The following is a 54719-nucleotide window of genomic DNA, read 5'->3' as shown; positions in this document are numbered from 1 at the left end:
CCGCTCACCTCGGCCATCGCCATCCAGGACATCCCCGAGGGCATGGCCGTGGTGCTGGCGCTGCGGGTGGTGGGCATGTCGATGTTCGGCGCGGTGCTGGTGGCCATCGCCTCGGGCCTGATGGAGCCGCTGGGCGCGCTGGTCGGCCTGGGCATTTCCAGCGGTTTTGCGGTCGCCTACCCGATCAGCCTGGGCCTGGCGGCCGGGGCGATGATCTTCGTGGTCTCCCACGAGGTGATTCCGGAGACCCACCGCAACGGTCACCAGACGCCGGCGACCATCGGCCTGATGGCCGGCTTCGGGGTGATGATGTTCCTGGATACCGCGCTGGGCTGATCGCCGGCGGAAGTTGGTGCGGGGTGCCACGGTAACCAGCGCAACGCGTTGGCCACCCTACGAGGCACGCACAAAAAGCCCCGGCGTGCCGGGGCTCTGGGGTTTCAGGCGCGAACTAGCCGCACTTGGAGTGCCCGCAATTCAGGCAGGTGGCGCAGCCATCCATCTGCACCACCGCCTTGGTGCTGCACTTGCCGCACAGCTGCGCGCCGGCGGGGAAGCCTTCGCCCGGTTCGGCGGTCGTCGCGCCCTGGGTGGCCTCGTAGGCGGCGCGCTTTTCCGCCAGGTACTGGCGCTGCACCTCGTCCAGGCCCTGACCTTCCATCATGCCGATGCTGATCAGGTGGCGCTCCACCACGCCGCCGATCTCGGCGACGATGGACGGCATGTAGATGCCACCCTTCTTCAGGTAGCCGCCGCGCGGGTCGAACACCGCCTTCATCTCCTCCACCAGGAAGGTACAGTCGCCGCCCTTGCGGAACACGGCGGACATGATGCGGGTGAGCGCCACGATCCACTGGAAGTGGTCCATGTTCTTCGAGTTGATGAAGATCTCGAAGGGCCGGCGCTGCTCGAACGGCGTGCCGGCGTTGAGCACCACGTCGTTGATGGTCACGTACAGGGCGTGCTCGAACAGCGGCGACTTGATCTTGTAGGTCATGCCGACCAGGGTTTCGGGGCGCTGCAGCGTCTCATCCATCTGCACCGGCGCAACGGCGGGCGCTTCGGGCTGGGCTGCGGCAGCCGTTTCGCTGCCCTGGGCGGCGGGGCGCTCCAGGGCCTGGTCGACCACCTTGAAGCCCTTGATGCGTTTTTCGATCTTCACGGTCATAGCAATTACTCCCGGCCGGACGCCCCCGGCGTCCGGCCCTGCAAAAATGAAACGGCCTCAGTACTTGCCGTAATAGCCTTCCTTGAGGGCATCGAACAGGTTGGCGGCAGTGTTCACCTCGCCGTCGTACTCGACCATGGCATTGCCCTTGAGCTCGACCACGCTGCCGTCTTCCAGTTCGAAGCGGTACAGGGTGTTCTCCAGGTCGGCTTCCTTGACCAGCACGCCCTGGAAGGCCTTGGGGTTGAAGCGGAAGGTGGTGCAGCCCTTCAGGCCCTGGCGCCAGGCGTAACGGTAGATGTCCTTGAACGCCTCGAACGGATAGTCGGTGGGTACGTTCGCGGTCTTGGAGATCGAGGAATCCACCCACTTCTGCGCGGCGGCCTGGATGTCCACATGCTGGGTCGGGCCGATGTCATCGGCGGCGACGAAGTAGTCCGGCAGCTTGCGCGCCGGGTCCTCGCTGCCCGGCTCGGCCTTGGCATTGACCAGCGTGCGGTAGGCCAGCAGCTCGAAGCTGAACACGTCGACCTTTTCCTTGGCCTTGCGCCCGGAACGGATCACGTTGCGCGAGTATTTGTGGGCGAAACTCGGCTCGATGCCGTTGGAGGCGTTGTTGGCCAGGCTCAGGCTGATGGTGCCGGTCGGCGCGATGGAGCTGTGGTGGGTGAAGCGCGCACCCTGCTCGGCCAGCGCCTCGATCAGCTCCGGCGCGTATTCGGCCAGGCGCTGCATGTAGCGCGAATACTTGGCGTGCAGCACGCGGCCGGGCACCTTGTCGCCCACCTGGTAGCCGTCCTTGGCCATTTCCGGACGCTTGCGCAGCATCTCGGCCGTCACCGTGAATTCCTCGGCCAGCAGCGGCGCCGGGCCCTTTTCGCGGGACAGTTCCAGCGCCTCTTCCCAGCCGACCAGGGCCATCTCGCGGGCCACTTCCTCGGTGAACACGCAGGATTCCGGGCTGCCGTAGCGCATCTTGAGCAGGGTCAGGGTCGAACCCAGGCCGAGGAAGCCCATGCCGTGGCGACGCTTGTGCATGATCTCGTGACGCTGCTGTTCCAGCGGCAGGCCGTTGATCTCCACCACGTTGTCCAGCATGCGGGTGAAGATGCGCACCACCTTGCGGTACTTGTCCCAGTCGAAGCGCGCGTCCGGACCGAACGGGTCGATCACGAAGCGGGTCAGGTTCACCGAGCCCAGCAGGCAGGAGCCGTAGGGCGGCAGCGGCTGCTCGCCACACGGGTTGGTGGCGCGGATCGCCTCGCACCACCAGTTGTTGTTCAGCTGGTTGACGCGGTCGATGAGGATGAAGCCCGGCTCGGCGAAGTCGTAGGTGGAGACCATGATCATGTCCCACAGGTGACGCGCCTTGACGCGACCGTAGACGCGGCAGGCCACCAGGCCGTCCTCGCGCACGATGTAGTCGTCGTGGATCGGCCATTCGCGCCAGACCACCTGGGAGGCGTCGGCGAGGTCGACTTCGTGGCGCTCCTTGGGGTGCACCGGGAAGATCAGCGGCCATTCGCCGTCGTTCTCCACCGCCTGCATGAATTCGTCGGTGATCAGCAGGCTGAGGTTGAACTGGCGCAGGCGGCCATCCTCGCGCTTGGCGCGGATGAATTCGCGCACATCCGGATGACAGACGTCGAAGGTGCCCATCTGCGCGCCGCGGCGGCCGCCGGCCGAGCTAACGGTGAAGCACATCTTGTCGAAGATATCCATGAACGACAGCGGGCCGCTGGTGTGCGCGCCGGCGCCGGACACGAACGAGCCGCGCGGACGCAGGGTGCTGAATTCGTAGCCGATGCCACAGCCGGCCTTGAGGGTCAGCCCGGCTTCGTGGACCTTGCCCAGGATGTCGTCCATCGAGTCGCGGATGGTCGCCGATACGGTGCAGTTGATGGTCGAGGTGGCCGGCTTGTAGTCCAGCGCGCCGGCGTTGGAAATGATGCGGCCGGCGGGAATCGCGCCGTTGCGCAGCGCCCAGAGGAACTGCTCATGCCAGTACTCGCGCTTTTCGGGCGCCTCCACCTCCGCCAGGGAACGGGCGACACGCTTCCAGGTGTCGTCCACATCACCATCGATGGGGGTGCCATCCTTGTCAGTCAGACGGTACTTCTGCGCCCAGATATCTTCGGAAGCCGCCTGCAGGGCGATCTCAAAAGCCTGTTTGCCCGCCGTCATCGGCCCATTGGTCTTCGCCATGCGCGTGTGCCTCATTCGCAAGGGGATGGAAAAAAAGGCTGCGGATTGTACGCCAAAACAGCCCGAGCGACAGTCCTGGGATATCTTGTCGAACACTTCATCTTGTGGGTGCACAAACAGGCGAACACAATACCTGCCTTGCGCTACGGTTCAATCGCTCAAATGCCGCAGTCGCTCGAAATGTGCGCCGCGTCGCCAAGACTCAGACGCCAGGCGGGCTGGGTGCGTGCCGGCAGTTGGTCTGAAAGACAAAAACGGCTGGTGCGCGGGACCGCTCGTCGGAGCGCACCTGCCGCGCTTGCCGCGGCTTTGCTGGCCGGTACGAAGCCGTCCTACTGGACGCCGGCGGGCGTCAGGCAGCCGGCCAACTGCTCGCCGAGGCTTTCCAGCAGCCGCTCATAGCCGCGAGCATCCACGGACAGGTCGTAGCCCAGGGCATCCAGCGACGCCAGGCGCACCGGCAGCCCCTCGATCAGGGTCTGGGCCAGGCGCGGTGCCTGCGGCGGCTCGTAGAACACGCAGGTCGCGCCGGCGGCACGCAGGCGTTCACGCAGCTGGGCCACCTGCCGCGCACCGAGCTGCACCTCGCCCAGGCTGAACACCCCGGCATGGCGCAGGCCATAGGCCGCCTCGAAATAGTCGTAGGCCTCGTGGAACACGAAGTACGGCTTGCCCGCCAGCGGCGCCAGACGGGTACGCAGGCGCAGGTCGAGCGTGTCCAGGCGCTGCTCGAACGCCGCCAGGTTGGCCCGGTAGCGCGCGCCATTGGCCGGATCGCGCGCAGCCAGGTCGTCAGCCATCCGCGCAGCGATCACTCGGGCGTTGGCCGGCAGCAGCCAGAGGTGGGCATCCAGGCTGCCGGGGCGGTGGTCGTGGTCGTGATCGTCATGCGCGACCGGGGCGTCATGGTCATGGTCAGCGTGGTGATCATCGCCAAAGTGGCGCAACTGCAGGCCCGCCAGGGTCTGCACGGCCAGGCTGGGGTTTGTGCGGCCGTCGAGCAGGCGGGGCAGGAAGCTCTCCAGGTCCGGCCCGACCCAGTAGAACAGGTCGGCCTGACGCAGGCGGCGTACCTCGGAAGGCTTGAGCATGTAATGGTGCGCGGACGCCCCCGGCGGCAGCAGCACGTCGGGCGTGCCGACACCGTCCTGCACGGCGGCGGCGATCAGTTGCAGGGGTTTGATGCTGGTGAGCAGGGCGACTTCGGCACGGGCGGTCAGCGAAGCCAGGCACAACAGCACAACGGCGGACAGACGTAGCAGCACGACAGCGACACTCTGGGTGGAAAGGGTTATAGAATAACGTCTCTTCCATTCGACGTCGCCGCCATGTATCGACCCCTTCCCGACACACCGCTGGCCTGCCTGCCGCACGACCATTCCCAGTGCGTCGACAACGCACTGGCCGACGCCGACAGCATCTGCGCGCGCCAGGGCGTGCGCCTGACAGCCCTGCGCAGGCGGGTGCTGGAGCTGGTCTGGCAGAGCCACAAGCCGCTCGGAGCCTACGACATCCTCGGCACCCTCAGCGAGGAAGACGGCCGCCGCGCCGCGCCGCCGACCGTCTACCGCGCCCTGGATTTCCTGCTGGAGAACGGCCTGATCCACCGCATCGCTTCGCTGAACGCCTTCATCGGCTGCATCCGCCCGGAACACAGCCATCAGGGTCAGTTCCTGATCTGCCGCGAATGCCGCACGGCCATCGAGCTGGAACACCCGGCCATCAGCGAAGCGATCGTCGCCGGTGCGCAGCGCGTCGGCTTCCGCGTGGAAACCGAGACGGTCGAGGTGGTCGGTCTCTGCGCCCGCTGCCAGGAGGCCGCATGAGCGATGACCTGCTGCGCCTGAGCGGGGTCAGCGTGCGCTTCAACGGCCAGGACACCCTGGACGCGGTGAACCTGCGCGTGCGACCGGGCGAAATCGTCACGCTGATCGGCCCCAACGGCGCCGGCAAGACCACCCTGGTGCGTGTCGTGCTGGGCCTGCTGAAGGCGGACAGCGGCGAGGTCTGGCGCCGACCGAAACTGCGCATCGGCTACATGCCGCAAAAACTGCAGGTGGACGCCACCCTGCCGCTCAGCGTGCAACGTTTCCTGCGCCTGGTGCCTGGCGTCAGCGCCGCCATGGCGCGGGCCGCGCTGGAAGAAGTCGGCGCGGCCCACGTGCTCGACCACCCGCTGCAGAAGATCTCCGGCGGCGAGCTGCAACGCGTACTGCTGGCCCGCGCCCTGCTGCGCAAGCCCGAACTGCTGGTGCTCGACGAGCCGGTGCAGGGTGTGGATGTCGCCGGCCAGGCGGCGCTGTACCGGCTGATCGGCACGTTGCGCGAACGCTACGGCTGCGGCGTGCTGATGGTCTCCCACGACCTGCACCTGGTGATGAGCGCCACCGACCAGGTGGTGTGCCTGAACCGGCATGTGTGCTGCTCAGGACATCCCGAACAGGTCAGCGGCGATCCGGCGTTCGTCGAACTGTTCGGCCGTGATGCACGCAGCCTGGCGATCTACCAGCACCGCCACGACCACGCCCACGATCTGCACGGCGGCGTGGTCCTGAAGAAACCCCATACCCACGGTCCGAACTGCAACCATGGCTGATTTCCTGCTTCACGCGCTGCTCGCCGGCCTCGCCCTGGCGCTGGTGGCTGGCCCACTCGGCTCGTTCGTGGTCTGGCGGCGCATGGCCTATTTCGGCGAAACCCTGTCCCATGCCGCGCTGCTCGGCCTAGCCCTGGGCCTGTGGTTGGCGATCAGCCCGACACTGGCAATCATCGCCCTGTGCCTGCTGCTGGCGCTGGCGCTGCTCGGCCTGCAAGGTCGCCAGGCGCTGGCCTCCGACACCCTGCTGGGCATGCTGGCGCCCACCATGCTGGCCCTGGGTCTGGTGACCATGAGCCTCCTGGAGGTGCGCGTCGATCTGCTCGGCTATCTGTTCGGCGATCTGCTGGCCATCAGCCGCGAGGATCTGTACTGGGTATTGGGCGGCAGCGCGCTGGTGCTGCTGCTGCTGGTGCCGCTGTGGCGCCCGCTGCTGGCCATTACCGTGCACGAGGAGCTGGCACGCGTCGAAGGCCTGCCGGTGGCCGGTCTGCGCCTGGCGCTGATGCTGCTGATCGCCCTGGTGATCGCCCTGGCCATGAAGATCGTCGGCGTGCTGCTGATCACCTCGCTGCTGATCATTCCTGCCGCCGCCGCCCAGCGCCATGCGCGCACGCCGGAGCAGATGGCCGTCGGCGCCAGCCTGCTCGGCCTGCTGGCGGTGTCGGCGGGCCTGAGCCTGTCCTGGTTCCAGGACACCCCGGCCGGGCCCTCGATCGTGGTGAGCGCCGCCGCCCTGTTTCTGCTTAGCTTTGCCCTGCCACGGCGGCGCTGACGCGTGTCGTCCTGTGCGCCCGAGACGGGCAGGGTTAGAATCCCGTCGACCGCTTCCTCGAGGTCCCTTCACATGCCCATGTTCCGTTGCCTGACCCTTGCCGGCCTGGTTGTCGTGCTTGCCGGCTGCCAGAGTGCGCCGGTGCAGGACACCCAGCGGCAGTTGTTCCAGAGCTACCTGGCCCAGGGCCAGCTGGCACAGGCGGACCAGTTGCTGGCCGATGCCGGCAAGCGGGGCGTCGACGCCGAGCGCCTGGCCCCGTATCAGCGCCAGTTGGCCGACGCCTACCTGCGCCAGGGACAGGATGCGCTGCAGGCCGGCGACCTGAACACTGCCACCACGGCGCTGAGCCGGGCCCGCAGCCTGCTGCCGGCCGCGCCGGCGCTGACCACCGACCTCGGCGACCAGCTGGACCCGCAGGTGCGCAGCATCATGCTGCCGCTGCTGGACAAGGGCGATTACGCCGCCCTGGCCGAGCAGTTCGACAGCCTGGCCGACGAACTGCGGACCTGCGATTGCCGCATCGTGCTGGAGGCCCGCGGCAGCTGGCAGTCCAACCGCGCCGCCGAACTGCTGCGCACACGCCTGGGCGACGCCTCGGAAGTGGAAGTCAGCCACATCGCCTCGCGCGTGCCGCGCCTGCTGCTGATCGGGGGTGGTGCCCAGGAATAGCCTCGGGCGCCCTATGTCTGCGCGGCCCGTAGGAGCGGCTTCAACCGCGAGCGTCTCCTTGCGCCCCGCACGAACGCATCGCGGCTGCCACCCTACAAGGCCGGAGCAGGCCTCTACGCCGGCACGCTCATGGCCTTGGGCATCCGCGCCCATACCCGGTGCCTGGCGATGGCAGCGAAGTACGAGGCCTGGATGGCCGACAGATCGCTGCCCACCAGCAACCCCTCATCCTCATCCAGGCGCAGCTGCGCAAGCAGGGTCTGCGCCTGGCCGAGGAAGGCCATCGGCTTGAGGTGCTTGTAGGCTTCCAGCAGGTAATGCAGCGCGGTGCCGTCCGCCATCATGGCCTGCATGGCGGCCTCGCCGCCGGGGACCAGCACCGCGTCGAACATGATCGACGGCAATCCAGCCAGCGAACCATCCGGCACCAGGCGGCTGCCATCGCTGCCTTTCACCGGCGCGGCGCTTGGCGCCACCCGCTTGCACACCGCACCTTCGGCTTTCAGCGCAGCCTGGGCGGCGCTGACGGCGGCGGCATCCACGCCGTTGCCGATCAGGATGGCGATCTTGCGCGAGCGGATGTTGCCGGTCAGCAGGTTCATCTGGCTCAGCGCCGGCGACTGCTCCTGGCGGACCTTGGGCAGTTCCACCGTGCCGGCGGCGGGTGGCTGCACGCCGATGTTGGCGGCCACCCGCCGGGCCAGGTCCAGATCGATATTGGCCAGGATCTCGTTGACCTCGCGCTCGCGGATGGCCATGCGCTCCACCTTGGCCAGCTCGAAGCTGTAGGCATCGACGATGTGCGCCTGCTCCACCTCGCTCATGCTCCTCCAGAACAGCCGCGCCTGGGAGAAGTGGTCGCCGAACGATTCGCTGCGGTTGCGGATCTTGTGGCCCTCGATGCGTTCGGGATAGCTCTCGAAACCTCCGCCTGCCGGCCCCGCCGGGGTTTCCTTTGGCCAGCCGGCATCAACGGAGTTGGGTTCGTAGGCCGCGCGCCCCTTGTGTATCTGGTGCTGGTGGTAGGCGTCGCGCTGGTTGTTGTGAAACGGGCAGACCGGGCGGTTGATCGGGATCTGGTGAAAGTTCGGCCCGCCCAGGCGCAGCAACTGGGTGTCGGTGTAGGAAAACAGCCGGCCCTGCAACAGCGGATCGTTGCTGAAGTCGATACCCGGCACGATGTGTCCCGGGTGGAAGGCCGCCTGTTCGGTCTCGGCGAAGAAGTTGTCCGGGTTACGGTTGAGGGTCAGCTTGCCGATCGGCTGCACCGGCACCTGCTCCTCGGGGATGATCTTGGTCGGGTCCAGCAGGTCGAAGTCGAAGCTGTGCTCGTCGGCCTCCTCGACCACCTGCACGCCCAGTTCCCATTCCGGATAGTCGCCGCTTTCGATGTCCTCCCAGAGCTGGCGACGATTGAAGTCCGGATCCTTGCCGGCCAGCTTCTGCGCCTCGTCCCAGAGCAGCGAGTACACCCCCGACAGCGGCCGCCAGTGAAACTTGACGAAGCGGCTGGCGCCCTGGGCATCGATCATGCGGAACGTATGCACCCCGAAGCCCTGCATGGCGCGCAGGGTGGCGGGAATGGCCCGGTCGGACATGGCCCACATCACCATGTGCGCGCTTTCCGGCACCAGCGAGACAAAGTCCCAGAAGGTGTCGTGGGCCGAGGCGCCGGTAGGGATCTCGTTGTGCGGCTCGGGCTTCACCGCATGCACGAAGTCGGGGAACTTGATGGCGTCCTGGATGAAGAACACCGGCATGTTGTTGCCCACCAGGTCGAAGTTGCCTTCCTCGGTGTAGAACTTCACCGCGAAGCCGCGCACGTCGCGCACCGTGTCCGCCGAACCGCGCGGGCCCTGCACGGTGGAAAAGCGCACGAACACCGGGGTGACCTTGGCCGGGTCCTGCAGGAAGGCGGCCTTGGTCAGCTTCGCCTGGGATGCGTAGACCCGGAAGACGCCGTGGGCCGCCGTGCCACGCGCATGCACGATGCGCTCGGGAATGCGCTCGTGGTCGAAGTGCGTGATCTTCTCCCGCATGATGAAGTCTTCGAGCAGGGACGGGCCACGATCCCTGGCCTTCAGGGTGTTCTGGTTGTCAGCGATCTTCACGCCCTGGTTGGAGGTCAGGGCCTGGCCGGTGGCGTCCGAGCGGTAAGGCTCGAGGGCGTCCAGCTTGTCGCTGCTGTTCTGCCGGTCGGTGGTGTCGGTGCCGGCCAGTTCGCTGGGGCCGGTGGGTTGCTGGGCCATGGCTGGTCCCTCCTGGTGGGCGCACGGGTCTGCAAGGGACCGGTGCCGGAATCGGATGTTCCTCGCCGCTTACCAACAGCCTGCGTGGCCCGCACGCCACAATCGGCTAAAATGCGCCACTTTTGCCCGCATGCCAGGGGCACGTCATGCACCCAAAAGGTCCGCACACGTGATCGAGTTCCAGCAAGTCCACAAGACCTACCGCGTCGCCGGCCGCGACGTACCGGCCCTGCAGCCCACCGATCTGGTGGTCGAAACGGGCGAGGTGTTCGGCCTGATCGGCCATTCCGGCGCCGGCAAGAGCACCCTGCTGCGCCTGATCAACCGTCTGGAAAACCCCAGCGGCGGGCGCATCCGGGTCGATGGCGAGGACGTCACTGCGCTGGATGCCGACGGCCTGCGCGCCTTCCGTCGCCGGGTCGGCATGATCTTCCAGCACTTCAACCTGCTCAGCTCGCGCACCGTGGCCGACAACGTGGCCCTGCCGCTGCGCCTGGCCGGCGAGCTGCCCGCCGCCGACATCAACCGCCGCGTGGACGAGCTGCTGCGCCGCGTCGGCCTGCAGGATCACGCCCGCAAGTACCCGGCGCAGCTGTCCGGTGGCCAGAAGCAGCGCGTCGGTATCGCCCGCGCGCTGGCCACCGACCCGAAGATCCTCTTGTGCGACGAGGCGACCAGCGCCCTCGACCCGCAGACCACCGCCCAGGTGCTGCAGCTGCTGGCCGAGATCAACCGCGAGCTGGGTCTGACCATCGTGCTGATCACCCACGAGATGGACGTGATTCGCCGCGTCTGCGACCGCGTGGCGGTGATGGATGCCGGGCGCATCGTCGAGCAGGGCGCGGTGGCCGAGGTGTTCCTGCACCCGCAGCACCCGACCACCCGGCGCTTCGTGCTCGAAGACGAGGCCATCGACGAAGGCGAGCTGCACGAGGACTTCGCCCAGGTGCCGGGGCGCATCCTGCGTCTGACCTTCCAGGGCGAGGCCACCTACAAGCCGCTGCTGGGCACCGTGGCCCGCGAGACGGGGGTGGACTACAGCATCCTGGCCGGGCGCATCGACCGCATCAAGGACACCCCCTACGGCCAGCTGACCCTGGCCCTGACCGGCGGCGACCTGGACGCCGCGCTGAGCCGCCTGCAAGCCGCCGAAGTTCATGTGGAGGTACTGCGCTGATGGACGCCTTCTTCGTCAATATCGACTGGTACGAGATCTGGCTGGCCACCCTGGACACCCTACTGATGCTCGGCGGCTCGCTGCTGTTCACCGTGGTGTTCGGCCTGCCGCTGGGCGTGCTGCTGTTCCTTACCGGGCCGCGGCAGCTGTTCGACAACCGTCCGCTGTATGCGCTGCTGTCGTTCGTGGTCAACGTGCTGCGCTCGCTGCCGTTCATCATCCTGCTGATCGTGATGATCCCCATCACCGTGGTACTCACCGGCACCTCGCTGGGCGTGGCCGGCGCCATTCCGCCGCTGGTGGTGGGCACCACGCCATTCTTCGCGCGCCTAGTGGAAACCGCGTTGCGCGAGGTGGATCGCGGCATCATCGAGGCCACCCAGGCCATGGGCGCCAGCACCCGGCAGATCATCGTCAGCGCCCTGCTGCCGGAGGCGCGACCGGGCATCATCGCCGCCGTCACCGTCACCGCCATTACCCTGGTGTCCTACACCGCGATGGCCGGCGTAGTCGGCGCCGGCGGCCTGGGCGACCTGGCCATCCGCTTCGGCTATCAGCGCTTCCAGACCGACGTGATGGTGGTGACCGTGGTGTTGTTGCTGGTTCTGGTGCAGATTCTGCAATCTGTCGGCGACCACCTGGTGGTGCATTTTTCCCGCAAGTGAACCCTTGCGGCGACCGTGTCGTCGGAGCCGCGTCCGTTATCCGTAAAGGAGTTACACCATGAAGAAACTGCTTGCCGTCTTCGCCGCCGTCGCGGCCTTTTCCGCCCAGGCGGCGGAAACCCTGACCGTGGCGGCCACCGCCGTGCCGCATGCCGAGCTGCTGGAATTCGTGAAGCCACAGCTGGCCAAGGAAGGTGTGACCCTGAACATCAAGGTGTTCACCGATTACGTGCAGCCCAACGTGCAGGTGGCCGAGAAGCGCCTGGACGCCAACTTCTTCCAGCACCAGCCGTACCTGGACGAGTTCAACAAGAGCCGTGGCACCCGGCTGGTCAGCGTGGCCGGCGTGCACGTCGAGCCGTTCGGCGCCTACTCGCACAAGATCAACGACATCGAAGACCTGCCCAGCGGCGCCAACGTGGTGATCCCCAACGACGCCACCAACGGCGGCCGCGCCCTGCTGCTGCTGGCCAAGGCGGGCATCATCACGCTGAAGCCGGAAGCCGGCATCACCGCCACCCCGCGCGACATCGCCGACAATCCCAAGCGCATCCGCGTGCGCGAACTGGAAGCCGCCACCCTGCCGCGCGTGCTGAACCAGGTGGACCTGGCGCTGATCAACACCAACTACGCCCTGGAAGCCGGCCTCAACCCGGCCGAGGATGCGCTGGTCATCGAGGGCAGTGAGTCGCCCTACGTGAATATCCTGGTCAGCCGCGAGGACAACAAGGACAGCCCGGCCATGCAGAAACTGGCCAAGGCCCTACATAGCGACGCGGTGAAGCAGTTCATTGCCGAGAAGTACCAGGGCGCCGTGGTGCCGGCGTTCTAACATCGCCCGCAGCCCTGACAAAGCCCGCCCCGTGCGGGCTTTGTTGTGTTTGGGGAGCGCGCCCCAGCCAGCGCCAGGCCACCCAGCCAGCGCCGAGCAGGTAGAGCACCCCGCCTGGCACCCACATCAGCAGACCGGCCAGTTGCTGGTCGGCCAGGCTGCGCGCATCGCCATAGAAAGACACCGGCGCGAAGGTCAGCAGGGCGCCGAGCAGGCCGGTGTGCATCAGGGTCAGCAGCACCGCCAGCAGCGCCTGGGGTGCCTGGCGAGGCGGGGCGCGCAGCACCGCCCACCAGAACAGCCAGGCGCTGAGCAGGAAACAGGCATGCTCGATGGCGTGCCACCAGAGGTTGTCCAGCGCCAGCTGATACAGCCGTGGCACGTGCCAGACCCAGATCACCGCGCCGTGCAGCAGCGCCAGGGCCCCCGGATGCCGGGCGCTGCGCAGCAACGGGTTCCACAGCGGCTGTCCCGCGCGACCGAGCACGCTGCGCCATTGCGGCAGCGGCCGGGCCAGCGCCGCGAGCGGACCGATCACCAGGATGAACAGCATGTGCTGGGTCATGTGCCAGGCGGCGCTGCGTTGTGCCCAGTCGTCCAGCGGCCCGAAGATGGCCACGACGGCCAGCAGCAGCGCCAGGTGGAAGCAGGCCGCGTCCGCCGGCCGGGGCGGCACCCGGCGGCAGCCGCGCAGATAGAGCGCCCAGGCCGCCAGCATCAGCAGGCCGGTCAGCCACAGGGGCAGGCGCTCAACCAGTCCATGGTCGAACAGCCCGTGCGCCGCCGCCGGCAGCGGCAGCCACACCAGCAGCCCGAGCATCAGGCGCACGGCGGCAGGCCCAGCAACGTCAGGCCGATGAAGACCGTGGCCGCAGCCCCTACCAGATGCACGCCGGCGGCCAGGCGCAGCACGAAACGCTGCGGCGAGCCGGCGGCGGCGGAGCGCCAGCTGAACAGCGCCAGTCCCAGCAGCAGCAGCACGGTCAGCCCGGTAAACACCCCTAGCACGGCGTTCAGCCAAGTGGCCGCCCCGTCTGCCGGCGCTGGCGGCGCGAGGGCGCAGCCCAGCCCCTGGCCGGCATACAGCGCCACGAACCACAGGCTCCAGATCACCAGCCCGAGGATGCTGTGCAGCGGATGCTCGCGCAGGCGACTCATGACCCGTTCCCCCAGCCCAGCGGGAAGAGCACGATGGCCAGGTAGCTGATCCACAGCACGCCCAGGTTGTAGAGCCACAGCTGCGCCACCACCCGGGGTTCGTACGACTGGCGCGCGCTGACGTAACCCAGCCGCGCGCGCCAGGCCTGCAGGGCGGTGAGGATGGTCGCCAGGGCGCAATGGATCAGGCTGTAGAGCAGCATCACCAGCACCACCGCATCCAGTGCGCGGGCCCGCGGCTGCAGTTCGGCGGCCTGCAGCGCGCCGAGCAGCAGCGTCACTTGCAGCAGCCCCAGCAAGGTGAGCAGCAGAAAATGGATGCCGAGGCGCGCCTCGCTGCCCCGCCGCAACCGACGCAACAGTCCGCCCAGATACAAGGTGCCGACCGTGAGCAGCAGGGCGCTGCCAAGCAGCCAGCCCGCGCCGACTTTCACCGTGGTCGGCCCGGCAACGGGCGTAACGATGCCCAGGTAGAACCAGCCGAACAGCAGCGACAGGTACAGGGCGCCATCGGCCACCAGGGTGACCGCCATGCCCCACAGCCCAGGGCCGTCATGGGTCTGCCAGTGCAGCGGCGGCTGGTTCGCCTGCACGGTCAGATTCGCCCCGGGGCTCAGCAACGGGCCATTGCGCCAGGACCAGTGCAGCAGCACCAGCAGGATCACACCGCTCAGTCCCAGCGCCAGGCCGTACTGCTTGAGCAGCAGGCTCAGACACAGGCCGGCCAACAGCAGCGCGGCAATCAGCGGTATCCAGGTGTTGCCGGGCAGCTGGGTGATGTCGCGCACCCGTCCGCTCAGCGCCTCCACGCCCCAGGTGTCGCGACGGCCATGGTCGATTTCCACCAGGGCATGCTCGCCGCGGGCGATGCCCTGCGGCAGGTCGGGCTCGCGCCACAGCGGATGGCGGTTGTTCACGTCGGGCAGGCTGAGGAAGTTGTAGGAGGCCGGCGGATAGTCCGTGGCCCATTCCAGCGTATCGGCCTGCCAGGGATTCACGCCCGCCGGCCTGCCGAAGCGCACATGCAGCAGCAGGTCGAGCAGGCAGGTGGCCACCCCGGCGGCCATCACAAAGCTGCCGATGGACGACACCAGGTTCGGCCAGTCCCAGCCCAGGCCGGTGTCGTAGGTGTAGACGCGCCGGGGCATGCCCAGCAGGCCGGTCCAGTGCATCACCAGGAAGGTCAGGTTGAAGCCGATGAACACCAGCCAGAAGCCCCAGCGGCCGAGGCGTTCCGATGGCAGCCGGCCGGAGAAGTGCGGCAGCCAGTAGTAGAGCCCGGCCATCAGCGGGAAGAACATGCCGCCGACCAGCACGTAGTGCATGTGTGCCACCACGAAATGGGTGTCGTGCACCTGCCAGTCGAAGGGCACCAGCGCCAGCATCACCCCGGTCAGCCCGCCGGCCACGAACACGATCAGGAAGCCCACCAGCCAGAGCATCGGCACCTGGTAGCGCGGCGTGCCCAGCCACAGGGTGGTCAGCCAGGCGAACACCTGCACCCCGGTGGGAATCGCCACCAGCATGCTGGCGGCGGAGAAGAAGGCCAGCGCCAGCTGCGGAATGCCCACGGTGAACATGTGGTGCACCCACAGGCCGAAGCTGATGAAGCCGGTGGCTAGCACGCTGAGCACCACCCAGCGGTAGCCGACCAGCGGCCGACCGCAGAACACCGGCAGCAACGTGGAGACGATGCCCGCCCCCGGGAGGAAGATGATGTACACCTCGGGATGGCCGAACAGCCAGAACAGGTGCTGCCAGAGCAGCGGATCGCCGCCGCGGCCGGGATCGAAGAACGGCAGCCCGGCGGCGCGCTCCAGCTCCAGCAGGATGCTGCCGAGGATCAGCGGCGGGAAGCCGACCACGATCATCCCGGCCATGACCAGGATGTACCAGGCGTAGATCGGCATCTGATGCAGGGCCATGCCGCGCGCCCGCACCCGCAGGATCGACACCACCAGCTCGACGCCGGCGCTGACCGCGGAAATTTCCACGAAGGTGACGCCCAGCAGCCAGAAATCCGAGTTCATGCCCGGCGTATGCGCGGCGCTGGACAGTGGCGTGTACATGAACCAGCCGGCCTTGGGGGCGATCTCCAGCACCAGGCTGGCGGTGAGGATGATGCCGCCGAACAGGTAGCACCAGTAGCCCAGCGCCGACAGGCGCGGGAAGGCCAGGTCGCGGGCGCCGAGCATCTTGGGGATCAGGTAGACCGCCAGACCCTCCATCATCGGCACGGCGAACAGGAACATCATCACCGTGCCGTGCATGGTGAACACCTGGTTGTACAGGTCCGGCTCCAGCAGCACGTAACCGGGCACGGCCAGCTGAGCGCGGATCAGCATCGCCAGCAGGCCGCCAATCAGGAAGAACACCGCGCCGGTGATCAGGAAGCGGCGGCCGATGGCGGTGTGGTTGACGACGGTCAGCGCCCGCCAGCCCGACGGGCTGCCCCACACCCGTTCGAACTGCGCGTGCAGACGGGCCGGATCCGGATGCGACGAGCGACGTTTCATGGCGCGAGTCCCTCCAGCCAGGCCGCCAGGGCGTCCAGCGTCGTATCGTCCACGTCATCGTGGTTCGGCATGCCGTTGCCAGGCTTGAGGCGCTGGTGCTCGCGCAGCCAGCGGCGCAGGCCGGCGGCATCGTTGGCGATCACACCCGCGCCGAGGGTGGGGCGCGAGGCCAGGTCGGTCAGGTCGGGCCCGCGCCGTCCGTCAGACACGCCGGCGACCCGATGACAGAGCGCGCAACGGCTGGCGAACAGCTCGCCGGCGGCACCCGGCGCCGGTGCAATGGCCGCGCGCTGTGTCCGCGCCTGTAGCCACACGTCGAAGCGCTCGGGAGGCAGGGCCTCGACGTGCAGGATCATGTGCGCATGCTGGGTGCCGCAGAACTCGGCGCACTGGCCGCGAAACACCCCCTCGCGATCGGCCTGCAGGCGCACCCGATGCCGGCGCCCCGGCGTCATGTCCAGTTTGCCGCCCAGGCGCGGCACCCAGAACGCGTGGATCACGTCGGCACTGCTCACCTCGATATCCACGGGCACGCCGACCGGCAGGATGAGTTGGTTGGCGGTCACCACGTCGCCCTGCGGATAGCGCACTTCCCACCACCATTGATGGCCGGTGATTTCCAGGCGAAGCGGTGCCTCGCTCAGCGGCAGCATCCCGCGGGCGGCGTTGACGCCGTAGAACAGCAGCGCGCTGACGCTCAGCGTGGGCAACAGCAACCCGCCGCCGATCAGCAGGCGGCGCTGGATACGCCGTGCCTGCGGCTGCGGATACTGGCGCGGCGCCCGGAACAGCGCGTACAGCCAGAGCACACTGACCAGCAGCAGCACCAGCCCGGCCACGCTGCTCATCACCCACCAGAGGCGCGCCAGCTCGCGGGCCGTGGCGCTGGCCGGGTCGAGCGCTGACTGCGGACCCTGGCAGCCGGCCAGCAGGGGAACTGCCAGCGCCAGCGCTGTCCACTCAAGGACAGGCGACACGGATGACTTCCCATGCCCCGCGAAACCCCCGAGGTGATCCCCAGCAACGCCGCCATCGCCGGCCACCCGTTGCACCCGATGATGATCCACTTCCCGGTGGCCGCCCTGCTCGGGCTGGTGGCCACCGACCTGGCGTTCCTCTGGACGCTGGACCCCTTCTGGTGGCGCGCCGGTCTGTGGCTGTCCGGCGTCGGCACGTTCGGCGGCTGGATCGCCAGCACCGCCGGACTGGTGGACCTGCTCAGCGTGCCGCTGATCCGCCGCAAGATCACTGCCTGGTGCCACGCCCTGCTGGCGGTGATGATGCTGTCGCTCGCCTCGCTGAACTGGGTGCTGCGCGTCGGCAGCGAGGCGGCCGACACGGTTGTGCTCTGGGGTCTCGTCCTGTCGTTGCTGACGGCCGGGCTGATCGGCCTGGCGGCCTTTCTCGGCGGCCGCCTGGTTTACGAGCACGCGGTGGCCGTGGTGGCACAGGAATAGGCTCATGCCGGCCCCCACTGCGGCTTGGCCAGCACCAGCCAGAGGGTGATACCGACCAGCGCCGCCGCCAGCGCTCCCAGGGCAGAGCATTCCAGTGACAGCGCGCGCTCCGGCTGGCGCTCCAGGCGCAGCACCAGCACACCACACAGGGCGTGACACAGCGCCATGCCCGACACCGCCGCGAGTTTCAGTATCAGCCAGCCGGCCCACTGCCCGGCGACCAGGAACAACAGGGTTCCGGAGCCGATGGCCAGTAACGCAGCGGGTGTCGCGAACAGGGTGAAGACCACACGCACCGGGTAATCGGTTTCAGGATGCAGCCGGGAATGCGCGCCCTGAGCGCTGCTGGCAATCAGCGCCGGCAGGTAGAGCAGGCTGCCGCACCAGCACAGCAGGGCGGCGAAGTGCAGCAATTTGAGCCACGGCATCCGGGTCCCTCCAGAACAATGCCCGTGCGATGCCGGGCGGCGGGTTCTGGATGTGTGACCCGGGACGGGCCGAACTGTTCAGCTCAGGGCTGGCTGGCCAGCAGCGCGGGCAGGGCCTCGGCCAGTTTCTGCACCTTCAGCGGGGCGCGGATGAAGCCCTGCTGGCGACCATCCGGGCCGAGCAGGGCCAGGTTGCCGCTGTGGTCGACGGTGTAGTTGGGCAGGCTTTCGTTGCCGGGGATAAAGGGAATGCCCACCCGCCCGGACAGCGCCTGGATTTGGTCCAGCTCGCCGGTCAGCCCGCGGAAGCCGGCATCGAAGAACCCCAGGTACTGCTTGAGTTGCTCGGGCGTGTCGCGGGCCGGATCGACCGTGACCATCACCACCTGCAGGCGCTGGCGGTCTTCCTCGCTCAGCAGGCCTTGCAGCTGACGCAGTTCGGCCAGCGTGGTCGGGCAGATGTCCGGGCAGAAGGTGTAGCCGAAGAACAGCAGCGTCCAGCGGCCGGTCAGGGCGTCCACCGCCTGCGACTGGCCATCCTGGTTGGTGAGGGTCAGCGCCGGCAGCTCCCGGCTCTGCGGCAGCTGCACGATGCCGGCGTCCAGCAGCCGCGCGGGGTCCAGCTGGTTCGGGCGATTGAGGGCCTTGTAGACGGTCAGCCCCATCACCAGGGCAACCACGGCGACGAGGGCGATTACGGTTGTATGCGTTCGGGTCATGGGATCAACGGCAGGTAATGGTCCACCAGCAGAGCGATGAACAGCAGGAAAAGGTAGGCGATAGAGTACTTGAACGTGCCGATGGCCGCCTGAGGCCGGCTGTCACGGTACAGCACCCAGGCCCAGTAGAGGAACCGCCCACCCAGCAGCAGGGCGCAGATCAGGTAGGGCAGTCCGCTCATGCGGATGACGAAGGGCAACAGGCTGACCGCCAGGAGGATCAGCGTATAGAGCAGGATATGCACCTTGGTGTACTGCTCGCCATGGGTCACCGGCAGCATGGGAATGTCGGCCCGGGCGTACTCGGCCTTGCGGTGGATGGCCAGCGCCCAGAAGTGCGGCGGGGTCCAGGCGAAGATGATCAGCATCAGCAGCAGCGGCTCGGCGCCCAGGTGGCCGCTGACCGCTACCCAGCCCAGCAGCGGCGGCGCCGCCCCGGCCAGCCCGCCGATGACGATGTTCTGCGGGGTGGCGCGCTTGAGAAACCCGGTGTAGATCGCCGCATAGCCAATCAACGAGGCCAGGGTCAGCCAGGCGGTGAGGGGGTTGGTGAAGGCCAGCAGCAGCAGTTGCCCGGCCAATGCCAGCAGCAACGCGAACACCAGGGCCGCCACGGGCGAGACGCGGCCGCTGGTCACCGGGCGCCGCCGGGTACGCGCCATCAGCCCGTCGATGTGTCGGTCCACCACATGGTTCACCGTGGCGGCCGCGCCGGCGCACAGGGCGATGCCCAGGTTGCCGAACAGCAGCACCGTCCAGGGCACCCCGACGCGGGTGGCCAGGAACATACCCACCAGCGAGGTGATCAGCATCAGCAGCACCACCCGGGGCTTGGTCAGCTCCAGGTAATCGCGCCAGCTGGCCGGGGGGTGCGGTTCAACGCGCTGCAGGCTGGTCATGGCAAGGCTCCTTCCCGGGCGGGTTCGAATCGTTTCGGCAGCGGCCGCACCAGCAGCACGCCGGCCGGGCGGCGCAGGCGGAAATGGACCAGCACGACCGCCAGCAACAGCAGCGCGCCGCCCGCGTTATGGGCCAACGCCAGGTGCAGCGGCAGGTGCAGCAGCACATTGGCGACACCCAGCGCCAGCTGGGCGCCCAGCGCCAGCAGTAACAAAAGGGCCAGCCCGCCCAGGCCGGCTACCCACAGGCGCCAGGCCAGCAGCAGCCCGACCAGCGCCACCAGCAGGGCACCCAGCCGATGGGTCATATGAATGGCGGTACGTGCGGCACCATCCAACTGGCCGCCGAGGTAGTTCGGCCCCTTTTCCTGGGCGACGCGGAAGCCGTTGTGGAAGTCCATCGCCGGCCACCATTGGCCCTGGCAGGTCGGTAGGTCGACACAGGCCATGGCTGCGTAGTTAGCGCTGACCCAGCCACCCAGGGTGATCTGACCGACCACCAGCAGCAGCGTCAGCCAGGCCAGCAGGCGCAGCGAAACGGGCGCGGCCGGCAGGGCGGGCAGCCGACCGGACAGCCGCAGACTGAGCAGGAACAGCAGCGCCAGCGTTGCGAAACCCCCGAGCAGGTGCGCCACCACCACCTGGGGCCAGAGCTTGAGGGTCACCGTCCACATGCCGAAGGCCGCCTGCAGGATCACCAGGCCCAGCAGCAGGATCGGCAAGCGCAGCGGCTGCCCCGAGCGCGAGCGCCACTGGATGGCACGCAGCGCCAGGATCAGGATTACCAGGCCCAACAGGCCGGCCACGTAACGGTGGACCATCTCGTTCCAGCCCTTGTCGATCTCCAGCGGTGCGTCGGGGAAACGCAAGGCCGCCACCTCCTGGGCCCGCTCGCTCATCGGCACGCTGAGGAAGCCATAGCAGCCAGGCCAATCCGGGCAGCCGAGTCCCGCATGGGTCAGGCGCGTGTAGGCGCCGAGCATGACCACCACCGCCGCCAGCAGGGTAGCGAAGATGGCCAGGGCGAATCCGGGTCGACTCATGGCTTCCTCCTTGAAGCGCTAGCCCAGGCGCGACAGCTTGAGCAGATGGCGCAGGTCGTCGAGCACCGCCTTGCCGGCAACGCCCTGTGGATAACTCAGCACCAGATTGCCGAGCGGATCGACGATCCACAGCCGGGCGCCGGGGCTGAACCGGCCATAGCGTGTCGCATCCAGCACCAGCTGCCGGAGCTGTGGATATTCACGCGCCAGTTGGTCGGCATACGCTGCATCCAGGCTGCCACCCAGCGCCAGGGCATGGCTGGCGCGTCCCGCCTCGCGACCAAGGCCGATATGGATCTGCCGCGCCAGATAAACCAGTTCGCGGCACGCGACCGGACATTCGCCGGCGTCGGTCACCAGCAACTGCCAGCCCGCACGCTCGGCCCCGGCGACGCCCAGATCGGCCAGGGTCTGGCCGCCGCCGTGCAGTTGGCCGTGAAAGGTGCGGGCTTCCGGCACCCAGAAACGCCACTGGTACATGGCAGTGGCCAGCACCATGGGGCCAATCACCACCAGCAGTATGAGCAACAGCTGCAGGCGGCCACGCCCCACTGGCCGAGCCTGCTGTTCAAGGTGCAGCGATTGATGCATGACGAGCCTCCCGTGCCCGATGAATCCCGAGGTGGATGAACAGCGCCAGCAACGCTGCGGCCAGGCCGAACCATTGCACCGCGTAGCCCTGATGTTTCTGGGGCGCCATGGACACGCTGGGCCAGTTGGGGATCAGCGCCGCCGGTCCCGGCTCGAGTCGCAGTTCCAGCAGCACGCCGGGGCGACGCAGTTCCTGCCAGATCGCCGGCGGGTCCAGGCGGTTGACCAGTCGCGGCCAGCCCGTGGCGTTGCCCACCGCCAGCAGGCTGCGACCCGGCGGAACATAGGCCCAGGCGGTAAGTTGCAGCTCGCCGCTCGGCGTGTCGAAGCGCGGCGGCACGCGCCGGTCCGGCCAGGGCAGCCAGCCCCGATTCACCAGTACCCAGCGCCCGCTGGGGTGGTCCATGAACGGCTGCACCAGCTCCACACCCACCTGGCCCTGCTGCACGCGGTTGTCGAGCAGCAGGCTGTGGGCGGCATCGAAGCGGCCACGCAAACGGACTCGCACGAACGCCGGCTCGGGCTCGGACAATAGCGTTTGCACCGGGACCGGCGGCGCCACGCGCCGCTGCGCCTCGGCCGCCAGGATCTGGCGTTTCTCCTCGGCCCGCGACAGTTGCCAGTAGCCCAGGCTGCACAGCACCGGCAGCAGCATCAGCACCACCAGGCTCGGCAACCAGCCGGGCCGAAAGCGGGGCCCGGGCTGTCTATACTGCTTCCCCACTTCACCTCCCCATGGAGTTGCGCGTGCTCAAGGCAGCGATTCTCCTGCTCTTGCTGGCCATCCTGACGAGCCTCTTTTCCGCCCTGTACTTCATGCTCAGAGACACGGGCCGCTCGAATCGCATGGTCTATGCGCTCTATGCCCGGGTCGCGCTCTCCGCACTGGCCCTGGCGCTGATCGCCTGGGGTTTCTACAGCGGCCAGCTTCAAAGCACGTAAACGAACACGAACAGGCAGATCCACACCACATCCACGAAGTGCCAGTACCAGGCCGCCGCCTCGAAACCGAAATGATCGTCGGCGGTGAAATGCCCGCGCAGCACGCGGACGAACATCACGCTGAGCATGATGGCGCCAATGGTCACGTGGGCGCCGTGAAAGCCGGTGAGCATGAAGAAGGTGGCGCCGTAGATGCCCGAGCCCAGCGTCAGGCCCAGCTCGGTATAGGCGTGGATGTATTCCTCGGCCTGCAGTACCAGGAAGGCAAAGCCCAGCAACAGGGTCAGCCCCAGCCACAGCTTGAGCGGCCCGCGCTGGCCACGGCGCAGGGCGTGATGGGCGAAGGTCAGGGTGAAACTGGAGGTGACCAGCAGGAGGGTGTTGATCAGCGGCAGCCCCCACGGGCCGATCACCTCGCTGGGGCCCGGGAACACCTTGGGATCGGGGTTCTGCAGCAACGGCCAGCTGTACTCGAAGCCAGGCCAGAGCATGTTGCTGATGCCCTTGTCGCCTTCGCCACCGAGCCAGGGGCCGACCCAGTAGCGGATGTAGAACAGCGCGCCGAAGAAGGCGGCGAAGAACATCACCTCCGAGAAGATGAACCAGCTCATGCCCCAGCGGAACGAGCGGTCCATCTGCGCGCTGTACAGCCCGGCGCGGTTCTCGCGAACCACCGAACCGAACCAGCCGAAGAACATCCAGATCAGCAGCAGCACGCCGATGAAGAAGATCAGCGGCCCGCTGGCGCTGTCGCGTTCGGCGGACAGGTCGTTGAACCAGTGGCCCAGCCCGGTGACAGTCACCAGCAGGCCGATGCAGGCGATGATCGGCCACTGGCTCTGGGCGGGGACGTAGTACGGCTCGTGCGGTTGTGTGGCCATCGAAGTCTCCTATCCGTCCTGGGGCTGGCGGCCCGTGATGTCGAACAGCGTGTAGCCGAGGGTCAGGTGATGGACATCGCGCGGCAGGTCGCGGTCGACGATGAAGCGCACCGGCATTTCGATCTGCTCGCCCGGCTGCAGCACCTGCTGGGTGAAACAGAAACATTCGGTCTTGTGGAACCAGGCGGCGGCCCGCGCCGGCGCCACACTGGGCACGGCCTGGGCGGTCATCGGTCGGTCGGTGGGATTGCGCGCCACGAAACGCACCTCGTGGCTGGCCCCGGGATGCACCCGCACCTCCGCCTGCAGCGGCTCGAACGTCCAGGCCATGCCCTCGGCATTGGTGGCCAGGAACTGCACCCGCACCGTGCGGCTGTCATCGACCTGCTGCGTGCCCTGGTACTGTCCGGCGGTCTTGCCGTTGATGCCGAAGGCCTGGCACATCACGTCGTACAGGGGCACCAGGGCAAAGCCGAAGCCGAACATCACCGCCACCAGCAGCAGCAGGCGAGTCACCAGGCGCGCGGTACTGGTCATTTCACCTCCGGCGGCACCTGAAAGGTGTGGTAGGGCGCCGGTGACGGCACACTCCATTCCAGCCCCTCCGCACCGTCCCAGGGCTTGGCGGGGGCTGGACGGCCACCACGAATGCACTTGATGACGATGAACAGGAACAGCAGCTGGGTAGCGCCGAACAGGAAGGCGCCAATGCTCGACACCAGGTTGAAGTTGGCGAACATCAGGTTGTAGTCGGGGATACGGCGTGGCATGCCGGCCAGGCCGAGGAAGTGCATGGGGAAGAAGGCCAGGTTCATGCCCACGAAGGACAGCCAGAAGTGCAGCCTGGCCAGGGTCTCGTCGTACATGTGCCCGGTCCACTTGGGCAGCCAGTAGTATGCCGAGGCGAAGATGCCGAAGATGGCGCCCGGCACCAGCACATAGTGAAAGTGGGCAACCACGAAGTAGGTGTCGTGGTACTGGAAGTCAGCCGGGGCGATGGCCAGCATCAGGCCGGAGAAGCCGCCGATGGTGAACAGGATGACGAAGGCCACGGCGAACAGCATCGGCGCCTCGAAAGTCAGCGAGCCCTGCCACATGGTGCTCACCCAGTTGAACACCTTCACCCCGGTGGGCACGGCGATCAGCATGGTGGCGTACATGAAGAACAGCTCGCCGGTGAGCGGAATGCCCACGGTGAACATGTGGTGGGACCAGACCAGGAACGACAGGAAGGCGATGGCGCCGGTGGCGTAGACCATCGAGGTGTAGCCGAACAGCGGCTTGCGGCTGAAGGCCGGGATGATCGCGCTGATCGCGCCGAAGGCCGGCAGGATCATGATGTACACCTCGGGGTGCCCGAAGAACCAGAATACGTGCTGGAACAGCACGGGATCGCCACCGCCCGCGGCGCTGAAGAAGCTGGTGCCGAAGTGGATGTCCATCAGCATCATGGTCACCACCCCGGCCAGCACCGGCATCACGGCGATCAGCAGGAACGCGGTGATCAGCCAGGTCCAGACGAACAGCGGCATCTTCATCAGTGTCATGCCCGGCGCACGCAGGTTGAGCACCGTGGCGATCACGTTGATGGCGCCCATGATCGAGCTGATGCCCATCAGGTGGATGGCGAAGATGAAGAAGGTCACCGATTCCGGTGCATAGGTGGTGGACAACGGCGCATAGAAGGTCCAGCCGAAGTTCGGCCCGCCGCCCTCCATGAACAGGGTGCTGACCAGCAGGCCGAAGGCCGCCGGCAGCAGCCAGAAGCTGAAGTTGTTCATGCGCGGCAGGGCCATGTCCGGCGCACCGATCATCAGCGGGATCATCCAGTTGGCCAGACCGACGAAGGCCGGCATCACCGCGCCGAACACCATGATCAGGCCGTGCATGGTGGTCATCTGGTTGAAGAACTCTGGCTGCACGATCTGCAGGCCCGGCTGGAACAGCTCGGCGCGGATCACCATGGCCATGCTGCCGCCCAGCAGGAACGCGCAGAAGCTGAACCACAGGTAGAGCGTGCCGATGTCCTTGTGGTTGGTGGTCAGTACCCAGCGCATCAGGCCCTTGGCGGGGCCGTGGTGGTCATGCACGGCATGACCGTGGTCGATCACTGCATCGCTCATGTCCGTCATGTCCTCATTCCTGGGCCTGTTTGAAGGCCAGCACGTCCTGCGGGGTCAGCATGTCGCCGACGCTGTTGCCGAGCGCGTTGCGCTCGTAGGTCACCACGGCGGCGATGTCCACCTCCGACAGCTGGCGGCCGAAGGCGGCCATGGCGGTGCCCGGCTTGCCGTTGAAGACGATGTTCAGGTGCCCGTCCAGCGGACCGGTGGTGAGCGGTGAGCCCTTGAGCGCCGGGAACATGGGCGGCAGACCCTCGCCATTGGCCTGGTGGCAGGCCGAGCAGTAGGTCTGATAGACCTGCTGGCCGCGTTCGACCAGCTCCTCGCGGGTCCACTCCTTGCTGGTCAGTTCCTTGAGCTGCGCCGCCTCGGCCTTGCGTTCGGCCAACCAGGCGGCGTAGTCCTCCCGGCTCTTGGCTTCCACCACCACCGGCATGAAACCGTGGTCCTTGCCACAGAGTTCAGTGCACTGGCCGCGGTAGATGCCGGGCTCCTCGATGCGTGTCCAGGATTCGTTGATGAAGCCCGGGATGGCGTCCTTCTTCACCGCCAGCGCCGGCACCCACCAGGAGTGAATGACATCGGCCGCGGTGATCAGGAAGCGCACCTTGGCGCCGACCGGCACCACCAGCGGGTTGTCCACCTCCAGCAGATAGTGCTCGCCCTTGGGCGCCAGGTTGTTCATCTGCTCGCGGGAGGTGGTGAGGTTGCTGAAGAACTCGACGTCTTCGCCCAGGTACTTGTAGTGCCACTTCCACTGGTAGCCGGTGACCTGGATGTCCACATCGGACTCGGACGTGTCGTAGATGTCGATCAGCGTGCGGGTAGCCGGCACCGCCATGCCGATGAGGATCAGCAGCGGAATGACCGTCCACAGCACCTCGACGCGGGTGTTTTCGTGAAAATGCGCCGGCTGCTGGCCGGTTGAGCGACGGTGGATGATCATCGACCAGATCATCACGCTGAACACCAGCACACCGATGATCACGCAGATCCAGAAGATGGTCATGTGCAGGTCGAACACCGAGCGGCTGACCTCGGTGGCGCCCCGATGCATGTTGACGTCCCAGGCCCCCTGGGCCGACGAGTGAAGCACCCCAACCAGCAGACCCATCCAGAGTCGTGGATGTCGCATCATTGCGCTCCCCTATCGTTCTTGTTATCTGCCGACAGGACCGGAGGGCCGGGACGAGACTGCTGACTTCGCCGCGCTGGCCTCAGGCCGGTCGGGAGTACGTCGTTCGCCTCGGAGTATAGACAGAGCGCGGAAGGCGCCAGGGGAGCCGACCGCCGGCGACCGGCGGTCGTGGCGGCCAGGAGGGCCGCCGGCAGGATCAGCCGCGGGAGAAGCGCGCGCGCGGCGTGGCCATCGGCACCACGTCGCCGTCGAGCGGCAGGAAGCTGCCCCGCTCGGCGTCGTACGCCAGGATGGCGCTGCTCTCGATGTCGTACACCCAGCCATGGATGAACAGCTGGCCGCTGGCCAGGCGCGCCGCCACCGAGGGGTGGGTGCGCAGGTGGTCGAGCTGGGCGACGACGTTTTCCTCGGTGAGCACCTGCAGCGTGTCATGATGACCGCAGCCGCAGTTCTCCTCGACCACACGCAGCGCCACTTCGGAATGACGCAGCCAGGCCTTTACGGTCGGCATGCGCTCCAGGCTCTGCGGATCGAGTACCGCCTTCATGGCGCCGCAGTCGGAATGGCCGCAAACGATGATGTGCTGCACACCCAGGGCCAGAACGGCATATTCGATGGCGGTGGAAACGCCGCCCATCATCTGCCCGTAGGGCGGCACCACGTTACCGACATTGCGTGAAACGAACAGGTCGCCGGGGGAACTCTGGGTGATAAGTTCCGGCACGATGCGCGAGTCGGCGCAGGTGATGAACATCGCCTGCGGATTCTGCGCCGTGGCCAGCGCCTTGAAGAGTTCCTCCTGTTGCGGAAACACTTCCTGTCGGAAACGCCGGAAGCCACTGACGATGCTGTTCAGGGCCTCTTCGGCACTCTCGCTGCCGGTACGAACCTGGATCGGGATGGCCTTGTGCTTGTACGGCATTTCTTCAAACCTCGGTTCTAGAACGGATTTTGCACTGCAAGACGAGCCGCCGACCCTGCAGAGTCACAGGCTGTCGTCGGCCCCTGAACTATACGCCCGAATTGTCGATAACGAGGGTGAAGGTCAACCGCAGTCTCGATGCGCCAACTAAGGTTTTGCATGAAGCGTATTCCAGGAGCCGCCATGAACCTGTCTTCCATGCGCGCGATCATCCACCAGGCTCAACTGGAGGAGCAGCGCAGCGGGCGTCTGGCTCGCCTGCTCGGCAATCGCCTGCCGCAGCTGCATCCCTCCATTCGCCTGCCGCTGGAAAACGGCTCGCAGAGCCTGCTGCAGTTCGTCAGCGCTTACATCGAGCAGGTGCCCGACCTGCTGGAGGCCGCCGCCCGGGTGGCCGGTGAAACCGGGCTGCAGGCCCACATCGACCCGCTGCTGCGGGTCGCCGAGGAGTTTTTCCAGGCGCCCCGGCATGCCGAGGCGGGGCTGGCAGCGCTGCTGGACGACGCCTATCTGGCGCAGCGGCTGATCGAGGAGGTCAACGACCGCTACCTGGTGCAGCTCGGCCGACCCTTGATCCCCCTCGACAACACCACCGCCAACCTGATCGCCCATCAGCTGATCGGCGAGCCCTACGCCAACTCGCTGGACCAGGCGATCTTCGAGACGGTGGACGGCCTGCTCGATCCGGCGCGCATGACCAGCGAGGAGCGCCAGACCTGCCGCGCCTGCCTGGAAGATGAAGAAACCCGCCAGGCCTGGCAGCAGTGGCCGTGCCTGAGCCGCCAGCTGGGCATGGAATTGCGCCTGGGCAGTCTCTGATCACCAGAGCGCCAGTTGCGCGCCCGGCGGCGCGAAGCGCTGGCAATCCAGCCCGCGCAGTTCCCGCCGGTTCAGGCCCAGGCGTTTGCAGGCAACCTGGAAACGCCGCGCCAGCAGGTCCGCGAACGGCCCTTCGCCACGCATGCGAAGGCCAAAGCGGCTGTCGTAATTCGCTCCGCCCCGGCACTGGCGCACCAGGCTCATCACATGCTCGGCGCGCTGCGGGAAATGCGCCCGCAGCCAGTCCTCGAACAGCTCGGCAATCTCCAGTGGCAGGCGCAGCAGCACATAGCCGGCGCTTTGGGCGCCGGCGTCGCGGGCGGCCTTCAGCAGCTGTTCCAGTTCGGCATCGTTGACCATCGGAATCATCGGCGCGCACAGCACCGACACCGGCACCCCGACGGCATGCAGCTCGCGCAGGCAGCGCAACCGCGCGGCGGGCGAGGCCGCGCGCGGCTCCATGATGCGCTTGAGCTCGTTGTCCAGCGTGGTCAGGCTGATGGCCACGCTGACCAGGTTCTGCGCGGCCAACTGCTCCAGCAGATCGAGGTCGCGCAGGATCAGCGCGCTCTTGGTAATCAGGTGCACGGGGTGGCGATAACGCAGCAGGATTTCCAGCGCCTGGCGGGTCAGGCGCTGCTCGCGCTCGATGGGCTGATAGGCGTCGGTGTTCACCCCCAGGGCGATCGGCGCCGGCAGGTAGCCGGGCCTGCTCAGCTGTTCCTCCAGGCGCTCGGCCAGATTGGTCTTGGCGATCAGCCGGGTCTCGAAATCCAGCCCCGGCGACAGGTCCCAGTAGGCATGGCTGGGACGGGCGAAACAGTAGATGCAGCCGTGCTCGCAGCCGCGATAGGGGTTGAGGGAGCGATCGAAGCCGACATCCGGCGAGCGGTTGCGGGTGATGACACTTTTTGCCAGCTCCTGACGCACTTCGGTGGCCCGGCTCGGCGGCACCTCCTGATGCCAGCCGTCATCGAAGGCTTCGCAACGGGTCGGCGCATAGCGATTGTCAGGATTGTCGGTGGTGCCACGGCCGCGTGGCGGTGGAGATACGGTCATTGAAACTCCGGATACTGTTTTTATATACAGTATCCGGAGTTTTAGCTTTGGCATAAGCCGTTCGGCGGACGTTTCTACCGCCTCACGTCTCGGCGCCGAGCCCCACCTCGTCACCCTCCGGCCGCCGCGCATAACGCTGGGCCAGCACCGCGCAGACCATCAGCTGGATCTGGTGGAAGATCATCAGCGGCAGGATCAGCGTGCCGACGGCCCCCCCGGCGAACAGCACCTGGGCCATGGGGATACCGGTCGCCATGCTCTTCTTCGAGCCGCCGAACAGCAGGGTGATGCGGTCCTCCTGGTTCAGCCCCACGCGCCGGCCGATGAACTCGACCAGCACCAGCACCAAGGCCAGGAACAGCGTGCAGACCAGCGTCAACACCAGCAGACGGGCCAGCGGGATCTGTTCCCAGAGCCCGCCGATCACCGCCGCGCTGAAGGCGGTGTAGACCACCAACAGGATCGAGCCCTGATCCACCCGGCGCAGCCAGTTGCTGTTGCGCGCCACCCAGCCACCGATCAGCGGGCGGGCCAGCTGACCGGCGACGAAGGGCACCAGCAACTGCAGCACGATCGCGCCGATGGCGTCCAGGGTCGAGCCGCTTTCGCCCTCCACGCCCATCAGCAGCATGACCAGCAGCGGGGTGAGGAAGATGCCCAGCAGGCTGGAGGCCGCCGCGCTGCAGATGGCCGCCGGAATGTTGCCGCGCGCCAGCGAGGTGAAGGCGATGGCCGATTGCACGGTGGCCGGCAGCGCGCAGAGGTAGAGCATGCCCAGGTACAGTTCGTTGCCCAGCAGCGGATACAGCAGCGGCTTGAGCGCCAGGCCGAGCAGCGGGAACAGCACGAAGGTGCAGGCGAAGATCAGCAGGTGCAGGCGCCAGTGGGTGGCGCCCGCGATGATCGCATCGCGCGACAGCTTGGCGCCGTGCATGAAGAACAGCAGGCCGATGGCCAGGCTGGTGATCCAGGCGAAGGCCACTGCGCCCTGGCCGCTGGCCGGCAGGACGGTGGCCAGCAGCACCACGCCAATCAGGATCTGGGTGTAGGCATCGGGCAGGAAACGGGTCAGTGCCATTTGGAGTTCTCGTGGTTGTCGGCAGGTGGAGGCGGACACTACCCTGTTCGCCGACGACCGACTAACGCCAATGAGCCCGCCAATGTCGCCAAACGGACAGGAACAGTCCCTGAATCCCAGCATGGCCGCGCTTTCCAGCCTGCCACGCCCGCTCTACGGGCGCGTCGAATCGCTGGCCAACCTGGCGCTCGCCTACCGCCACAGCCACCCGTGGGCGCAGCTCTCCTACGCCAGCCAGGGCGTGCTGGAGGTGCAAACGGCGGCCGGCCGTTTCATTGCCCCGCCCCAGCGCGCGGTGTGGGTGCCGGCGGGCATGCCGCACCGGGTGTACCGCTCGCCGCACACGGAAATGCGCAGCCTGTACCTGGATGGTTCCATCACCACCTGGGCGCCGCCCGGCTGCCGGGTGCTGGAGGTCAGCCCGCTGCTGCGCGAGCTGATCCGCACTTTCAGCCTGCTGCCGGAAGCCTACGACGAAGACGGTGCGGACGGCCGGCTGGCGCAGGTGTTGCTCGACCAGTTGGCCGCCGCTCGCGAGGTGGATCTGATGCTGCCGCTGCCCCACGACAGCCGCCTGCGTCCGCTGTGCCGCAGCCTGCAGGCCCATCCGGAACGACAAACCACCCTCGGCGACTGGAGCCAGCGTCTGGGCCTGTCGGAAAAGACCCTGAGCCGGCTGTTCCAGCGCGAGACCGGCCTGAGCTTCCGGGCCTGGCGCCAGCGCCTGCGCCTGCTCGGCGCGCTGGCGCCGCTGGAGCGCGGCGAACGGGTCACCGACGTGGCGCTGGCCTGCGGCTACGACTCCACCTCGGCGTTCATCGCCGCCTTTCGCCAGCAGTTCGGCTGCACGCCGGGGGAGTTCTTTCGCGAATAGAACGCCCGGGGCCTTATTCCGACTTCTTCAGCTTCGGGTTGGGGAAAAACTGCATGGCCTGGCCGCTCTGCGGTTTGGCCGCCGCTGGCTTGGCCTGGTTGACCCGCGTGCCGAGCTCCTTGGGTACCGAAATACCCTGCTCGTTGAGGGTGTCGGCGTAGTCGCAGGCCACGCATTCGCGGTGCGGCACGCCGTCGATGTCCCACATCTTGATGGTGTCCTGGGCTTCGCAGGCCGGGCACACGGCGCCGGCGATGAAACGCTTCTTCACTTCACTCATGCTGCATTCTCCGTCAGACCGCTGTGGCGCAGCAGCGCGTCAATGGCCGGCTCGCGGCCACGAAAATCCACGAACAACTGCATCGGCGCCTGGGAGCCGCCGCGCGCCAGGACGGCGTCGCGGAAGGCGCGACCGGTTTCCGGATTGAGCACGCCTTCTTCCTCGAAGCGTGAGAAGGCGTCGGCGGACAGCACCTCGGCCCACTTGTAGCTGTAGTAGCCGGCCGCGTAGCCGCCGGCGAAGATGTGGGCGAAGCCGTTGGCGAAGCGGTTCCACTGCGGCGGACGCATCACCGCCACCTCGTCGCGTACCGCCTCGAGCACCTCCAGCACGCTGCGGCCGTCGCCGTGGGTCGCATGCAGCTCGAAGTCGAAGATCGAGAATTCCAGCTGGCGCAGCATCATCAGCCCGGACTGGAAGTTCTTCGCCGCCAGCATCTTGTCCAGCAGCTCCCGGGGCAGCGGCTCGCCACTCTGGTAGTGGGCGGAAATCAGCGCCAGGCCTTCCGGCTCCCAGCACCAGTTCTCCATGAACTGGCTGGGCAGCTCGACGGCATCCCAGGCCACGCCGTTGATGCCAGAAGCACCGGCATGTTCGACGCGGGTCAGCAGGTGGTGCAGGCCATGGCCAAACTCGTGGAACAGGGTGGTCACTTCATCGTGGGTCAGCAGCGCCGGCTTGCCAGTAGTCGCCGGGGTGAAGTTGCACACCAGGTAGGCGACCGGCGAGACCAGCCGGCCATCGGCGGTACGGCGCTTGTCGCGCGCGCCATCCATCCACGCGCCGCCGCGCTTGTTGGCCCGGGCGTAGAGGTCGAAATAGAAGCGGCCGATCTGCTCGCCGTGCTCGCGGATCTCAAAAAGGCGCACGTCCGCGTGCCAGCGCTCAAAGTCATGCAGCTCGTTGATCTCGATGCCGTAGAGCTTCTGCACGATGGTGAACAGGCCGGACAGCACCTTGTCGATCGGGAACCACTCGCGCACGGTTTCCTGGGACAGGTCGTAGCGCGCCTGGCGCAGCTTCTCGGCGAAGTAGCCGGTGTCCCAGCTCTGCAGGTCGTCCACGCCGCGCTCGGCGGCGAAGGCGCGCAATTCTTCCAGATCGCGCCGGGCGAACGGCTTGCTGCGCACCGCCAGGTCGCGCAGGAAGCTCAGCACCTGCTCGGTGGAGTCGGCCATCTTGGTGGCCAGCGACAGCTCGGCGAAATGCGCGAAGCCCAGCAGGCGAGCCAGCTCCTGGCGCAGGTCGAGGATTTCCACCATCAGCGGGCCGTTGTCATGCTGGCCGGCGTTCGGACCCTGGTCGGAGGCGCGGGTGCTGTAGGCGGTGTAGACCTCCTGGCGCAGGGCGCGGTTGTCGGCGTAGGTCATCACCGCGTAGTAGCTGGGGAATTCCAGGGTGATCAGCCAGCCGTCCAGCTCCTTGGCCTCGGCGGCCTGTTTCATCTGCGCGCGGGCCGACTCCGGCAGGCCGGCCAGTTCGTTCTCGTCGGTGAGCAGCTTGGTCCAGGCCTGGGTGGCATCCAGCAGCTGGTTGGAGAAGCGGCTGGTCAGGTCGGACAGGCGCTGCTGGATCTCGCCGTAGCGCTTCTGCTGCTCGGCCGGCAGGTCGATGCCGGACAGGCGGAAGTCGCGCAGGCTGTGTTCGAGGATGGTCTTCTGTGCCACGTCGAAGGTGGCGGCCTCGGTGCTCTGCGCCAGCGCACTGTAGGCCTCGAACAGCGCGCGGTTCTGCCCCAGCTCGGTGTAGTACGCGGAGAGCTTCGGCAGGCAGGCCTGGTAGGCGTCGCGCAGTTCCGGGCTGTTGCACACCGCGTTGAGGTGGCTGACCGGGCTCCAGGCCTGGCCGAGGCGCGCGCCCAGCTCGTCGAGGGCCTGCACCAGGCCGCTCCAGCTCGGGTTCTGGCGCTGGCTGTCGAGCAGGCGCTCGATCGCCGCGCGGTTGTCGGCAAGGATCTGGTCGATCGCCGGTTCGACATGCTCGGGTCGAATGGCGGAGAAGGGCGGCAGGTCGAAATCCTGCAGGAGGGGATTGCTGGTCACTGCGTTCTTACCTGTGGAGGAAGTGATGTGGGACAGGGTAGGCAACGTCCACTTGCCCGGCATCTTAATTACAATCGCCCACTCTCGCAGCTCAGGAGAGCCTATCGTGGCCATTCGTTCCTACCGCAACCACACGCCCCGCCTCGGCGAGCGGGCCTTCGTCGACGCCAGCGCGGTGCTGATCGGCGACATCGAACTCGGCGCGGACAGCTCGGTGTGGCCGCTGGCGGTGATCCGCGGCGACATGCACCGCATCCGCATCGGCGCGCGCACCAGCATCCAGGACGGTTCCGTCCTGCACATCACCCACGCCGGGCCGTACAACCCGGAGGGTTATCCGCTGACCATCGGCGACGAGGTCACCGTCGGCCACAAGGTGACCCTGCACGGCTGCACCCTGGGCAACCGCATCCTGGTGGGCATGGGCGCCATCGTCATGGACGGCGTGGTGGTGGAGGACGAGGTGGTGATTGGCGCCGGCAGCCTGGTGCCGCCGGGCAAGCGGCTGGAAAGCGGCTATCTGTATGTGGGCAGCCCGGTGAAGCAGGCCCGTCCGCTGAGCGACGCGGAAAAGGCTTATTTCAGCTACACCGCCGGCAACTACGTGAAGCTGAAGGATCAGCACCTGGCAGAAGGGTACGACCGCTAATGCACCACGACACCATTCTCTTCGACCTCGACGGCACCCTGACCGACCCCCGCGAGGGCATCACCCGCTCGGTGCAGCACGCCCTGGCGCAACTGGGCATCCACGAGCCGGACCTGGCCGCCCTGGAGCATTTCATTGGCCCGCCGCTGCTGCAGTGCTTCATGAGCAGCTATGGGATGGACGAGGAACGGGCCTGGCAGGCGGTGCATCACTACCGCGAGCGCTTCCGCGTTACCGGCCTGTACGAGAACCGCCCGTTCGACGGTATCGGCACGCTGCTCGAAGAGCTGCGCGGGCAGGGCCGCCGCCTGTTCATCGCCACCAGCAAGCCCACGGTGTTCGCGGCGGAGATCGCCCGGCACTTCGGCTTCAACCAGCATTTCGAGCGCATCTATGGCAGCGAGCTGGACGGCACGCGCACCGACAAGCGCGAGCTGATCGGCTACCTGGTGGAGAGCGAAGCGCTGGACCCGGCGCGCACGCTGATGATCGGCGACCGCAAGCACGACCTGATCGGCGCCCGTCACAACGGCCTGGCCTGCGCCGCCGTGGGTTACGGCTTCGGCAGCCGCGAGGAGCTGCTGGCCGAGGCGCCGGACTGGCATTTCGAAAGCCTGGACGCGCTGCGCAGCGCCTTTCTGGGCAGCCAGGCCGCCTAGATCGGCGGACTTCTGCCGCGATGGGGCGCCACGCCTGAAGCGTCGCGGCTGAAGCCCCGGCTACGGGTTTTCCGTTCCCGTCGGCGGCCGGTCGAGTTCCCCGTCCCCCTGCAATGCAGCCAGCCGGCTGCGGCGCTGCTCGGCGGACACCCCGCCGAGCTGGCGCACCGCCTCGTGGAAGGCCGACCAGTCCTCGCCCACCTCGGCGAACAGCCGCGCGAAGGCCGGCACCCACTGGTCGTACAGCGCGAAGGGCAGCAGGCTGGCGTTGTTCAGCGGCCCGGCCATGAAACGGTCGAAATTGGCCACCTGGTCGGCCTCGCGCAGCCGGCGGTAGTCGGCCCGCAACTGCGCCAAGGCCTCGGCCTTGGCCTGACGCAGCGCCTCCACCGAGCGCGGCGCGGCATAGAGCACGCGCAGGCGTTCGCGGGTGTCCAGAATCAGCGCAACGAACGCCCGGTGCCGTTGCTCCGCCGCGCCATCGGGCGCCGGCAGGCCGCGCCGCGCGCGCCACTCGCGCAAGCCCTGACGCTCCACGAAGCTGGCGTAGGACTCGTTGAACGCCGTGTCGCCCGGCAGGTAGAAGCGCTGGTGCGCCAGTTCGTGGAAGATCAACCCGGCCAGTTGCTCGTCGTCGCGGCGCAGCATGCTGCTGAGCAGCGGATCGGCAAACCAGCCCAGGCTCGAGTAGGCGTCCACGCCGCCCAGCCACACATCCAGGCCGCGGGCGCGTAGCCGCGCGGCGGCGGCTTCGGCCAGCTCGAGGCGGAAGTAGCCCCGGTAGGCCACACAGCCGGCCAGCGGGAAGCATTGCGGACTGGCCTCCACGGAAAATTCCGGCGTGGCCATCAGACTCCAGAGCACATGGGGCCGGTCCAGCTCGACGTAGCTCAGGTAGCTGCGGTTGTCGGGCAGCCCCAACACCTGGCTGGCGAAATGCCGGGCCTGCACGGCGACGCCCAGACGCGCGCGCAGCTGGGGGTCGCGCCGTTGGTCGGAAAGCACCTGAGTGATCGGCTCACGCTGGCGCAGGAGTTGCAGCTGGCCCGTTGCCATCTGGTGGTAGTAGCCAAGATTGACGCAACCGCTCAGCCAGAGGCACAGCAGCCAGGGAACCGCACGGCAGGACCAGCGGTCGAGAACCCTGAATCGTCGCGCTTTCCCGCTGGCCGCTGTAGGTTTTCCTGGCCCCCTACGCCGTCGACCGGAGTCCATCATGCGCGTCACCCTGCTGAGTCTCTGCCTGCTGGTCCTACCGGGCTGCTCCCTGCTGTCGGGCCCCGACGCCGAGCGCGCCTGGGTCGACCTGCAAAGCGCCGCCGATAATCGCCTGGTCACCCTGGAGCTGGACGGCTCGCCGTGGCGCAAGAACCACTTCCGGCTGGCGCCCGGCGCCCACCAGCTGGCGGTGCGCTACCAGTTCGACGTCAATCCCCGCGACATCGGCGGGGACACTCCCCACCGTCGCGATTGCCGGCTGACCCTGGCGTACGACGACTTTACCCCAGGCCAGCGCTACCGCCTGCAAGCCGGGCAGCATGGCTTCCGACCCTGGATCCGCCTGTACGATCCCTACGACCGTCTGGTCGCACGCGGCGCGGAACAGGGCTGTCGCGGCGGCTAGCATGCGCCCCGTCGCGGCCTTGCTCGGACTGCTGCTCGGCTCCTGCGCCGCACCGGTCCCGCCGGCCGATCCCGGGCAGGCGCGGATCAGCCTACGCGCCGCCCCGGCCGATGTGCTGAGCGCCCAGCGACTGGACGGCCAGCGGCTCGCCGACGGTCGCTATGTTGACGTGGCGCCCGGCACCCATGAGCTGCAACTGCGCTACCAGTACGACAGCCGGCAGGGCAGCGGCCTGTTCGGCGAGCCGCGCCGGGTCACCTGCGAGCTGCGCCTGCGTTATGCCCACTTCCAGGCCGGCAGGGACTATCGTTTCGAAGCCCGGCCGCTGGCCCTCAAGGCCCAGGGCTGGTTATACGACCAGGACGGCACCGAGCCGCTGGCCCGCGCGGAAGTGGTACGCTGCGGGCCGTTTTGACCGACCGGGAGTCCCGCCATGCGTCGCCTTGCCGATACCCGTTTCTCCATCCTCGATCTGGCACCGATCCGTGACGACGGCACGCCGGCCGACGCCCTGCACAATGCCCTGGCGCTGGCGCGGCATGCCGAGTCGCTGGGTTTCGAGCGCTTCTGGGTGGCCGAACACCACAACATGGACGGCATCGCCAGCTCGGCCACCGCCGTGCTGATCGGTTATCTGGCCGCCGGCACCTCGCGCATCCGCCTCGGTGCCGGCGGCGTGATGCTGCCCAACCATTCCCCCCTGGTGGTCGCCGAACAGTTCGGCACGCTGGAAGCGCTCTATCCGGGGCGGATCGACCTGGGCCTGGGCCGCGCGCCCGGCGCCGACCCGTTCACCGCGCGCGCCCTGCGCCGCGATCGTCTGGGCAGCCCGGACGATTTCCCCCAGGACGTGGAGGAACTGCAGGCCCTGCTCGGCCCGCGCCAGCCCGGGCAATCGGTGATTGCCATGCCGGGCATCAACAGCCGCGTGCCGATCTGGCTGCTCGGCTCCAGCCTGTTCAGCGCCCGTCTGGCCGCCGCCAAGGGGCTGCCCTACGCGTTCGCCTCGCACTTCGCACCGCAGTACATGCACCAGGCCATCGCCCTGTACCGCGAGGAGTTCCAGCCCTCGGACGTGCTCGACCGCCCGCAGGTGATGCTCGGTGTGCCGCTGGTGGCGGCGGACAGCAACGAGGAAGCCGAGTACCTGGCTACCACGCTGTACCAGCGCGTGCTGGCGCTGATCCGCGGCCACAGCCTGCGCATGCAGCCGCCAGTGGCCGACATGCGCGACCTTTGGCTGCCCCAGGAGCAGGAGGCGGTGAACAATTTCCTTGGCGTGGCGGTGATCGGCGGACCCGAGCGGGTTCGCGAGCGCCTGGAGCGGCTGCTCGACCGCACCCAGGCAGACGAACTGATGTTCACCTGCGACCTCTACGACAACGCCGCGCGCCTGCGCAGCCTGGACGTCCTGACCAACCTGCGCTGATCCGGCGATCCGGCTATGGCCCGCGCCGCGGTAGCACCGGCGCCTGGGTTTCGAGCGCCGCCTGCACGGCCGAAGCCATGTAGTGGACGAAGGAGCGTGTCAGGTGGTCTCGATCGCGCCACATCAGGTGGCCGTCGAAGTACGCCGGACAGCGCCCGTCCACACACAGCAAGTGGCTCAGGTCCAGGGCGTGGAAACCCGGCAGCCGCTCCTCCAGCGCGCGCGCCGGATTTACCACCAGCAGCACCTCCTGCATCGGCCGCGCACAGCGGCTGGCGCGCGCCGGGTTCTGCCAGACGCAAGCACTGGGGTCGCGGCGGAACCAGGGATTGTCACGGATACCGATCACCGGGATGTCCAGTGCCAGGACCTTCCTCAGACTTTCCACCAACCCGTCCGGCACAAACTCGACAGCGTCCGCCCGGCCTGGCGAGAAGGAACGGGTCGCGGTGGTGATCACCACGTTCGGCCGCAGCGCCGCCAGCACCGGCAGCAGGCCGGCATTCCACCGCCGGCAGTCCTCGCTGCGCGACGCCACCGGCTGATAGCCCAGCGAGCAGGCCGACATGACAATGGTGACCAGCCGGAACCCGTAGCGGCGGCCGATCTCCGAGAAGGCCGGCTCCCATTGCGAAGCGTGGGAACCACCGACCAGCGCCACCAGCGGCGCGGCTTCGAGGTCGCCGAAGGTGCACAGGATGATCTCGGCGCTGAACATGCCACGGTCACAGCTTTCCCGCGCGGCGGGACTGATGTCGCGCTTGACGCCCATGAAACGCGCCAGCGACACGCTGCGGGCGTTGTCCTGCAGGCTGATGCGGCTGCCGGTGAAGAAGCCCCGGGATTCGCCGCCCTGTTCCGCCATGCGCAGCCGGTCGAGAATCACATGCTTGCCCCCTACCCAGAGCGCGAATACCGGCATCAGGCACAGCACACCGAGCATGAAGGCGCGCCAGGGCTGGTTGCGCGGGATGCGACGCGCCGGTGTCTCCACCAGCAGGCTGGTGAGGATGGCCAGCAGCAGCGACAGCCCGATCACCAGCAGGCCCTGCGGCAGGTTGACCTGATCGACCCCGTGCAGGTGCAGCATGAAGACCAGTACCGGCCAGTGCCACAGGTAGAGGGTGAAGGACACGCCTCCCAGGTACACCAGCTGGCGGGTGGACAACAGTCGCTGGATTACCGAGGCCTCGCGGCGGGCGCCGCCATACAGCAGCAGGGCGGCGGCCAGCACCGGCAGCAGCGCGGCCACGCCCGGGAACGGCATGTCCCGAGGCACCAACACGCCGGTGCCCAGCAGCAGGACCAGCCCCAGGCCAGACAGCGCCAGGCTCAGCCGGCGGCCGGGCCCCGAGAGCAGGGGCAAGGCCAGCGCCAGCAGGGCACCGACGAGAAACTCCCAGAGTCGGGCCAGAGGATTGAAGTAGGCGCGCACCGGGTTTGCCTCGGTGGCCGACAGGCCATAGGCGAAGGAGAGCAGGGCCCCGCCGCCGATGACCAGCAGCAGCGGCCAGCGGGAGCCGAAGCGGCGCGCCAGCCACAGGGCGACGCCCAGCAACCCGGGCAGCAGCAGATAGAACTGCATCTGCATGGACAGCGCCCAGAACTGCTGGAAGGGGCTGGGCGGCATGTGGCGATCCAGATAGTTCGCGCCGCTGCGCATCAGGTGCAGATTCTCCAGCTGCAGGGCGCTGAACAGCAGGTCGTCGATCACGGTGCGCCAGAGCGGCGCGGGAACGTACAGATAGCCAAACAGCAGGGTGCACAGCAGGACCAGATACGCCGCCGGGGCCACCCGCTTGACCACGCCGGCCCAGAACTCGATCGGTCGCAGGCGCCCACCATTGGCGGCCTGGCGCAGCAGCAGACCGGCCATCAGGTAGCCGGACACCACGAAGAACACGTCGACGCCGCCGGATACCTTGTGGACCCACAGGTGGAATATCAGGATCAGCAGGGCGCCCAGGGCGCGCATGCCCTGCACGTCGTCACGAAAACGATTGTCCTGGTAGGGGCGCAGCAGCGCCCGTCGGTCGGTTGCGGAATGCGCCTGATAGCCGCGCTGGATCAGCTCTTCCGCCGCACTGCCAGTCGCTCCTCCGTGAGCCATGGCGAGGGCGCCCGATCAGGGCAACGGCCGGATCGGCTCGGGCAGCGACGTCGGCCCGGCATCCCGCTCATCCTCAGGCAGGGGCGCCGTGTCGGCGTCCTCATCGTCCGGCAGCGTATCGGGCAGTTCGGCGCGGCCGCGCCGATAGAGGATTTCCTTGCTGCCCCCTTCGCAGGTCCCGACCACGGTCCAGCCCACCGCCCCTCCGGGGTTGGTGATTTCCAGCTGGTATTCATGCACGCCCCGGGCTTGCAGCTTGGCGGCGATCTCCGCCTTGAGCTCCTCGCAGGGCTTGGACGCAGCCTGGAGCTCAGTGCCTAGCAGCATCAGCCCGAGGATCGGCAACAGGTTCATGGCGGCCTCCTCAGCTGTTGGCGATGCGGAAGCCGACCTTGAGCGTCACCTGGAAATGCCCGACCGCGCCGTTGACGATGTGCCCGCGCGTGCTGACCACTTCGAACCATTCCAGCAGGCGCAGACTCTTGCCCGCCTCGGTCAGCGCACTCTGGATGGCGTCTTCGATGCTGGTGGGGGAGGTGCCGACCAGCTCGACCAGCTTGTAGGTGTGATGATCCGACATGTCGCCGCTCTCCTGATGAAGGGCCCTGGCCCGTACGGTCATGGACAGCGGACCGCTGGATGAGTGCGCCCGCATGGGCTGGGGAACAGCATAGAAAAGCCTTGCCGTTACGCCAGCGCGGCACGCAACCAGTCGGCCAGTCGCTCGGCGCGCCGATCCAGGCGCCGGCGCGGCACCCAGAGGGCCAGCCGCGCCGGGGTCTCCACGAAGCCCCAGGGCGCCAACAGACGGCCGGCGGCCAGGTCGTCGGCCACCAGCTGCTGCGGGGCGATGGCCACGCCCAGGCCGGCCAGCGCAGCTTCCAGCAGGTAGTAGAGGTGCTCGAACCCCTGGCCAAGGCGCAGTTGCCCCGGCTGCAGCCCCTGGCTGCGCAGCCAGGTGGGCCACGCCTGGGGCCGCGAGACGGTGTGCAACAACGCCTCGTCAAGCAGCGCCTCCGGCGGCGCCGCGCCCAATTGCGCCGCCCGGGGATGGTGCGGACTGAGCACCGGACCGATGCGCTCGGCGGCCAGCTCGAACACGGCAACATCGGCCGGCCAGGGCGGCTCGGCAAACCACAGGGTGGCGTCCAGGCCGGCGCGGCGCGGGTCCAGCTCGCCTTCGCTGGCCGACAGCTGCAGACGTAACTCCGGCAGCTCGCGCTGCAGGCGATCCAGGCGTGGGATGAACCAGCGCGCCAGCAGGCTGCCCGGGCAGCCGAGCACGAAGGGCGCCTCGCTGGCCTGGTGCTGCAGTTCGGCGCACAGCGTGGCCAGCCGCTCGAAGGCCTCGCTGGCCACCGCGCCGAGACGGGCGCCGGCATCGGTGAGTTTTACGCCGCGCCCTTCCTTCTCCAGCAGTGCCACGCCGAGGGTCTGTTCCAGGTTGGCGAGCTGCCGACTGACCGCCCCATGGGTAACGTGTAGCTCGTCGGCCGCGCGTTTCAGGCTACCTAGGCGCGCCACGGCCTCGAAGGCGCGCAGGGCATTGAGCGGGGGAAGCGAGGCGGTCATAGGTGATATTTCCTGACGAATTGCGGCAATCTTATCGCTTTTTAAGGCATCGGGGATTGGTTAAGGTCTGACCATCGCTGCAACGCCCCTCGAATCCAGGAGCCTACCCATGACCTCATTACGCAACGGACCCGACGCCAAGGGCCTGTTCGGCAGCTTCGGCGGCCAGTACGTCGCCGAAACCCTGATGCCGCTGATCCACGAACTGGCCGCCGAATACGAGAAGGCCAAGCAGGATCCGGCGTTCCTCAAGGAACTGGCCTACTTCCAGCGCGACTACATCGGCCGCCCGAGCCCGCTGTACTTCGCCGAACGCCTCACCGAGTTCTGCGGCGGCGCGAAGATCTACCTCAAGCGCGAGGAGCTGAACCACACCGGCGCGCACAAGATCAACAACTGCATCGGCCAGATCCTGCTGGCCAAGCGCATGGGCAAGCAGCGCATCATTGCCGAGACCGGCGCCGGCATGCACGGCGTGGCCACCGCCACCGTGGCCGCACGCTTCGGCATGCAGTGCGTGGTGTACATGGGCACCACCGACATCGACCGGCAGCAGGCCAACGTGTTCCGCATGAAGCTGCTCGGCGCCGAGGTGATTCCGGTCACCGCCGGCACCGGCACCCTCAAGGACGCCATGAACGAGGCGCTGCGCGACTGGGTGACCAACGTGCACGACACCTTCTACCTGATCGGCACCGCTGCCGGCCCGCACCCGTACCCGGCCATGGTGCGCGACTTCCAGTCCGTCATCGGCAAGGAGACCCGCCAGCAGATGCAGGAACAGGAGGGCCGCCTGCCCGATAGCCTGATCGCCTGCATCGGCGGCGGCTCCAACGCCATCGGCCTGTTCCACCCGTTCCTGGATGACGCCTCGGTGCAGATCGTCGGTGTGGAAGCCGCCGGCCACGGCATCGACACCGGCAAGCACGCCAGCAGCATGAACGGCGGCACCCCGGGCGTGCTGCACGGCAACCGCACCTTCCTGCTGCAGGACGACGACGGGCAGATCATTGATGCCCACTCGATTTCCGCCGGCCTGGACTACCCGGGCGTCGGCCCCGAGCACGCCTGGCTGCACGACATCGGCCGCGTCGAGTACGTGCCGATCACCGACGACGAGGCGCTGGCCGCCTTCCACCAGTGCTGCCGCCTGGAAGGCATCATCCCGGCGCTGGAGTCGTCCCACGCCCTGGCGGAGATGTTCAAGCGCGCGCCGCAGCTACCCAAGGACCACCTCATGGTGGTCAACCTGTCCGGCCGCGGCGACAAGGACATGCAGACCGTGATGCACCACCTGAAGCTTGAGGAGACCCGCGCATGAGCCGCCTGCAGACCCGCTTCGCCGAACTGAAACAGCAGAATCGCGCCGCGCTGGTGACCTTCCTGACCGCCGGCGACCCGGACTACGCCACCGCCCTGCACATCCTCAAGGGTCTGCCGGACGTCGGCGCCGACGTGATCGAGCTGGGCATGCCGTTCACCGACCCGATGGCCGACGGCCCGGCGATCCAGCTGGCCAATATCCGCGCCCTGGGCAATGGCCAAAACCTGGCGAAAACCCTGCAGATGGTCCGCGAGTTCCGCGAGGACAACCAGACCACGCCGATCGTGCTGATGGGCTACTTCAACCCGATCCACCACTACGGCGTGCCGCGCTTCATCGAGGATGCCAAGGCCGCCGGCGTGGATGGCCTGATCGTGGTCGACCTGCCTCCGGAGCACAACGCCGACCTGTGCGACCCGGCCCAGGCCGCCGGCCTCGACTTCATCCGCCTGACCACGCCGACCACCGACGATGCGCGCCTGCCGGTGGTGCTCAACGGCAGCTCCGGCTTCGTCTACTACGTCTCCGTGGCCGGCGTCACCGGTGCCGGCTCGGCGAGCATGCAACAGGTCGACGAAGCCGTCGCCCGCCTGCGTCGCCACACCGACCTGCCACTGTGCATCGGCTTCGGCATCCGCACCGCCGAACACGCCGCCGACGTGGCCCGTCGCGCCGACGGCGTGGTGGTCGGCTCGGCGCTGGTCGACCGCATAGCCAAGGCCGACACACCGAAGCAGGCCATCCATGACGTGCTGGCGCTGTGCAGCGAGCTGGCGGCCGGGGTGCGCGGAGCGCGCGGCTGACCGCCGGTTTCAGCGCAACGAAAAAGCCGCTGCGTCCGGGAGGACGCAGCGGCTTTTTCATGCCTGCCCTGCGCCGAAGCACAGGGTAGGTAAGGGTTCATCAGAAGTCGTAACGCAGCTTGGCCGAGAAGGTATCCGAGCTGTAATCCGACTTACCGAAGTAGTCGTAGCTCACACCCAGGGTTAGTGCGCCCAGACGGTAGTCGGCACCCAGGCCGGCCTCGTAGCTGTTGCGCTCCGGCTTGGCGCCGGTGGTGACGAACGGCGTGCCACCCAGTACGAAGCTGGACGTGCTTTGAGCCTGGTCGGCGATCAGGTCGTGGTAAGCCATCAGCTTGATGCGCGGCGAGATGCTGCCTCGCTCCAGGTCGATGCGGCCAACCAGCTGCACGCCCGCGCCCAGCTCGCCCACTTCGTAGCGCTGCTTTTTGGTGTTCAGCGCAGCGGAGGAGCCAGTTTCCTCGATCTCGTCGATCTCCACGTTGCTGTAGCGTGCAGTGACCTGCGGCTCGACCACTACGGTGCCCTGCAGCGGGTACGTGTAGCCCGCAGTCAGGTTCACGCCTAGCAGGGTGCTGTCATAGTCGGCCTTGGCCAGGGTACTGGCGATACGACGTTCGCCTTCGTTGGCGTTCTGACCGTAGGTCAGGCTGCCATCCACGAAGAAGCCGTTCTGGACGAAGCCGCTGTACAGGGTGAAGTTGTGGCCCTGCACCTCGGTCCTGTTGCCGCCTTCGGCATCCACATCGGTGTCCAGGAAGCTGTAGGCCAGCCCCAGGGTGAGCTGATCGTTCAGCTTGCCATCCAGACCAACGGCGATGCCGGTGGTGCTGGCATCGAAGCCGGCCACGCCGTCGCGCAGGTCCTGGGTGGCGTCGCTGTTCAGCACCTGTACCCAGACACCGGTTTGCCCGAAGGCGCCGCCGGAGGACATGCCGCGCGCGCCGCCGGTACGGCCGGAGGCGACGTTACTGACCATCGACTGACCGGAAACGGCGGCCTGGCTGGCGGCGCCGCTGACTTCGGGGGCCAGTTGGCGGATGACCTGCTGCTGCTGTTCCAGGGTTCCGCCAGTAAGGATCTGGGCGACGGGGTCGTTCGCCGGCAGGTTCGCATCACCCAGGACGGCGATAAACGACTCGGCCGCCTTGGCGGCGTTGACCGCACTCTGATCGGCCTTGTCGCCCGGCTGGGTGATGATGTCCTGGATCTCGGCTTGGCCTTTTCCGGTCACGGTGGCGACCAGGCTGTTGCCCTCGGCCTTGAAGGTATCAACCTTGAGCAGGGTGGAACTGCTGGTCACCGTCACGCCGTTGTTGGCCAGAGTACCCGCTTCAACCAGGGTGTACTGGCTGCCTTCGGCCTTGAAGTCACTACCCTTGGCGGCCAGCTTGATCTGCGAGCCTGCTCCAAACTCGGCGCTGCCGGTCACCGCCAGCAACGGCTTGTCCTTTTGGGTGGTGGTGCTCAAGGTCATGCCCAGAGAGGAATCGCCAGCTACCTTAAGGCTGCCATCAAGTTCGGTATGTGCCTGGCCCAGTTCCAGATGGCCGGGGTAGCTGACAACACCTATTTCATCACGCACACCGACCGCCAGCACGCCCCCTTGGGCCAGCTTGATACGGGCCACGTCGGTCTTGCCTTCACGCTTAAACGTCGCGTTACCGAATACATCAATATTGCTCAGGCCGAGCAAATCACCGCTGATGGTGCCTTGCTCCCAGAGCAGTTTGACCGGCATCGGGCTGTACCACGCATTGGCCGCGCCGCTTTCCACCTCGATGGCTGCGCGCTGCGAAACGATAGCCCCCTTATTCCAGATCTCGACCTGATGAAGTGCGGTGGCCTCCACCTGCTCGCCAATGTGAATGGCGGCATGTTCGCCCTGAATCAGGCCACTGTTGACGATATGGGCTTCCTCACCGGTGTCGCCAAATGCGGTGTAGCTGATATCGAGACCCACACTACCTTTTCCAGTCGCAACAATGCGGCCCTTTTCACCGTTGCGGATCTGCAGAAGCTCAACCTCATCAAGGGTGACCGCAGCAGCGATTTTCCGGTAGGTCTCATCCTCTTCAATAGAGTCAACGGAGTCGCCCTGAACCTCGATGCTGCCGTCGTTGATCAGCTTGCCTTCCAGCGTCATCCAGTCGAGGCTCAAACCGGTGGCATTGGTGCTTTCGGCGCGGATGGTGCCGGAGTTGCGAACATCACCGGCCAGCGAGGAGTCTTCGATCACCAGCGCGGTGACCCCTACCGCGTGGCGCCAGGAGCCGGACGCATCGGAGCCTTCATCAAGATAGGTTTCACCCTTGACCGAAATGCTGCCTTCATTGATGACGTCGCCGCCGATTTCGTGTTCGGAGATCAGCATACCAATGGCCAGTTGGCCCTCGGCAGTGATGGAGGCCTTATTGCGGATGGTGCCACCGACTGCGGACGTGTAACCCACAACGCTTCCCCACAAGGTGTTTCCAAACTGGTCCGTGGCATAGATTTCATCACCCTCAGCGACCACACCGGAGACACCCCAGGTATCCACATCCATTACGGTGACAGTTTCAAATTTCTGCGTGTCTGGGTTCCAAACCTGGTATGTGTCCTCATATTCCTCGCTGACTGTATCGCCCTTGACGCTGATTGCGCCCTCGATGGTCAGGTCGCCGCCAACCTTAGAGTCCCACAATTCGATCCCGGCGATACCGTTACCCCGCACGTCGATGTTGGTGTCGAAGTTCAGATTCTGGCTGAACACCGTATCGCGAGCTGTTACCACGCCACTTAGCTCTCGATCCCAATCGATAGAGAATTCGCCTTGGTGGCCACCCTTCACTGCATAGTCAAGGGCCCAGTAATTGTTATTGCTTATATTTAGATAGGGCTTCAGTTGCTCAATAGTCTGAGCCTGCGCCGACAGCGCGGAGCCAGTGATGGCCAACGTCAGAAGGGTCTTGCGGAAGGTAGAGGGAGTCACGACTAGTTCCTTAATTGCGTAACTAAACGACCATCCATGCGCCAGCCGGCGACTCGTAGGGATGGAGCCCGCCTGAATGATATCAATTTGACTTCACCGGTAAAGGCTGGGTGGGGCGGCGCTGACACCGGCCATCCCGCCGGTCGCACCTCCCGGACGGTGTCAGGTCTGTTGAGCTGACACTCACGGGAGGATCCATCATGTCCTGGTTCGGCAACCACTCATCATCGACCCAGACCGACGTCGAAGCAGAGCTGACGCGCCTGCGGCGCGCCCTCGAGGAACTGAGCCGTGAACACCTGCGCGGCCAGCATGGCTTGTCCGGCTTGCGCAGCCGGGCCGAAACGCTCTGGCACGATCGCGACTGGCACGCGCGGGATCTGCTGGACAGTACCCGGGCGGCCGGGCGCGCGGCGCAGGACTGCGCGCGCCAGCATCCGCTGGCCGGCGTGGCGCTGCTGCTGGGGATCGGCGCGGCGATCGGCTGCTATGCCTATTGCCGGCGCCACCCGGAGCACTACAGCAACTGGCGACGCAACATCTGAAGGACCGGCTCCGCCTGGGGGCGCACACCGCGCCACAGGAAGAACGCTTCCGCCGCCTGCTCGACCAGCATGCCCAAGCCGTCGCGGGTCACCGCGCCGTGGTCTGCGGCCCACTGGTTGAAGGCGGTTGGCCGGGCGCCGTACATCATGTCGTAGCACAGGGTATGGCCGGGACGGATCAGGTGCGGATCGATCGGCGGCACGTCGCCGGCCAGGCTGGCCGAGGTGCCGTTGACGATCAGGTCGAACGGCTCGCCCGCGTAATCGAACCCACAGGCGCGCAGCGGGCCGAGGTCGGCGAAGGCCTCGGCCAGGGCTTCGGCCTTGGCCGGCGTGCGGTTGGCGATCAGCAGTTCCGCCGGCCGCTCGGCAAGGAAGGGTTCGAGGATGCCCCGCACCGCGCCGCCGGCGCCGAGAATCAGGATGCGCTGGCCGCGCAGGGCAACACCGGCGTTGTGGGTCAGGTCGCGCACCAGGCCGGCGCCATCGGTGTTGTCGCCGAGCAGACGGCCATCGTCGAGCTTCTTCAGGGTGTTCACCGCGCCGGCGCGCTGCGCGCGCGCGGTCAGGGTGTCGGCCAGGCGAAACGCCTCTTCCTTGAACGGCACGGTGACGTTGCCGCCCAGGCCGCTGCGGAAGAACGCGCGGGCGAAACCGGCGAAATCATCCAGTGGCGCCAGCAGTGCCTCGTAGGTCAGCGCCTGGCCGGTCTGTTCGGCGAACAGGCGGTGGATCAGCGGCGATTTGCTGTGGGCAATGGGGTTGCCGAAGACGCCGTAGCGGTCCATGAAAGGCTCCAGACTGCAAACATGAAAAAGGCCGACGGTGGCCACGGCACGCCGTGACCACCCTACGCTGCGACTAGGACGCCAGCCAGTCGCGGGCGGTCAGAAAGTGCTCGGTCAGCCGCGCCTCTTCGCTGCCCGGCTCGGGGTGCCAGTCGTAGCCCCAGCGCACCTTGGGCGGCAGCGACATGAGGATCGACTCGGTGCGTCCGCCCGACTGCAGGCCGAACAGGGTGCCACGGTCGAACACCAGGTTGAACTCCACGTAGCGGCCGCGCCGGTATTCCTGGAAGGCTTTCTGGGCTTCGGTGAACGGCGTGGCCTTGCGGCGCTGCACGATCGGCAGGTAGGCCTCCAGATAGGCGTCACCGATGGCGCGCAGGAAGGCGAAGCTGGTGTCGAAGTCCCAGTCGTTCAGGTCGTCGAAGAACAGCCCGCCGATGCCGCGCGGCTCGTTGCGATGCTTGAGGAAGAAGTAGCGGTCGCACCATTCCTTGAAGCGCGGGTAGACATCCGCGCCGAACGGCGCGCAGGCGTCGCGGGCCACGCGGTGCCAGTACACGCAGTCTTCCTCGTGGGCGTAGTAAGGCGTCAGGTCGAAGCCGCCGCCGAACCACCACACCGGCTCGGCGCCTTCCTTCTCGGCGCAGAACAGTCGCACGTTGGCGTGGGAGGTGGGCACGTGCGGGTTATCCGGGTGGATGACCAGCGACACGCCCATGGCCTGAAAGCCGCGCCCGGCCAGTTCCGGCCGGTGGGCGCTGGCCGACGGCGGCAGGTTGTCACCGAACACGTGGGAGAAGTTCACGCCGCCTTTTTCGATCAGCGAGCCGTCACCGATCACCCGCGTGCGGCCACCGCCACCGGCCGGGCGCTGCCAGGCGTCCTCGACGAAGCGCGCGCGGCCGTCCTCGGCCTCCAGCGCGGCACAGATACGATCCTGCAGGTCGAGCAGGTAGGCTTTGACGGCATCGAGCGGGACACTCATGAACCCAGCACCTTGGCGAAGTTGGTAAACAGGCGCGAAAGCATACCATCCGCGCGGTTGACGCCGGTGTCGGGGAGGGTTTCGATAGGCGCTTTTCCTGTGGAGATCCAGAATGGCCAAGCGTATCCAGTTCAGCGCCCACGGCGGCCCCGAGGTGCTTGAATACCGCGACTACACGCCCGCCGCGCCCGGCCCCCATGAAGTGCGGGTACGCAACCGCGCCATCGGTCTGAACTTTATCGACACCTATTTCCGCAGCGGGCTGTACGCGCCGCCGGCGCTGCCGTCCAGCCTGGGCACCGAAGGTGCCGGCGAGGTGGAGGCGCTGGGCAGCGCGGTGACCGGCTTCAAGGTCGGCGACCGGGTCGCCTACGCCACCGGCCCGCTGGGCGCCTACAGCGAGCTGCATGTGCTGCCGGCCGACAAGCTGGTCAAACTGCCGGAGGCCATCTCCTTCGAGCAAGCCGCCGCCGTGATGCTCAAGGGGCTGACCGTGCAATACCTGCTGCGCCAGACCCACGAACTGCAGCCGGGCGAGTTCTGCCTGTTCCACGCCGCCGCCGGTGGCGTGGGTTCGCTGGCCTGCCAGTGGGCCAGGGCCATCGGCGCCAAGCTGATCGGTGTGGTCGGTTCGGCGGAAAAGGCCGAGCGCGCCAAGGCACTAGGCGCCTGGGCGACCATCGACCGCAGCCGCGAGGACATCCGTCAGCGCGTGCTGGAGCTGACCGGCGGCGCCAAGTGCCCGGTGGTCTACGACTCGGTGGGCAAGTCCACCTGGGAAATCTCCCTGGACTGTGTGGCGCCGCGCGGCCTGCTGGTCAGCTTCGGCAATGCCTCCGGTGCGGTGAGCGGCGTCAACCTGGGCGTGCTGGCGCAGAAGGGATCGCTGTACGTCACCCGTCCGACCCTGGCCGGCTACGCCAACACTCCGGACCGCTTGCAGGCGATGGCCGACGAGCTGTTCGGCATGATCACCCGCGGCCAGATCCAGGTGGAAATCAGCCAGCGCTATGCGCTGGCTGATGCCGCCGAGGCGCAGCGGGCGCTGGCGGCGGGGGAGACGGTGGGGTCGACCATCCTGCTGCCGTAGTCGTTGGCGAAGGGGGGGAAGCCGTTGGCATCCATCGCGGCTGAAGCTGCTCCCAGAGGTTCCGTGCAACCGTAGGGTGGACAACGTTTTCCTTGTCCACCAACGCGCCGGCCCGGCGCGCCTCGGCGACCAGAACAGCGCTGACCGCTACGGAACGTGCGCGGCGGGAGGCGTACCGCTCAGGACGGGCGGATCACCTTGCCGGTGGCCAGATCGCGGATCAGGCTTGGATTGCGCCGACCGCCCAGCTCGCCACCCAGCAGGCCATCCAGCTGGTTGTGGAAGTACTGTTCGACGCGCAGGCGGCTGCGCGCCGAAGGACGCCCGGCCGGATTGGCGGAAGTGGAGACCAGCGGGCCGGTGTGGGCGCACAGGGCCCGCACCAGCGGATGGTCGCTGACCCGCAGCGCCACGGTGGCATGCCGCCCGGTGATCCAGGCGGGCAGGCGGTTCTGATGGGGCACCAGCCAAGTGTTCGGACCCGGCCAGGAATCGGCCAGGCGCAGCAGCCATTCGCCGGGCAGGTCGTTGAGCAGGAAATCGAACTGGGTGGCGCGGGCGGCCACCAGGATCAGCCCCTTGTGCATGGGTCGCGACTTGAGGGCCAGCAGACGGCGCACCGCCGCCTCGTTCCAGGGATCGCACCCCAAGCCCCAGACCGCTTCGGTCGGATAGGCGATCACCCCGCCACCCTTCACCACGCCCGCCACCTGGCGGATGCGCCAACTGCTGTTCATGCCACTCGCTCTACCGAAAAAACCGGGCGCGCAGTGTACCGCAAGCGCCCGTCCGCGTTGCGCTGCGCCGCTATTTGGCCAGCCCGCTCCAGATGCCCGCCTGACAGGCCACCCGGCCATCGATCTCCAGCTCGGTCAGCTCGGCCAGCACCCGCGCCATCGGCCAGCCACTGGCCACCGCCAGCGCCTCGCTGCTGTGCGGGGCGGCCCACAGCAGGGCAAGCAGCGGATGCTGCTTCTGTTCGGCCGACTGCGCGCCAGACGGAGCGACAGGCGCAAGTCGCTGCCAGCCGCGCAGTTGCTGGAGGATGTCATCGACGCTTTCCACCAGGCTGGCGCCGTCGCGGATCAACTGATGGCAGCCGCGCGCGCCCGGATGGTGAATCGAACCCGGCACGGCGAACACCTCACGCCCCTGATCCGCAGCCAGTCGCGCAGTAATCAGCGAACCACTGGAAGGACTCGCCTCGATCACCAGCACTCCCAGCGACAGCCCACTGATGATGCGATTGCGGCGGGGAAAATTGGCCGGCAGCGGTGGCGCATCCAGCGGCTGTTCGGAAACCAGCGCGCCGCCCTCGGCGCGCATGCGTTCGGCGAGACGCCGATGTCGGGCGGGGTAGAGGCGCAGCAGCCCGGAGCCGAGCACGCCGATGGTTCCGCCGCCCGCCTGCAGCGCGCCCTCGTGGGCGGCACCGTCGATGCCCAGCGCCAGCCCGCTGGTGACCACGAAACCGCCACCGGCCAGTTCCCGGGCGAAACGGCCGGCACATTCCAGCCCCGGCCGCGAGGCGTTCCGGCTGCCGACGATGGCCAGCTGCGGACGCTCCAGCAGCCCCGGATAACCGGCGACGAACAGCAGCGGCGGGGCGTCATCCAGCTCGGCGAGCAGCGCCGGATAGCCGGGGTGGTCCCAGCACAGCAGGTGCTGGTCGGGCTGCTGCAGCCAGGTCAGAGCGTCCTGCGCAGACTGGCGCACCAACGCGCTGCGACGCGCTTCCGCGCACACCGCCGGCAGCCCCAGTGCGCGCCAGGCGGAGGCCGGTGCGCTAAGGGCGGCACTGGCGGTTTCGAAGGCCTGCAACAGGCGCCGGAAACGACGCGGGCCCAGTTCCGGCAAGGCGTGCAGACGCAGACGCGCTTCCAATTCGGCAGGCGAGGTCAGGTGGTTCATGCGATCGTCCCTGATCGGCTCGGAAAGGCTGCAAGGATAGCCGCGGGTAACGGCCGACGCCCTGTGCACACCGTTTCGGCGGCCAAGCACTGCGTTATACGTCCTACACGGCGGGGCACCGGTGATCGTAAGGTGGTCAACGCTCCGCGTTGGCCACCACGGCGGCCACGAAAGGGCACAAAAAAGCCGCTCTGCCAGGGGGCGAGAGCGGCTGGGTGATCCCTGGAACCGGGTCAGGGATTGCGAATCTTGTCGAGCACCGCCATCTGCCGGGTGGCCTGCAGGATCAGACCGTAGCTGAGCTTGTCGTAGGCGCGGAACACCATCAGCAGGCCGGCGCGCTCATCGGGAATCTTGACCTGCTCGCCGGTGAGGCGGTCGCGCACCGTTTCGCCGGTCTTGTAGACGGCCAGCACGTTGCCCTCGCTCAGGCCGTCGCGACGGCCCTTGTTGAGGGTGACCACGTCGTATTGGCCGATCTGCGTCACGCCGCGCGGCACGTCGAGGATCAGCCCGTCGATGGTCTGCAATGGCTCGCTGGGCACGAAGGAGGAGGTGAGGGTGCGTTCCTCGGTGGAAAACAGCCGGTCGGCGATGCGGATTTCCTGGGTGGAGCGGGTCAGACGCAGGGTGGTGATGTCGCCCTCCTCGCCGATGCGCTGGCCGGTGCCGATGTCGTCGGCATTGATGCCCAGCACTTCCCGGGTGACCGGATCGATGTAGGTGCGGCCCTGGCGATAGATGCCGTACACCGGCTCGCCATTGGGGAAGCGTCCGCGGGCGTAGACGCGATCGTCCTTGCCGCTGATCACGCGTTCGGCGTTGCCGGCGACTATGTAGGGTGCGCGCTCGAAATCCTCCGCGCTGTCGACGATGCGGTTGGCCAGCAGGAAGCTGTTGATCGCTTCCAGCGGAATCGGCGCGATCGCCTCGATCAACGGGGTACTGCGCACCTGCGGGGACAGCTTGACCGTACCGCGCGAGGTGCCGCGCTCCAGGGTCAGGCGCGGCTGACCATCCACATACACCAGGCTGAGCACATCGCCCGGATAGATGAGGTGGGGGTTCTCCACCTGCGGATTCACGTGCCAGATCTGCGGCCATTTCCAGGGTCGGTCGAGAAACCGCGCGGAGATATCCCACAGGGTATCGCCCTTGACGACCGTGTAGCGCTCCGGATGTCCGTCGCGCAGCTCAACCTGGGCCTGGGCCAGGCCGCCACCGGCCAGCAGCAGCAGGGCGAGTAGTGTTTTCCTCATGGGCTGAATCCCTTTATGATGTGGCTCCGCGCAAAACTGCCCGACCTCGCTTCAAACCCTTGAAAACCGTGGTTTGCAGGCACTTTTGCACCGCTGCCGGATCTTAGCAGTGGGCCTTTTTCCAATTGCATACCTGTTTCACAAACGCTTATGGCCATTCTCAACATCCTCGAATTCCCCGATCCGCGGCTGCGCACCCTCGCCAAGCCGGTGGAGGTGGTCGATGACAGCATTCGTCAGCTGGTCGACGACATGTTCGAGACCATGTATGCCGCTCCCGGCATCGGCCTGGCGGCAACCCAGGTGAACGTACACAAGCGCGTGGTGGTCATGGATTTGTCCGAGGACAAGTCCGAGCCCCGGGTCTTCATCAACCCGGAGTTCGAGCCGCTGACTGACGAGATGGACCAGTACCAGGAAGGCTGTCTGTCGGTGCCCGGCTTCTATGAGAACGTCGATCGCCCGCAGAAGGTGAAGATCAAGGCGCTGGACCGCGACGGCCAGCCCTACGAGCTGATCGCCGAAGGCCTCCTGGCGGTGTGCATCCAGCACGAGTGCGACCACCTCAACGGCAAGCTCTTCGTCGATTACCTGTCGCAGCTCAAGCGCGACCGCATCAAGAAGAAGCTGGAAAAACAACACCGCCAGCAGGCGTGATCCGAACCCAAAGGCTTGCTTCGGCAAGCCTTTTTCGTCAGTGAGCTCCCATGCGTATCGTCTTCGCCGGCACTCCCGAATTCGCCGCCCAGCACCTGCGGGCCCTGCTTGAGGCAGGCCGCCAGGTGGTGGCCGTCTACACCCAGCCCGATCGCCCGGCCGGCCGCGGCCAAAAGCTGATGCCCAGCCCGGTCAAGCAACTGGCGATGACCCACAACATCCCGGTTTATCAGCCGCAGACGCTGCGTGATCCGGCCGCCCAGGCGGAACTGGCCGCCCTGCAACCCGACCTGATGGTGGTGGTCGCCTATGGACTGATCCTGCCGCAGGCCGTGCTGGATACTCCGCGCCTGGGCTGCATCAACAGCCACGCTTCGCTGCTGCCGCGCTGGCGTGGTGCGGCGCCGATCCAGCGCGCGGTGGAAGCCGGTGATGCCGAATCGGGCGTGACGGTGATGCAGATGGAAGCCGGCCTGGATACCGGGCCGATGCTGCTCAAGGTGACCACGCCGATCAGCGCCGAGGATACCGGCGGCACGCTGCATGACCGCCTGGCCGAACTGGGCGCGCGCGCCATCGTCGAGGCCGTCGACGGCCTGGAGGCCGGTACGCTCAAGGGACAAGCACAGGACGATGCGCTGGCCTGCTATGCCCACAAGCTCAGCAAGGACGAGGCGCGTCTGGACTGGAGCCGTCCGGCCGTCGACCTGGAGCGGCAGATCCGCGCGCTGCATCCGTGGCCGATCTGCCACAGCGGCCTGTCCGGCGAAGCGGTGAAGGTGCATGCGGCACAGCTCGCTGACGGCAGCGGCGCGCCGGGCACGATTCTCGACGCCGGCAAGGACGGCCTGCGCGTGGCCTGCGGCCAGGGTGCGCTGCTGCTCACCCGCCTGCAGTTGCCGGGCGGCAAGCCGCTGGCTTTCAGCGACCTGTACAACAGCCGCCGCGAGCAGTTCGCCGCCGGCCTGGTGTTCGGCGCATGAACCCGCGCCTGGCGGCCGCCCAGGCCCTGGCGGCCGTCCTGCAGGGCCG

General features: G+C 67.3%; 56 protein-coding genes and 1 pseudogene (1 of these 57 running past the window's edge). 23 read left to right on the top strand and 34 right to left on the bottom strand.

The annotated features are described in order from the left end of the window. On the top strand, positions 1 to 336 hold the 3' end of the coding sequence (locus tag AS93_RS0100285) for a ZIP family metal transporter (RefSeq protein ID WP_037008237.1). It extends 606 nt beyond the left edge of the window; the window shows 336 of its 942 coding nt (coding positions 607-942); the start codon falls outside the window, past its left edge; its stop codon occupies positions 334 to 336. A gap of 115 nt (positions 337 to 451) precedes the next feature. Here AS93_RS0100285 and AS93_RS0100280 read toward each other — a convergent pair whose 3' ends face one another. From AS93_RS0100280 to AS93_RS0100270, 3 genes are all read right to left on the bottom strand, one after another. After that, complete coding sequence (locus tag AS93_RS0100280; protein ID WP_027588709.1) at positions 452 to 1168, bottom strand: NrdJb; 717 nt, start codon at positions 1166 to 1168, stop codon at positions 452 to 454. Positions 1169 to 1225: 57 nt separating this feature from the next. Further along, a complete protein-coding gene (locus AS93_RS0100275; protein ID WP_027588708.1) occupies positions 1226 to 3373 on the bottom strand; it encodes an adenosylcobalamin-dependent ribonucleoside-diphosphate reductase in 2148 nt (715 codons plus the stop codon). Between the two features lie 332 nt (positions 3374 to 3705). After that, positions 3706 to 4635, bottom strand: coding sequence for a zinc ABC transporter substrate-binding protein (locus tag AS93_RS0100270; RefSeq protein ID WP_027588707.1), 930 nt, complete (start codon positions 4633 to 4635; stop codon positions 3706 to 3708). A 66-nt stretch (positions 4636 to 4701) separates the two neighbouring features. Between AS93_RS0100270 and AS93_RS0100265 the strand changes: the two genes are divergently transcribed. From AS93_RS0100265 to AS93_RS19880, 4 genes are all read left to right on the top strand, one after another. Further along, positions 4702 to 5199, top strand: coding sequence for a Fur family transcriptional regulator (locus tag AS93_RS0100265; protein WP_027588706.1), 498 nt, complete (start codon positions 4702 to 4704; stop codon positions 5197 to 5199). Continuing rightward, complete coding sequence (gene znuC, locus AS93_RS0100260; RefSeq protein WP_027588705.1) at positions 5196 to 5969, top strand: zinc ABC transporter ATP-binding protein ZnuC; 774 nt, start codon at positions 5196 to 5198, stop codon at positions 5967 to 5969. The genes AS93_RS0100265 and znuC overlap by 4 nt, the downstream gene beginning before the upstream one ends. After that, on the top strand, positions 5962 to 6744 hold the full coding sequence (znuB, locus tag AS93_RS0100255; RefSeq protein WP_027588704.1) for a zinc ABC transporter permease subunit ZnuB: 783 nt from the start codon (positions 5962 to 5964) through the stop codon (positions 6742 to 6744). The genes znuC and znuB overlap by 8 nt, the downstream gene beginning before the upstream one ends. 72 nt (positions 6745 to 6816) lie before the next feature. Continuing rightward, positions 6817 to 7416 (top strand): hypothetical protein, encoded by a 600-nt coding sequence (locus AS93_RS19880; protein WP_051587289.1) that lies wholly within the window; start codon positions 6817 to 6819, stop codon positions 7414 to 7416. Positions 7417 to 7529: 113 nt separating this feature from the next. Here AS93_RS19880 and katE read toward each other — a convergent pair whose 3' ends face one another. Further along, positions 7530 to 9722 carry a catalase HPII gene (katE, locus tag AS93_RS0100245; RefSeq protein ID WP_256214651.1) on the bottom strand — a complete coding sequence of 731 codons (2193 nt, stop codon included), beginning with the start codon at positions 9720 to 9722 and terminating at the stop codon, positions 7530 to 7532. A 112-nt stretch (positions 9723 to 9834) separates the two neighbouring features. Between katE and AS93_RS0100240 the strand changes: the two genes are divergently transcribed. The 3 genes from AS93_RS0100240 to AS93_RS0100230 are packed head-to-tail and all read left to right on the top strand — an operon-like array spanning position 9835 to position 12339. Then, on the top strand, positions 9835 to 10842 hold the full coding sequence (locus tag AS93_RS0100240) for a methionine ABC transporter ATP-binding protein (RefSeq protein ID WP_027588702.1): 1008 nt from the start codon (positions 9835 to 9837) through the stop codon (positions 10840 to 10842). Next, complete coding sequence (locus AS93_RS0100235) at positions 10842 to 11507, top strand: methionine ABC transporter permease (protein WP_027588701.1); 666 nt, start codon at positions 10842 to 10844, stop codon at positions 11505 to 11507. The genes AS93_RS0100240 and AS93_RS0100235 overlap by 1 nt, the downstream gene beginning before the upstream one ends. A 58-nt stretch (positions 11508 to 11565) precedes the next feature. After that, a complete protein-coding gene (locus AS93_RS0100230; protein ID WP_027588700.1) occupies positions 11566 to 12339 on the top strand; it encodes a MetQ/NlpA family ABC transporter substrate-binding protein in 774 nt (257 codons plus the stop codon). On the opposite strand, the gene AS93_RS18470 is transcribed toward AS93_RS0100230, so the two are convergent. The 4 genes from AS93_RS18470 to coxB (AS93_RS20470) are packed head-to-tail and all read right to left on the bottom strand — an operon-like array spanning position 12296 to position 16945. Beyond that, positions 12296 to 13159: a cytochrome c oxidase assembly protein gene (locus tag AS93_RS18470; RefSeq protein ID WP_081798173.1), complete on the bottom strand. Its 864-nt coding sequence runs from the start codon at positions 13157 to 13159 to the stop codon at positions 12296 to 12298. The genes AS93_RS0100230 and AS93_RS18470 overlap by 44 nt on opposite strands. Next, positions 13159 to 13497 carry a hypothetical protein gene (locus AS93_RS0100220; RefSeq protein WP_027588699.1) on the bottom strand — a complete coding sequence of 113 codons (339 nt, stop codon included), beginning with the start codon at positions 13495 to 13497 and terminating at the stop codon, positions 13159 to 13161. Before AS93_RS0100220 ends, AS93_RS18470 begins: the two co-directional genes overlap by 1 nt. Continuing rightward, the gene (ctaD, locus tag AS93_RS0100215; RefSeq protein ID WP_027588698.1) at positions 13494 to 16013 is read right to left on the bottom strand and encodes a cytochrome c oxidase subunit I; all 2520 of its coding nucleotides are present in this window, start codon (positions 16011 to 16013) and stop codon (positions 13494 to 13496) included. Before ctaD (AS93_RS0100215) ends, AS93_RS0100220 begins: the two co-directional genes overlap by 4 nt. Next, complete coding sequence (gene coxB, locus AS93_RS20470) at positions 16010 to 16945, bottom strand: cytochrome c oxidase subunit II (protein WP_037008256.1); 936 nt, start codon at positions 16943 to 16945, stop codon at positions 16010 to 16012. Before coxB (AS93_RS20470) ends, ctaD (AS93_RS0100215) begins: the two co-directional genes overlap by 4 nt. 57 nt (positions 16946 to 17002) lie before the next feature. Between coxB (AS93_RS20470) and AS93_RS20465 the strand changes: the two genes are divergently transcribed. Further along, on the top strand, positions 17003 to 17470 hold the full coding sequence (locus AS93_RS20465) for a DUF2231 domain-containing protein (protein ID WP_027588696.1): 468 nt from the start codon (positions 17003 to 17005) through the stop codon (positions 17468 to 17470). Between the two features lie 2 nt (positions 17471 to 17472). Here the strand turns inward: AS93_RS20465 and AS93_RS0100200 are convergent, their stop codons facing one another. The 6 genes from AS93_RS0100200 to AS93_RS0100175 all read right to left on the bottom strand — a co-directional run bounded on the left by AS93_RS0100200 (position 17473) and on the right by AS93_RS0100175 (position 21805). Beyond that, the gene (locus AS93_RS0100200; RefSeq protein WP_027588695.1) at positions 17473 to 17898 is read right to left on the bottom strand and encodes a CopD family protein; all 426 of its coding nucleotides are present in this window, start codon (positions 17896 to 17898) and stop codon (positions 17473 to 17475) included. A gap of 83 nt (positions 17899 to 17981) precedes the next feature. Continuing rightward, on the bottom strand, positions 17982 to 18617 hold the full coding sequence (locus AS93_RS0100195) for an SCO family protein (RefSeq protein ID WP_027588694.1): 636 nt from the start codon (positions 18615 to 18617) through the stop codon (positions 17982 to 17984). Further along, a complete protein-coding gene (gene cyoE, locus AS93_RS0100190) occupies positions 18614 to 19516 on the bottom strand; it encodes a heme o synthase (protein ID WP_037008234.1) in 903 nt (300 codons plus the stop codon). The genes AS93_RS0100195 and cyoE overlap by 4 nt, the downstream gene beginning before the upstream one ends. Beyond that, a complete protein-coding gene (locus tag AS93_RS0100185; RefSeq protein WP_027588692.1) occupies positions 19513 to 20559 on the bottom strand; it encodes a COX15/CtaA family protein in 1047 nt (348 codons plus the stop codon). The genes cyoE and AS93_RS0100185 overlap by 4 nt, the downstream gene beginning before the upstream one ends. Before the next feature lie 18 nt (positions 20560 to 20577). Then, complete coding sequence (locus tag AS93_RS0100180) at positions 20578 to 21150, bottom strand: hypothetical protein (protein WP_027588691.1); 573 nt, start codon at positions 21148 to 21150, stop codon at positions 20578 to 20580. Further along, on the bottom strand, positions 21128 to 21805 hold the full coding sequence (locus AS93_RS0100175) for an SURF1 family protein (RefSeq protein ID WP_051587288.1): 678 nt from the start codon (positions 21803 to 21805) through the stop codon (positions 21128 to 21130). The genes AS93_RS0100180 and AS93_RS0100175 overlap by 23 nt, the downstream gene beginning before the upstream one ends. Before the next feature lie 92 nt (positions 21806 to 21897). Here AS93_RS0100175 and AS93_RS0100170 point away from each other — a divergent pair, with 92 nt between their 5' ends. Then, a complete protein-coding gene (locus AS93_RS0100170) occupies positions 21898 to 22092 on the top strand; it encodes a twin transmembrane helix small protein (RefSeq protein ID WP_027588689.1) in 195 nt (64 codons plus the stop codon). On the opposite strand, the gene AS93_RS0100165 is transcribed toward AS93_RS0100170, so the two are convergent. The 5 genes from AS93_RS0100165 to AS93_RS0100145 all read right to left on the bottom strand — a co-directional run bounded on the left by AS93_RS0100165 (position 22080) and on the right by AS93_RS0100145 (position 27156). Next, positions 22080 to 22973 (bottom strand): cytochrome c oxidase subunit 3, encoded by an 894-nt coding sequence (locus AS93_RS0100165; protein WP_027588688.1) that lies wholly within the window; start codon positions 22971 to 22973, stop codon positions 22080 to 22082. The two genes, AS93_RS0100170 and AS93_RS0100165, sit on opposite strands and share 13 nt — an antisense overlap. A gap of 9 nt (positions 22974 to 22982) precedes the next feature. Beyond that, the gene (locus AS93_RS0100160) at positions 22983 to 23510 is read right to left on the bottom strand and encodes a cytochrome c oxidase assembly protein (RefSeq protein ID WP_027588687.1); all 528 of its coding nucleotides are present in this window, start codon (positions 23508 to 23510) and stop codon (positions 22983 to 22985) included. Beyond that, the gene (gene ctaD / locus AS93_RS0100155; protein WP_027588686.1) at positions 23507 to 25096 is read right to left on the bottom strand and encodes a cytochrome c oxidase subunit I; all 1590 of its coding nucleotides are present in this window, start codon (positions 25094 to 25096) and stop codon (positions 23507 to 23509) included. Before ctaD (AS93_RS0100155) ends, AS93_RS0100160 begins: the two co-directional genes overlap by 4 nt. A 13-nt stretch (positions 25097 to 25109) precedes the next feature. Further along, the gene (gene coxB, locus AS93_RS0100150; RefSeq protein ID WP_027588685.1) at positions 25110 to 26234 is read right to left on the bottom strand and encodes a cytochrome c oxidase subunit II; all 1125 of its coding nucleotides are present in this window, start codon (positions 26232 to 26234) and stop codon (positions 25110 to 25112) included. 196 nt (positions 26235 to 26430) lie between these two features. After that, entirely contained in the window at positions 26431 to 27156 is a 726-nt protein-coding gene (locus AS93_RS0100145; RefSeq protein WP_027588684.1) for a carbonic anhydrase, read from the bottom strand. 183 nt (positions 27157 to 27339) lie between these two features. Here AS93_RS0100145 and AS93_RS0100140 point away from each other — a divergent pair, with 183 nt between their 5' ends. Beyond that, complete coding sequence (locus AS93_RS0100140) at positions 27340 to 27975, top strand: hypothetical protein (RefSeq protein WP_027588683.1); 636 nt, start codon at positions 27340 to 27342, stop codon at positions 27973 to 27975. Here the strand turns inward: AS93_RS0100140 and AS93_RS0100135 are convergent, their stop codons facing one another. Together AS93_RS0100135 and AS93_RS0100130 are read right to left on the bottom strand one after the other, a co-directional pair. Further along, on the bottom strand, positions 27976 to 29034 hold the full coding sequence (locus AS93_RS0100135) for a PA0069 family radical SAM protein (RefSeq protein ID WP_027588682.1): 1059 nt from the start codon (positions 29032 to 29034) through the stop codon (positions 27976 to 27978). An 82-nt stretch (positions 29035 to 29116) separates the two neighbouring features. Then, positions 29117 to 30112: a bile acid:sodium symporter family protein gene (locus AS93_RS0100130; RefSeq protein ID WP_027588681.1), complete on the bottom strand. Its 996-nt coding sequence runs from the start codon at positions 30110 to 30112 to the stop codon at positions 29117 to 29119. 82 nt (positions 30113 to 30194) lie between these two features. On the opposite strand from AS93_RS0100130, the gene AS93_RS0100125 reads away from it, so the two are divergent. After that, on the top strand, positions 30195 to 30986 hold the full coding sequence (locus AS93_RS0100125; RefSeq protein ID WP_027588680.1) for a helix-turn-helix transcriptional regulator: 792 nt from the start codon (positions 30195 to 30197) through the stop codon (positions 30984 to 30986). A 13-nt stretch (positions 30987 to 30999) separates the two neighbouring features. On the opposite strand, the gene AS93_RS0100120 is transcribed toward AS93_RS0100125, so the two are convergent. Both AS93_RS0100120 and prlC read right to left on the bottom strand, forming a co-directional pair. Then, the gene (locus tag AS93_RS0100120) at positions 31000 to 31266 is read right to left on the bottom strand and encodes a YheV family putative zinc ribbon protein (protein WP_027588679.1); all 267 of its coding nucleotides are present in this window, start codon (positions 31264 to 31266) and stop codon (positions 31000 to 31002) included. Beyond that, positions 31263 to 33308 carry an oligopeptidase A gene (gene prlC / locus AS93_RS0100115; RefSeq protein ID WP_027588678.1) on the bottom strand — a complete coding sequence of 682 codons (2046 nt, stop codon included), beginning with the start codon at positions 33306 to 33308 and terminating at the stop codon, positions 31263 to 31265. Before prlC ends, AS93_RS0100120 begins: the two co-directional genes overlap by 4 nt. Before the next feature lie 106 nt (positions 33309 to 33414). On the opposite strand from prlC, the gene AS93_RS0100110 reads away from it, so the two are divergent. Beyond that, positions 33415 to 33957 (top strand): gamma carbonic anhydrase family protein, encoded by a 543-nt coding sequence (locus AS93_RS0100110; protein WP_027588677.1) that lies wholly within the window; start codon positions 33415 to 33417, stop codon positions 33955 to 33957. After that, positions 33957 to 34616, top strand: a complete 660-nt coding sequence (locus AS93_RS0100105) for an HAD family hydrolase (RefSeq protein ID WP_027588676.1) — start codon at positions 33957 to 33959, stop codon at positions 34614 to 34616. The genes AS93_RS0100110 and AS93_RS0100105 overlap by 1 nt, the downstream gene beginning before the upstream one ends. A 60-nt stretch (positions 34617 to 34676) precedes the next feature. Here AS93_RS0100105 and AS93_RS18465 read toward each other — a convergent pair whose 3' ends face one another. Next, entirely contained in the window at positions 34677 to 35723 is a 1047-nt protein-coding gene (locus AS93_RS18465; RefSeq protein ID WP_051587292.1) for an aminopeptidase, read from the bottom strand. A gap of 109 nt (positions 35724 to 35832) precedes the next feature. On the opposite strand from AS93_RS18465, the gene AS93_RS0100095 reads away from it, so the two are divergent. From AS93_RS0100095 to AS93_RS0100085, 3 genes are read left to right on the top strand one after another with little or no spacing between them, the layout of a single operon-like run. Beyond that, positions 35833 to 36240 carry a hypothetical protein gene (locus AS93_RS0100095; protein ID WP_027588675.1) on the top strand — a complete coding sequence of 136 codons (408 nt, stop codon included), beginning with the start codon at positions 35833 to 35835 and terminating at the stop codon, positions 36238 to 36240. A gap of 1 nt (position 36241) precedes the next feature. Beyond that, on the top strand, positions 36242 to 36655 hold the full coding sequence (locus tag AS93_RS0100090) for a hypothetical protein (RefSeq protein ID WP_027588674.1): 414 nt from the start codon (positions 36242 to 36244) through the stop codon (positions 36653 to 36655). 18 nt (positions 36656 to 36673) lie between these two features. Further along, positions 36674 to 37669, top strand: a complete 996-nt coding sequence (locus AS93_RS0100085; protein WP_027588673.1) for an LLM class flavin-dependent oxidoreductase — start codon at positions 36674 to 36676, stop codon at positions 37667 to 37669. A 13-nt stretch (positions 37670 to 37682) separates the two neighbouring features. Here AS93_RS0100085 and AS93_RS0100080 read toward each other — a convergent pair whose 3' ends face one another. The 4 genes and pseudogenes from AS93_RS0100080 to AS93_RS0100065 form a co-directional block, all read right to left on the bottom strand. Beyond that, positions 37683 to 39779, bottom strand: a complete 2097-nt coding sequence (locus AS93_RS0100080; protein WP_027588672.1) for an acyltransferase family protein — start codon at positions 39777 to 39779, stop codon at positions 37683 to 37685. Positions 39780 to 39914: 135 nt separating this feature from the next. Next, positions 39915 to 40133: pseudogene (locus tag AS93_RS21015) on the bottom strand (DUF1161 domain-containing protein); the annotation flags it as partial. 10 nt (positions 40134 to 40143) lie between these two features. Beyond that, positions 40144 to 40359, bottom strand: coding sequence for a dodecin (locus AS93_RS0100070; RefSeq protein ID WP_027588671.1), 216 nt, complete (start codon positions 40357 to 40359; stop codon positions 40144 to 40146). Between the two features lie 107 nt (positions 40360 to 40466). Further along, entirely contained in the window at positions 40467 to 41351 is an 885-nt protein-coding gene (locus AS93_RS0100065) for a LysR family transcriptional regulator (protein ID WP_027588670.1), read from the bottom strand. A gap of 109 nt (positions 41352 to 41460) precedes the next feature. Here AS93_RS0100065 and trpB point away from each other — a divergent pair, with 109 nt between their 5' ends. Both trpB and trpA read left to right on the top strand, forming a co-directional pair. Continuing rightward, entirely contained in the window at positions 41461 to 42672 is a 1212-nt protein-coding gene (gene trpB / locus AS93_RS0100060; RefSeq protein ID WP_027588669.1) for a tryptophan synthase subunit beta, read from the top strand. Continuing rightward, on the top strand, positions 42669 to 43478 hold the full coding sequence (gene trpA / locus AS93_RS0100055) for a tryptophan synthase subunit alpha (protein WP_027588668.1): 810 nt from the start codon (positions 42669 to 42671) through the stop codon (positions 43476 to 43478). The genes trpB and trpA overlap by 4 nt, the downstream gene beginning before the upstream one ends. Before the next feature lie 100 nt (positions 43479 to 43578). Here the strand turns inward: trpA and AS93_RS0100050 are convergent, their stop codons facing one another. Next, the gene (locus AS93_RS0100050) at positions 43579 to 46452 is read right to left on the bottom strand and encodes an autotransporter outer membrane beta-barrel domain-containing protein (protein WP_155956088.1); all 2874 of its coding nucleotides are present in this window, start codon (positions 46450 to 46452) and stop codon (positions 43579 to 43581) included. A 200-nt stretch (positions 46453 to 46652) separates the two neighbouring features. Between AS93_RS0100050 and AS93_RS18455 the strand changes: the two genes are divergently transcribed. Beyond that, complete coding sequence (locus AS93_RS18455; protein ID WP_051587286.1) at positions 46653 to 46997, top strand: hypothetical protein; 345 nt, start codon at positions 46653 to 46655, stop codon at positions 46995 to 46997. Here AS93_RS18455 and aroE read toward each other — a convergent pair. Then, positions 46970 to 47785 carry a shikimate dehydrogenase gene (gene aroE / locus AS93_RS0100040; protein ID WP_027588666.1) on the bottom strand — a complete coding sequence of 272 codons (816 nt, stop codon included), beginning with the start codon at positions 47783 to 47785 and terminating at the stop codon, positions 46970 to 46972. The genes AS93_RS18455 and aroE overlap by 28 nt on opposite strands. A 73-nt stretch (positions 47786 to 47858) precedes the next feature. Then, complete coding sequence (gene hemF / locus AS93_RS0100035; RefSeq protein ID WP_027588665.1) at positions 47859 to 48770, bottom strand: oxygen-dependent coproporphyrinogen oxidase; 912 nt, start codon at positions 48768 to 48770, stop codon at positions 47859 to 47861. Between the two features lie 112 nt (positions 48771 to 48882). Here hemF and AS93_RS0100030 point away from each other — a divergent pair, with 112 nt between their 5' ends. Continuing rightward, positions 48883 to 49860, top strand: a complete 978-nt coding sequence (locus AS93_RS0100030; protein WP_027588664.1) for an NADPH:quinone reductase — start codon at positions 48883 to 48885, stop codon at positions 49858 to 49860. A 179-nt stretch (positions 49861 to 50039) separates the two neighbouring features. Here the strand turns inward: AS93_RS0100030 and AS93_RS0100025 are convergent, their stop codons facing one another. The 3 genes from AS93_RS0100025 to AS93_RS0100015 all read right to left on the bottom strand — a co-directional run bounded on the left by AS93_RS0100025 (position 50040) and on the right by AS93_RS0100015 (position 53030). Continuing rightward, the gene (locus AS93_RS0100025) at positions 50040 to 50597 is read right to left on the bottom strand and encodes a Sua5/YciO/YrdC/YwlC family protein (protein WP_027588663.1); all 558 of its coding nucleotides are present in this window, start codon (positions 50595 to 50597) and stop codon (positions 50040 to 50042) included. A 70-nt stretch (positions 50598 to 50667) separates the two neighbouring features. Beyond that, a complete protein-coding gene (gene dprA, locus AS93_RS0100020; RefSeq protein ID WP_027588662.1) occupies positions 50668 to 51771 on the bottom strand; it encodes a DNA-processing protein DprA in 1104 nt (367 codons plus the stop codon). Between the two features lie 233 nt (positions 51772 to 52004). Continuing rightward, positions 52005 to 53030, bottom strand: coding sequence for a LysM peptidoglycan-binding domain-containing protein (locus AS93_RS0100015; RefSeq protein ID WP_027588661.1), 1026 nt, complete (start codon positions 53028 to 53030; stop codon positions 52005 to 52007). A gap of 150 nt (positions 53031 to 53180) precedes the next feature. On the opposite strand from AS93_RS0100015, the gene def reads away from it, so the two are divergent. Then, positions 53181 to 53687 carry a peptide deformylase gene (def, locus tag AS93_RS0100010; protein ID WP_027588660.1) on the top strand — a complete coding sequence of 169 codons (507 nt, stop codon included), beginning with the start codon at positions 53181 to 53183 and terminating at the stop codon, positions 53685 to 53687. A gap of 50 nt (positions 53688 to 53737) precedes the next feature. Next, positions 53738 to 54670 carry a methionyl-tRNA formyltransferase gene (gene fmt / locus AS93_RS0100005; protein ID WP_027588659.1) on the top strand — a complete coding sequence of 311 codons (933 nt, stop codon included), beginning with the start codon at positions 53738 to 53740 and terminating at the stop codon, positions 54668 to 54670. The last annotated feature ends 49 nt before the right edge of the window (positions 54671 to 54719 follow it).

Source organism: Pseudomonas sp. RL (assembly GCF_000647775.1).
Taxonomy (GTDB): Bacteria; Pseudomonadota; Gammaproteobacteria; order Pseudomonadales; family Pseudomonadaceae; genus Serpens; species Serpens flexibilis.
This window is presented reverse-complemented; position numbering and strand designations above follow the sequence as displayed.

Coding starts and splice junctions, on each gene's coding strand:
- AS93_RS0100195 (WP_027588694.1), bottom strand. CDS start 18,617: ATGACCCGAACGCATACAACCGTAATCGCCCTCGTCGCCGTGGTTGCC.
- trpB (WP_027588669.1), top strand. CDS start 41,461: ATGACCTCATTACGCAACGGACCCGACGCCAAGGGCCTGTTCGGCAGC.
- cyoE (WP_037008234.1), bottom strand. CDS start 19,516: ATGACCAGCCTGCAGCGCGTTGAACCGCACCCCCCGGCCAGCTGGCGC.
- AS93_RS0100275 (WP_027588708.1), bottom strand. CDS start 3,373: ATGGCGAAGACCAATGGGCCGATGACGGCGGGCAAACAGGCTTTTGAG.
- trpA (WP_027588668.1), top strand. CDS start 42,669: ATGAGCCGCCTGCAGACCCGCTTCGCCGAACTGAAACAGCAGAATCGC.
- AS93_RS0100065 (WP_027588670.1), bottom strand. CDS start 41,351: ATGACCGCCTCGCTTCCCCCGCTCAATGCCCTGCGCGCCTTCGAGGCC.
- znuB (WP_027588704.1), top strand. CDS start 5,962: ATGGCTGATTTCCTGCTTCACGCGCTGCTCGCCGGCCTCGCCCTGGCG.
- AS93_RS0100130 (WP_027588681.1), bottom strand. CDS start 30,112: ATGGCACTGACCCGTTTCCTGCCCGATGCCTACACCCAGATCCTGATT.
- AS93_RS0100105 (WP_027588676.1), top strand. CDS start 33,957: ATGCACCACGACACCATTCTCTTCGACCTCGACGGCACCCTGACCGAC.
- hemF (WP_027588665.1), bottom strand. CDS start 48,770: ATGAGTGTCCCGCTCGATGCCGTCAAAGCCTACCTGCTCGACCTGCAG.
- AS93_RS0100080 (WP_027588672.1), bottom strand. CDS start 39,779: ATGGCTCACGGAGGAGCGACTGGCAGTGCGGCGGAAGAGCTGATCCAG.
- AS93_RS0100120 (WP_027588679.1), bottom strand. CDS start 31,266: ATGAGTGAAGTGAAGAAGCGTTTCATCGCCGGCGCCGTGTGCCCGGCC.
- AS93_RS0100185 (WP_027588692.1), bottom strand. CDS start 20,559: ATGAGTCGACCCGGATTCGCCCTGGCCATCTTCGCTACCCTGCTGGCG.
- AS93_RS0100230 (WP_027588700.1), top strand. CDS start 11,566: ATGAAGAAACTGCTTGCCGTCTTCGCCGCCGTCGCGGCCTTTTCCGCC.
- aroE (WP_027588666.1), bottom strand. CDS start 47,785: ATGGACCGCTACGGCGTCTTCGGCAACCCCATTGCCCACAGCAAATCG.
- AS93_RS0100085 (WP_027588673.1), top strand. CDS start 36,674: ATGCGTCGCCTTGCCGATACCCGTTTCTCCATCCTCGATCTGGCACCG.
- AS93_RS0100160 (WP_027588687.1), bottom strand. CDS start 23,510: ATGACCAGTACCGCGCGCCTGGTGACTCGCCTGCTGCTGCTGGTGGCG.
- coxB (WP_027588685.1), bottom strand. CDS start 26,234: ATGATGCGACATCCACGACTCTGGATGGGTCTGCTGGTTGGGGTGCTT.
- AS93_RS18455 (WP_051587286.1), top strand. CDS start 46,653: ATGTCCTGGTTCGGCAACCACTCATCATCGACCCAGACCGACGTCGAA.
- znuC (WP_027588705.1), top strand. CDS start 5,196: ATGAGCGATGACCTGCTGCGCCTGAGCGGGGTCAGCGTGCGCTTCAAC.
- ctaD (WP_027588686.1), bottom strand. CDS start 25,096: ATGAGCGATGCAGTGATCGACCACGGTCATGCCGTGCATGACCACCAC.
- AS93_RS0100095 (WP_027588675.1), top strand. CDS start 35,833: ATGCGCGTCACCCTGCTGAGTCTCTGCCTGCTGGTCCTACCGGGCTGC.
- AS93_RS0100070 (WP_027588671.1), bottom strand. CDS start 40,359: ATGTCGGATCATCACACCTACAAGCTGGTCGAGCTGGTCGGCACCTCC.
- AS93_RS0100125 (WP_027588680.1), top strand. CDS start 30,195: ATGTCGCCAAACGGACAGGAACAGTCCCTGAATCCCAGCATGGCCGCG.
- AS93_RS0100140 (WP_027588683.1), top strand. CDS start 27,340: ATGAACCTGTCTTCCATGCGCGCGATCATCCACCAGGCTCAACTGGAG.
- AS93_RS0100280 (WP_027588709.1), bottom strand. CDS start 1,168: ATGACCGTGAAGATCGAAAAACGCATCAAGGGCTTCAAGGTGGTCGAC.
- AS93_RS20465 (WP_027588696.1), top strand. CDS start 17,003: ATGCCCCGCGAAACCCCCGAGGTGATCCCCAGCAACGCCGCCATCGCC.
- dprA (WP_027588662.1), bottom strand. CDS start 51,771: ATGAACCACCTGACCTCGCCTGCCGAATTGGAAGCGCGTCTGCGTCTG.
- AS93_RS18470 (WP_081798173.1), bottom strand. CDS start 13,159: ATGCTCGGGCTGCTGGTGTGGCTGCCGCTGCCGGCGGCGGCGCACGGG.
- AS93_RS0100175 (WP_051587288.1), bottom strand. CDS start 21,805: ATGCTGCTGCCGGTGCTGTGCAGCCTGGGCTACTGGCAACTGTCGCGG.
- AS93_RS0100265 (WP_027588706.1), top strand. CDS start 4,702: ATGTATCGACCCCTTCCCGACACACCGCTGGCCTGCCTGCCGCACGAC.
- fmt (WP_027588659.1), top strand. CDS start 53,738: ATGCGTATCGTCTTCGCCGGCACTCCCGAATTCGCCGCCCAGCACCTG.
- AS93_RS0100165 (WP_027588688.1), bottom strand. CDS start 22,973: ATGGCCACACAACCGCACGAGCCGTACTACGTCCCCGCCCAGAGCCAG.
- AS93_RS19880 (WP_051587289.1), top strand. CDS start 6,817: ATGCCCATGTTCCGTTGCCTGACCCTTGCCGGCCTGGTTGTCGTGCTT.
- AS93_RS0100235 (WP_027588701.1), top strand. CDS start 10,842: ATGGACGCCTTCTTCGTCAATATCGACTGGTACGAGATCTGGCTGGCC.
- def (WP_027588660.1), top strand. CDS start 53,181: ATGGCCATTCTCAACATCCTCGAATTCCCCGATCCGCGGCTGCGCACC.
- AS93_RS0100220 (WP_027588699.1), bottom strand. CDS start 13,497: ATGAGTCGCCTGCGCGAGCATCCGCTGCACAGCATCCTCGGGCTGGTG.
- AS93_RS0100135 (WP_027588682.1), bottom strand. CDS start 29,034: ATGACCGTATCTCCACCGCCACGCGGCCGTGGCACCACCGACAATCCT.
- AS93_RS0100030 (WP_027588664.1), top strand. CDS start 48,883: ATGGCCAAGCGTATCCAGTTCAGCGCCCACGGCGGCCCCGAGGTGCTT.
- AS93_RS0100090 (WP_027588674.1), top strand. CDS start 36,242: ATGCGCCCCGTCGCGGCCTTGCTCGGACTGCTGCTCGGCTCCTGCGCC.
- AS93_RS0100025 (WP_027588663.1), bottom strand. CDS start 50,597: ATGAACAGCAGTTGGCGCATCCGCCAGGTGGCGGGCGTGGTGAAGGGT.
- AS93_RS0100145 (WP_027588684.1), bottom strand. CDS start 27,156: ATGCCGTACAAGCACAAGGCCATCCCGATCCAGGTTCGTACCGGCAGC.
- ctaD (WP_027588698.1), bottom strand. CDS start 16,013: ATGAAACGTCGCTCGTCGCATCCGGATCCGGCCCGTCTGCACGCGCAG.
- AS93_RS0100200 (WP_027588695.1), bottom strand. CDS start 17,898: ATGCCGTGGCTCAAATTGCTGCACTTCGCCGCCCTGCTGTGCTGGTGC.
- AS93_RS0100015 (WP_027588661.1), bottom strand. CDS start 53,030: ATGAGGAAAACACTACTCGCCCTGCTGCTGCTGGCCGGTGGCGGCCTG.
- AS93_RS0100180 (WP_027588691.1), bottom strand. CDS start 21,150: ATGCATCAATCGCTGCACCTTGAACAGCAGGCTCGGCCAGTGGGGCGT.